The 57671-nt window shown below is 34.3% G+C and carries 51 protein-coding genes, 1 riboswitch and 2 other annotated features (2 of these 54 only partly in view); of the genes, 15 read left to right on the top strand and 36 right to left on the bottom strand.

Translation table 11 applies throughout. The features are described 5' to 3' along the window. Window positions 1-199, top strand: the end of a protein-coding gene (locus ACW0JX_RS11380; protein WP_053564538.1) for a TetR/AcrR family transcriptional regulator. Its footprint begins 425 nt before the window's first position; only the last 199 of its 624 coding nucleotides appear in the window; its start codon lies beyond the left edge, outside the window; its stop codon occupies window positions 197-199. 125 nt (window positions 200-324) lie between these two features. On the opposite strand, the gene ACW0JX_RS11375 is transcribed toward ACW0JX_RS11380, so the two are convergent. Further along, window positions 325-978 (bottom strand): MBL fold metallo-hydrolase, encoded by a 654-nt coding sequence (locus ACW0JX_RS11375; RefSeq protein ID WP_053564539.1) that lies wholly within the window; start codon window positions 976-978, stop codon window positions 325-327. 117 nt (window positions 979-1095) lie between these two features. Next, on the bottom strand, window positions 1096-1503 hold the full coding sequence (locus ACW0JX_RS11370; protein ID WP_017657653.1) for a GNAT family N-acetyltransferase: 408 nt from the start codon (window positions 1501-1503) through the stop codon (window positions 1096-1098). A 546-nt stretch (window positions 1504-2049) separates the two neighbouring features. On the opposite strand from ACW0JX_RS11370, the gene ACW0JX_RS11365 reads away from it, so the two are divergent. Then, the gene (locus tag ACW0JX_RS11365; protein ID WP_016081689.1) at window positions 2050-2490 is read left to right on the top strand and encodes a MarR family winged helix-turn-helix transcriptional regulator; all 441 of its coding nucleotides are present in this window, start codon (window positions 2050-2052) and stop codon (window positions 2488-2490) included. Between the two features lie 33 nt (window positions 2491-2523). Continuing rightward, window positions 2524-3345, top strand: a complete 822-nt coding sequence (locus ACW0JX_RS11360) for a class I SAM-dependent methyltransferase (protein ID WP_098127483.1) — start codon at window positions 2524-2526, stop codon at window positions 3343-3345. A 410-nt stretch (window positions 3346-3755) separates the two neighbouring features. On the opposite strand, the gene ACW0JX_RS11355 is transcribed toward ACW0JX_RS11360, so the two are convergent. The 4 genes from ACW0JX_RS11355 to ACW0JX_RS11340 form a co-directional block, all read right to left on the bottom strand. Beyond that, window positions 3756-4226: a DMT family transporter gene (locus tag ACW0JX_RS11355; RefSeq protein WP_098127482.1), complete on the bottom strand. Its 471-nt coding sequence runs from the start codon at window positions 4224-4226 to the stop codon at window positions 3756-3758. A 16-nt stretch (window positions 4227-4242) separates the two neighbouring features. Further along, window positions 4243-4938, bottom strand: a complete 696-nt coding sequence (locus tag ACW0JX_RS11350) for a Crp/Fnr family transcriptional regulator (RefSeq protein WP_000431608.1) — start codon at window positions 4936-4938, stop codon at window positions 4243-4245. Window positions 4939-4957: 19 nt separating this feature from the next. Then, a complete protein-coding gene (locus ACW0JX_RS11345; RefSeq protein ID WP_144488712.1) occupies window positions 4958-5383 on the bottom strand; it encodes a DMT family transporter in 426 nt (141 codons plus the stop codon). A 171-nt stretch (window positions 5384-5554) separates the two neighbouring features. After that, window positions 5555-6040: a DUF2798 domain-containing protein gene (locus ACW0JX_RS11340; RefSeq protein WP_446026052.1), complete on the bottom strand. Its 486-nt coding sequence runs from the start codon at window positions 6038-6040 to the stop codon at window positions 5555-5557. 212 nt (window positions 6041-6252) lie between these two features. Between ACW0JX_RS11340 and ACW0JX_RS11335 the strand changes: the two genes are divergently transcribed. Both ACW0JX_RS11335 and ACW0JX_RS11330 read left to right on the top strand, forming a co-directional pair. Continuing rightward, window positions 6253-6855: a DUF2441 domain-containing protein gene (locus ACW0JX_RS11335; protein ID WP_088022123.1), complete on the top strand. Its 603-nt coding sequence runs from the start codon at window positions 6253-6255 to the stop codon at window positions 6853-6855. A 21-nt stretch (window positions 6856-6876) separates the two neighbouring features. Then, window positions 6877-7830: a nucleoside hydrolase gene (locus ACW0JX_RS11330; RefSeq protein WP_141241068.1), complete on the top strand. Its 954-nt coding sequence runs from the start codon at window positions 6877-6879 to the stop codon at window positions 7828-7830. A gap of 164 nt (window positions 7831-7994) precedes the next feature. On the opposite strand, the gene ACW0JX_RS11325 is transcribed toward ACW0JX_RS11330, so the two are convergent. After that, window positions 7995-8861, bottom strand: coding sequence for an MBL fold metallo-hydrolase (locus tag ACW0JX_RS11325; protein WP_095690948.1), 867 nt, complete (start codon window positions 8859-8861; stop codon window positions 7995-7997). A gap of 155 nt (window positions 8862-9016) precedes the next feature. Between ACW0JX_RS11325 and ACW0JX_RS11320 the strand changes: the two genes are divergently transcribed. Then, window positions 9017-9754, top strand: a complete 738-nt coding sequence (locus tag ACW0JX_RS11320; RefSeq protein WP_000440632.1) for a ZIP family metal transporter — start codon at window positions 9017-9019, stop codon at window positions 9752-9754. Window positions 9755-9890: 136 nt separating this feature from the next. After that, complete coding sequence (locus tag ACW0JX_RS11315) at window positions 9891-11591, top strand: pyruvate oxidase (RefSeq protein ID WP_065483489.1); 1701 nt, start codon at window positions 9891-9893, stop codon at window positions 11589-11591. A gap of 45 nt (window positions 11592-11636) precedes the next feature. Here ACW0JX_RS11315 and ACW0JX_RS11310 read toward each other — a convergent pair whose 3' ends face one another. From ACW0JX_RS11310 to ACW0JX_RS11270, 9 genes are all read right to left on the bottom strand, one after another. After that, window positions 11637-12641 (bottom strand): ABC transporter permease subunit, encoded by a 1005-nt coding sequence (locus ACW0JX_RS11310; protein WP_459245671.1) that lies wholly within the window; start codon window positions 12639-12641, stop codon window positions 11637-11639. Between the two features lies 1 nt (window position 12642). Then, on the bottom strand, window positions 12643-13509 hold the full coding sequence (locus ACW0JX_RS11305) for an ABC transporter permease subunit (protein WP_142947221.1): 867 nt from the start codon (window positions 13507-13509) through the stop codon (window positions 12643-12645). Between the two features lie 54 nt (window positions 13510-13563). Then, window positions 13564-14793, bottom strand: coding sequence for an MFS transporter (locus ACW0JX_RS11300; protein WP_459245670.1), 1230 nt, complete (start codon window positions 14791-14793; stop codon window positions 13564-13566). Window positions 14794-14978: 185 nt separating this feature from the next. Then, a complete protein-coding gene (locus ACW0JX_RS11295; RefSeq protein WP_098127891.1) occupies window positions 14979-16859 on the bottom strand; it encodes an FtsX-like permease family protein in 1881 nt (626 codons plus the stop codon). A gap of 11 nt (window positions 16860-16870) precedes the next feature. Beyond that, entirely contained in the window at window positions 16871-17638 is a 768-nt protein-coding gene (locus tag ACW0JX_RS11290) for an ABC transporter ATP-binding protein (protein ID WP_000106426.1), read from the bottom strand. A 249-nt stretch (window positions 17639-17887) separates the two neighbouring features. Further along, on the bottom strand, window positions 17888-19810 hold the full coding sequence (gene thrS, locus ACW0JX_RS11285) for a threonine--tRNA ligase (RefSeq protein WP_095690950.1): 1923 nt from the start codon (window positions 19808-19810) through the stop codon (window positions 17888-17890). Between the two features lie 44 nt (window positions 19811-19854). Next, window positions 19855-20076 (bottom strand) — a binding site (T-box leader). Between the two features lie 36 nt (window positions 20077-20112). Then, window positions 20113-20336: a binding site (T-box leader), on the bottom strand. A gap of 121 nt (window positions 20337-20457) precedes the next feature. Continuing rightward, window positions 20458-21165: a 23S rRNA pseudouridine(2604) synthase RluF gene (gene rluF / locus ACW0JX_RS11280; protein ID WP_001222162.1), complete on the bottom strand. Its 708-nt coding sequence runs from the start codon at window positions 21163-21165 to the stop codon at window positions 20458-20460. Window positions 21166-21351: 186 nt separating this feature from the next. Further along, window positions 21352-21972 carry a YdbC family protein gene (locus ACW0JX_RS11275; protein ID WP_095690951.1) on the bottom strand — a complete coding sequence of 207 codons (621 nt, stop codon included), beginning with the start codon at window positions 21970-21972 and terminating at the stop codon, window positions 21352-21354. Between the two features lie 377 nt (window positions 21973-22349). Beyond that, window positions 22350-22694 carry a hypothetical protein gene (locus tag ACW0JX_RS11270; protein ID WP_142947220.1) on the bottom strand — a complete coding sequence of 115 codons (345 nt, stop codon included), beginning with the start codon at window positions 22692-22694 and terminating at the stop codon, window positions 22350-22352. Between the two features lie 132 nt (window positions 22695-22826). On the opposite strand from ACW0JX_RS11270, the gene ACW0JX_RS11265 reads away from it, so the two are divergent. The 3 genes from ACW0JX_RS11265 (at window position 22827) to ACW0JX_RS11255 (ending at window position 26631) form a co-directional block, all read left to right on the top strand. Further along, complete coding sequence (locus ACW0JX_RS11265) at window positions 22827-23402, top strand: hypothetical protein (RefSeq protein ID WP_095690953.1); 576 nt, start codon at window positions 22827-22829, stop codon at window positions 23400-23402. A gap of 208 nt (window positions 23403-23610) precedes the next feature. Then, window positions 23611-23731, top strand: a riboswitch (glycine riboswitch). A 106-nt stretch (window positions 23732-23837) separates the two neighbouring features. Then, window positions 23838-25205, top strand: a complete 1368-nt coding sequence (locus tag ACW0JX_RS11260; RefSeq protein WP_071730145.1) for an alanine/glycine:cation symporter family protein — start codon at window positions 23838-23840, stop codon at window positions 25203-25205. Between the two features lie 232 nt (window positions 25206-25437). Continuing rightward, window positions 25438-26631 carry a S8 family peptidase gene (locus ACW0JX_RS11255; RefSeq protein ID WP_065223657.1) on the top strand — a complete coding sequence of 398 codons (1194 nt, stop codon included), beginning with the start codon at window positions 25438-25440 and terminating at the stop codon, window positions 26629-26631. Between the two features lie 91 nt (window positions 26632-26722). Here ACW0JX_RS11255 and ACW0JX_RS11250 read toward each other — a convergent pair whose 3' ends face one another. After that, window positions 26723-27247 (bottom strand): DinB family protein, encoded by a 525-nt coding sequence (locus ACW0JX_RS11250; RefSeq protein ID WP_078400260.1) that lies wholly within the window; start codon window positions 27245-27247, stop codon window positions 26723-26725. Between the two features lie 14 nt (window positions 27248-27261). Then, window positions 27262-28029: a DUF3891 family protein gene (locus ACW0JX_RS11245; RefSeq protein ID WP_078400259.1), complete on the bottom strand. Its 768-nt coding sequence runs from the start codon at window positions 28027-28029 to the stop codon at window positions 27262-27264. Between the two features lie 204 nt (window positions 28030-28233). Between ACW0JX_RS11245 and ACW0JX_RS11240 the strand changes: the two genes are divergently transcribed. Continuing rightward, a complete protein-coding gene (locus tag ACW0JX_RS11240) occupies window positions 28234-28506 on the top strand; it encodes an HU family DNA-binding protein (RefSeq protein WP_001043905.1) in 273 nt (90 codons plus the stop codon). Window positions 28507-28544: 38 nt separating this feature from the next. Here ACW0JX_RS11240 and ACW0JX_RS11235 read toward each other — a convergent pair whose 3' ends face one another. The 10 genes from ACW0JX_RS11235 to ACW0JX_RS11190 all read right to left on the bottom strand — a co-directional run bounded on the left by ACW0JX_RS11235 (window position 28545) and on the right by ACW0JX_RS11190 (window position 45149). Continuing rightward, complete coding sequence (locus tag ACW0JX_RS11235) at window positions 28545-29087, bottom strand: hypothetical protein (protein ID WP_053564558.1); 543 nt, start codon at window positions 29085-29087, stop codon at window positions 28545-28547. Window positions 29088-29112: 25 nt separating this feature from the next. Further along, on the bottom strand, window positions 29113-29862 hold the full coding sequence (sfp, locus tag ACW0JX_RS11230) for a 4'-phosphopantetheinyl transferase Sfp (protein WP_144465470.1): 750 nt from the start codon (window positions 29860-29862) through the stop codon (window positions 29113-29115). Between the two features lie 57 nt (window positions 29863-29919). Beyond that, complete coding sequence (locus tag ACW0JX_RS11225) at window positions 29920-31350, bottom strand: MDR family MFS transporter (protein WP_144465469.1); 1431 nt, start codon at window positions 31348-31350, stop codon at window positions 29920-29922. Continuing rightward, a complete protein-coding gene (locus tag ACW0JX_RS11220; protein ID WP_000184057.1) occupies window positions 31350-31574 on the bottom strand; it encodes an MbtH family protein in 225 nt (74 codons plus the stop codon). The genes ACW0JX_RS11225 and ACW0JX_RS11220 overlap by 1 nt, the downstream gene beginning before the upstream one ends. After that, a complete protein-coding gene (locus ACW0JX_RS11215) occupies window positions 31571-38728 on the bottom strand; it encodes an amino acid adenylation domain-containing protein (RefSeq protein WP_459245669.1) in 7158 nt (2385 codons plus the stop codon). Before ACW0JX_RS11215 ends, ACW0JX_RS11220 begins: the two co-directional genes overlap by 4 nt. Window positions 38729-38761: 33 nt before the next feature. Next, window positions 38762-39655 carry an isochorismatase family protein gene (locus ACW0JX_RS11210; protein ID WP_016512869.1) on the bottom strand — a complete coding sequence of 298 codons (894 nt, stop codon included), beginning with the start codon at window positions 39653-39655 and terminating at the stop codon, window positions 38762-38764. A 24-nt stretch (window positions 39656-39679) separates the two neighbouring features. Beyond that, complete coding sequence (locus tag ACW0JX_RS11205) at window positions 39680-41296, bottom strand: (2,3-dihydroxybenzoyl)adenylate synthase (RefSeq protein WP_098127557.1); 1617 nt, start codon at window positions 41294-41296, stop codon at window positions 39680-39682. Continuing rightward, the gene (dhbC, locus tag ACW0JX_RS11200) at window positions 41290-42507 is read right to left on the bottom strand and encodes an isochorismate synthase DhbC (RefSeq protein ID WP_098127558.1); all 1218 of its coding nucleotides are present in this window, start codon (window positions 42505-42507) and stop codon (window positions 41290-41292) included. Before dhbC ends, ACW0JX_RS11205 begins: the two co-directional genes overlap by 7 nt. A gap of 25 nt (window positions 42508-42532) precedes the next feature. Next, on the bottom strand, window positions 42533-43318 hold the full coding sequence (dhbA, locus tag ACW0JX_RS11195; protein WP_001048437.1) for a 2,3-dihydro-2,3-dihydroxybenzoate dehydrogenase: 786 nt from the start codon (window positions 43316-43318) through the stop codon (window positions 42533-42535). Between the two features lie 628 nt (window positions 43319-43946). Then, window positions 43947-45149, bottom strand: a complete 1203-nt coding sequence (locus ACW0JX_RS11190; protein WP_095690958.1) for an L-lactate MFS transporter — start codon at window positions 45147-45149, stop codon at window positions 43947-43949. A 355-nt stretch (window positions 45150-45504) separates the two neighbouring features. Between ACW0JX_RS11190 and ACW0JX_RS11185 the strand changes: the two genes are divergently transcribed. Next, window positions 45505-45690 carry a YkvS family protein gene (locus tag ACW0JX_RS11185; protein WP_000646793.1) on the top strand — a complete coding sequence of 62 codons (186 nt, stop codon included), beginning with the start codon at window positions 45505-45507 and terminating at the stop codon, window positions 45688-45690. 58 nt (window positions 45691-45748) lie between these two features. On the opposite strand, the gene ACW0JX_RS11180 is transcribed toward ACW0JX_RS11185, so the two are convergent. After that, a complete protein-coding gene (locus ACW0JX_RS11180) occupies window positions 45749-46048 on the bottom strand; it encodes an ArsR/SmtB family transcription factor (RefSeq protein ID WP_000214794.1) in 300 nt (99 codons plus the stop codon). Between the two features lie 331 nt (window positions 46049-46379). Here ACW0JX_RS11180 and ACW0JX_RS11175 point away from each other — a divergent pair, with 331 nt between their 5' ends. After that, entirely contained in the window at window positions 46380-46553 is a 174-nt protein-coding gene (locus ACW0JX_RS11175; RefSeq protein ID WP_001141668.1) for a hypothetical protein, read from the top strand. Between the two features lie 107 nt (window positions 46554-46660). On the opposite strand, the gene ACW0JX_RS11170 is transcribed toward ACW0JX_RS11175, so the two are convergent. From ACW0JX_RS11170 to ACW0JX_RS11155, 4 genes are all read right to left on the bottom strand, one after another. Continuing rightward, on the bottom strand, window positions 46661-49750 hold the full coding sequence (locus ACW0JX_RS11170) for an AAA family ATPase (protein WP_459245668.1): 3090 nt from the start codon (window positions 49748-49750) through the stop codon (window positions 46661-46663). After that, window positions 49747-50904: an exonuclease SbcCD subunit D gene (locus ACW0JX_RS11165; RefSeq protein ID WP_459245667.1), complete on the bottom strand. Its 1158-nt coding sequence runs from the start codon at window positions 50902-50904 to the stop codon at window positions 49747-49749. Before ACW0JX_RS11165 ends, ACW0JX_RS11170 begins: the two co-directional genes overlap by 4 nt. 15 nt (window positions 50905-50919) lie before the next feature. After that, window positions 50920-51159: a DUF2584 family protein gene (locus ACW0JX_RS11160; protein WP_000667344.1), complete on the bottom strand. Its 240-nt coding sequence runs from the start codon at window positions 51157-51159 to the stop codon at window positions 50920-50922. Between the two features lie 184 nt (window positions 51160-51343). Then, window positions 51344-51601, bottom strand: coding sequence for a hypothetical protein (locus tag ACW0JX_RS11155; protein ID WP_001119409.1), 258 nt, complete (start codon window positions 51599-51601; stop codon window positions 51344-51346). Window positions 51602-51931: 330 nt separating this feature from the next. On the opposite strand from ACW0JX_RS11155, the gene ACW0JX_RS11150 reads away from it, so the two are divergent. Continuing rightward, window positions 51932-52987 carry an enoyl-CoA hydratase/isomerase family protein gene (locus ACW0JX_RS11150; protein ID WP_459245666.1) on the top strand — a complete coding sequence of 352 codons (1056 nt, stop codon included), beginning with the start codon at window positions 51932-51934 and terminating at the stop codon, window positions 52985-52987. Window positions 52988-53239: 252 nt separating this feature from the next. Continuing rightward, window positions 53240-53872, top strand: coding sequence for a LysE family translocator (locus ACW0JX_RS11145; RefSeq protein ID WP_095690960.1), 633 nt, complete (start codon window positions 53240-53242; stop codon window positions 53870-53872). Between the two features lie 76 nt (window positions 53873-53948). Here the strand turns inward: ACW0JX_RS11145 and ACW0JX_RS11140 are convergent, their stop codons facing one another. The 3 genes in view from ACW0JX_RS11140 to ACW0JX_RS11130 are tightly spaced (at most 36 nt apart) and all read right to left on the bottom strand, a layout consistent with a single transcriptional unit that may run on beyond the window. Beyond that, window positions 53949-55409 carry a CoA-acylating methylmalonate-semialdehyde dehydrogenase gene (locus ACW0JX_RS11140; protein WP_000633339.1) on the bottom strand — a complete coding sequence of 487 codons (1461 nt, stop codon included), beginning with the start codon at window positions 55407-55409 and terminating at the stop codon, window positions 53949-53951. Window positions 55410-55445: 36 nt separating this feature from the next. After that, window positions 55446-56336 (bottom strand): NAD(P)-dependent oxidoreductase, encoded by an 891-nt coding sequence (locus tag ACW0JX_RS11135; RefSeq protein ID WP_098126133.1) that lies wholly within the window; start codon window positions 56334-56336, stop codon window positions 55446-55448. Window positions 56337-56352: 16 nt separating this feature from the next. After that, a protein-coding gene (locus tag ACW0JX_RS11130; protein ID WP_098126134.1) for an acyl-CoA dehydrogenase family protein crosses the window boundary here: on the bottom strand, window positions 56353-57671 show its 3' portion. Its footprint extends 391 nt past the window's final position; the window shows 1319 of its 1710 coding nt (coding positions 392-1710); its start codon lies beyond the right edge, outside the window — the gene reads right to left on this strand; its stop codon occupies window positions 56353-56355.

The following is a 57671-nucleotide window of genomic DNA, read 5'->3' as shown; positions in this document are numbered from 1 at the left end:
AGAAAAAGCACTCGATAATGCGATGCACATCGGAGAAATCCCAAAAGGAAACGCTAAATTTGCGGCTCATGCTTTCGTATCTTTATTATCAATTGGGAATTTTAAAGATGAAAATCACAATCCTATTCTTGCAAATATAGATGAATTATCACAAGAAATCGTTTCTTTTTATTGGAACGGATTAGGTCATTCATATTAAACTGATTTGCTTTAATAAAAGAGCATGTTTGATTTTTTTCAAACATGCTCTTTTTATAATTTATTTATATACTAATAATCAGATTATACTTCAATGCTGTTTAACAAAAAATTTCACTTTAACTTTTACAAATTTTGAAGTTGAACATTTATATTCCCCTTACTAAATCCCCCATGGTAACAAACTACAGATTCAATATGTAAATTTAAATACTTCTTCAAAGACTGCTGTGCTTCCTTAATATTTATAGTTGTTGGGGCGTGAATTCCTCCTAACATCCCATTCACACTATACATAGAGTCTCCTGCAATAAGAATTTTACTTTGTTTCAAATATAAACTAATATGACCCGGAGTATGCCCTGGAGTATGAAGAATTAGTATTCCACCGCAATACGGAAGTTCTTGCCCGTCAATCACAGTATCACTCACTTTTCCTTTTGGTCGGTTCTCTATATTTCCGTCCTTCAATAAAGGTAAATCCCCCTCGATATATGGCTTATCTAGTTCGTGCGCATAAACTTTAATATTACTTCGACAGCGCTGCAACAACTCCGGAAGACTACCTATATGATCAATATCCTGATGCGTCAAAATCACGACTTTTAACTTATCAAATGATACCCCAACCTTTTCCATCTCTACTTGTATATCTTCAATTTGTCCTGGGAAACCCGTATCTATTAATACTGCCATTTCATCATCCCATAAAAGAATTGGATGAATAACAAATTCTTGAAATTCAAGTTGTAACATTTCTATCCCTTTAGCGATCTCCATACAGCCATTCTCCTTTATATTAAAGTTTAAAAATATATACGAGTAAACTGAAAATATAAAGTGAAACTTTAATCAGTGGGGGTTTTACTGCCCGGCAAATAGCGGAATAAAGCACCTCTATCTTATAATATGTTTTGTCATACCAATAGAGAATGCCTCAAACCCTATAGATTCATAGTAAGATTGCAATTTTTCTACACACATAAGTTGTGGAATAACCTTGTTTTGTTCACAGTGCTGGATTAATCGTTTCACTATTTCTTTTCCGATGCCACTAGACTGATATTTTGGCAATACACCAACTCCACAAATAATGCCTGTTATGACTCCATCTGATATGACACGCCCCATCCCTACTAACCTCTTATCATCAAAAACATAAATTGCATACCAACTTTGCTTACACATTCGTTCTAACTCGTTAACCGTTAATTTAAGAGAATTCCATTCTAAAGATTCGTATAAGGATAATAATCCATTAAAATCTGTAGGTTGTTCACTTGTGTAGCGTATACTATTTTCCATGTAAATACTCCCTATTCTCTGGCTTGTTTATATTTCATAAAATTCCCATTACACAAATCTGATCGATGTAAAAATAACTAGAACAAACTTCAATAAGAAAGATAAAATTCCTTCTCAACATAAAATAAAAAGAAGTTATCTCACTTAAGATAACTTCTTTTATATAAGACTCTCATTATATTATCAACCAAAAAATATACAACTGCATACGATTAGCACAAACAAAACTAATAAACCATTTGAGAAATAACCCATTGAAAACTACCCCTTTATTAAATTATGTAAAAGATTTTATCATAAAATGATTTACAACTTAATAACTGAAAAAGACATTGTATTCATTAGTTATATATGTTTAGTAATATTTTATATTCGGTTATATTCTCGTTCCCTAAAACCACTTCTCGCACCTTCATAATTCAGTCCACATAAATTCAAAAAAACAGTTATTAGTAAACGTTCATTTACTATAAAGAGTAATTTCAATTGATTTATAGTAAATTTAGTAATAAAATAATAACTAAATTCATAAAGGAATCAAAAACAATGAACCAAAACGAATTATTAAACGAATACATGAATTTATTATTAAATATGTCAGGTACTTTTAAATTACTATCGGAGAAATCCTCAGAATTTACACATTTAGAACAACACGTAGTAGAGTATATCGCCCAGCAAAAGGTGCCTGTAAACTTAAAAATGATTGCTAGTTATTTAAACATCCCTAAACAACAATTAAGTGTAACAGTGCGTAACTTAGAACAAAACGGATACATCATAAAAAAGCAAGATATGGTAGACAAAAGAGCTATATTAATCTCTCTGACAGAAAAAGCTGAAAAAGTACATTATGAGAGATGGAAACAAATATATAATAATTTCACAGTAAACCTCGAAAAGTTATCTGAAGAAGATAGGCGGGATTTAACTTATGGACTATATAAAACAAATACAATGCTCTCAAAAATGTTAAATAACGACTAAATATATTGTTTATTATTAAACGGAGGATGTTTCATGGTTAAAGAATTAGATTTGCAATCTGTACAAGGTACAATGCTTATTCCACTATGGGGAAGAGCATATGGCAGTGAGAAAAATAAGGATATTTTAGATGATATAGAAGCTATTCAAATAATTAAAGAATGTGATTTTGACTTCTCAACAATAGCAAATACATTTGGCGAATACGGATGTATCACATACATTACCCGTGCACGAAAAATTGACGATACGATAAAACAATTTATAATAAAACACCCGAATGCTACTATTGTAAACATCGGTTCCGGACTAGACACTACTTTTTCAAGAATCGATAACGGTACAATACATTGGTACAATCTTGATTTGCCCGATGCAATCTCTTTTCGCAAAACTTTAATTGAAGATACTCCTAGAAACATTAGCATTGCTAAATCATTTTTTGATACTTCTTGGTTTGACGATATAAAATATAATCCAAACGACGGTATTCTTTTTATATCAGCAGGTGTGTTTTATTACTTTAAAGAAGAAGATTTAAAAAAGATCGTAGTCGCTATGTCAAAACGTTTCCCTGGAGGAGAATTATATTTTGACGCTGAATCAAAGTTCGCACTGAATCTTTCGAATGCTACTGTAAAGAAATCTGGTAATAAGGGTGCTATGATGTATTTTTACGTAAATAATCCAAAATCAATAGAAAAATGGTCCTCTACAATAAAAGTATTGAGCTGCTCCCCTTTCTTTAAAGATATAGCTACAAATAAAGATTGGGACGGTAGTACGCGTATAATGATGAGAATTGTAAACTTAATAAAAATGTTGAAGTTTGTTCATTTACGGTTCAAAAAATAAAAAGTAAAGAAGAGCTCAATACATTTATACTTAGTTCATAAATGTTAATTTTAATAAAATCAAAGGCAGAAACATAATTGTGAAGTGAAACTTTAATCAATGGGGGCTTTGCTCATCCCCCACTGATTATTAGCCCTCACCAATCGGGCTTTTACGGGCAGCCCGCTCCCCACCTAACTTCTTTGCTTTCGCTGAATTTTGAGGTAGGGGTCTTACTGCCCGACAAATAGCGGGATAAAATCTTGCATGCACTTTACGTAGGAGCTAAAATGTTGAATCTCATCGATTTCCAAATCATGTACACCATCTTGCAACATATGTTGAATCACTTACCCTCTCTTCTTATAACCCACTTACTACTTTTTAAATGTATATGTTCTGACCGTCAATAGCTTTTACCTTTAAATTCTTTAAACCCTATCCTTTTTTATATGAATAGCTTTCTTATTCGAAAATAGATTTTTAAAAATTCCTACTCCCACAATTAATAAACCTATACCAACTAATTTATTAATTTGTAATGGAATGCTCTCCATTCCAAATAATCCAAATGTATCAATACATAACGCAACGACCAATTGAGTAATAAGACTAATTAGCACCGTATATGCTGGACCTAAACTCTTTATTGCACCCATTATACAAATAATTAACCCAATGCCAAACAGTCCACTTACATAAAACAAATAATTTGCAGTATACACTTTAATGCTAATACTGTTTTCTGTAATGATATAAAATAGAATAGAACTAATGAGACCTATTCCAAGGACACATGTAGTCGTTAACCACTGTCCTACATTTTCATTTACTTTTGCATTAAAAACAGATTGTAAGCTAATTAATATTCCTGCTAATATAGCTAAACTAAATCCAATCAAAATCTTCCTCTCCCTTTCATTGCTCATATATATTATCTTTAGCGACTTCCTTCATTCTAGAAAAATCTTTAATTACAATAACTCCATTACTCTTTTCAATTAATTTTTCATTATAAAATTTTTGTAATACCCGTATTACGTGCCTATAACTTACCCCTATAAAATCTGCAATACTCGTTACCGAAGTTGCATCCAAATCCCCTTTATACATATTCCCGTTACTATCTGTTGAAATTGAAAGTAAATAACTAGCTACACGTACTTCTACAGGATACAGTAAATTAAGAGCAGTAAAACGAGTCGATATTTTTAACGTGTTCGCAATGTTTTCAAGCAAGAACTTCATAAATATAGGATCATGTAATAACTTGTTTCTAATAACCGTATTAGAAATAGAGATTGCTACAACATCTGAACAAGCTTCAACGACATTATGTGCTTTGCTATTTTGAATTAATTCAATATCACCAACAATTGCGAGTGGATTGATAAAGCGAAGGATTAGTTTCTTCCCTTCAGGTGTAATCGTATAAACTTTTACTTTACCTTTAACAACAAAATATAAACGATCCATTTCGTCATCTATATTGCAAATAAGCTCGCCTTTTTCAAAATGATTTAATTGAAAATATGCTGTATCTATTTCTGAAAAAACCTCGAGCGTTTTATTGATTTTCAAATAATGCGTAATTAAACTTGATCTATTCTCCATATTCATTTCCTCCTTTCATTTACATATTAAATACAACAATACCTATAATCATTACTATTGTTCCCACAATATGATATCTCTCCATCTGTATCTTTTTTATATGAAACAGTCCTTTCATTTCAATAACTGTTGCCGTTAACAATTGAGCAACCATTAGTGTGCCAGCTGTCAATGTAACTCCTAGTGAATATATTGCCATAGTTTCTGCACAAATAATGAATCCACCAAATGCACCCGCTACTAAATATATTTTTTTTACACTCTTTAAATCCGTTACTTTCTCTTCTTTCTTTAACAAAAATACAGCTGTTGCAATAATGAATCCAATTAAATGGGTTATAATACTCGTCGACCATATACCGATATGTGAACTAAGTTTCGCATTAAAGGTTCCTTGAAGTGTTATAAATATCCCCGCAAAAACAGCAAATAGAATACCTTTCAAAAAATCATCTCCTCATCCTTTATTTCTGACTTAATTAAAAACCATCATCCTATAATGGCAAAAGGACAAATGTCACATCACTATGAAAATAACTTGGAATGAAAAAAAACACACCTCAAAAATGCGAGATGCGTTTTTAATTATTTATATATAATGTTTTATAAATAAAAATTACGCTACATTAAAAGATTTCTTTTTCATAACAAACTTTGCAAATAAGAAACGTACAAGCGGTCCCATAATAATTAATTGTAATGGATATGCCATTATGAAATTTTTAATAAAAATCGAAAAATAAATTAAAACAAATGAATCTCCTTGTAGCCCACCATGTAAATGCATCATAGCCATACCGAAAAATGACATAAAGAACACCATTCCGATTACCATAGTTGTCGCCATTGCAACGATAATATTTATTTTCTTAGATTTATCAAATGGCAACATGAATACAATTTTTTTCGCACAAGGTCCAACTATACTTATTTCAATTAATAGCGCAATAATAAAGCCAATTAATAGTTCTAATGCAATCTCTTTAATATAAATTGGTCCTCCTGTTTCATTCATTAGTAAATTGTAAAACGTCATTACGATAACCATTCCAAAGCACATCATCATGCCAAATTGGAGGTTTTCTTTTCTTGTTGTTGGCAAATTTCATCATCCTCTCTCTTTGAGTCTTTGTCATTATATCGACATTGGAACCCCCTTCGTAAGTGAACATTTTGTGAACAAATTTAAAACGTTTTCATGTATTTTCTTTACTTTCAACTCAAATTCTCACTTTTACTTATAAAGGTTTTATATATTTCAATGTTGAATTACTAAATTTAACATTGCATTACATTATTACTAGGAGGATAACCATGAATGAAACAGAATTTTACGCATATCACATCGTAACAAGGAAAAGAATGCATATCGGACAAATGATTCCTTTTAAAAAAAATCAACACAATACTCTATATAACTTCTTTTTTGAAAGAGAACAATTAAATGTTAGTGGTGAAGATGGCATACAAATTTTAAATAATCACTATAAAAATGACGAATTACATATAAATAATGAAAATGCTAAAGTAGTTATGAATTATATGAATCAAACAATTAGAGCAGTTAGAGAAACAATTGTAGAAATGGTTAGACTACAAGAATTCCCTGAATACCCTTCCAGGTTATCTTGTTTATATGCTGCTAAGAGCTATGAGGATGCTTTGAAATGGAAAGCGCTATTTGATTCTTACAATCGAGAAGTTTTACAGATTGTTAAACTACGAGTAATCGGAAGTTCTTTTGAAGGTGACGGGAATCTTTTACCGAAAGAAGATGGTATTCCTTTTTCTCAAAAAATCGAACAAGCTAGAAAGTATTGGAAAGGAAATATTAGAAATGAGCTTCCTGAGCTACTGATTAATGGAGAAATTGAAGTGGTGGAAATTATTGATGACTTTTCCTCAATTCATATTTAATTTCTAACTAAATCATATAGGATGGAGATTACAATGAAAAAAAAAGTATACTTCAATCATGATGGCGGCGTAGATGATTTAATTTCATTATTTTTATTACTTCAAATGGAAAACGTTGAACTTACCGGTGTATCTGTTATCCCAGCAGACTGCTATTTAGAACCTGCAATGTCTGCAAGTCGTAAAATTATTGATCGCTTCAGCAAAGATAATATTGCAGTAGCCGCTTCAAACTCTCGCGGGCAAAACCCGTTTCCTAAAGACTGGCGGATGCATGCATTTTATGTAGATGCTTTACCAATTTTAAATGAGTCTGGAAAAGTTGTAGCACCCATGGCAGCAAAGCCTGCACATCACCATTTAATAGAAACACTTCTACAAACGGAAGGAAAAACAACTTTATTATTTACCGGGCCCCTAACTGACCTTGCTCGTGCGTTATATGAAGCTCCCATAATTGAAGATAAAATTGAATGTCTCGTTTGGATGGGTGGTACATTTCTTACAGCAGGCAATGTACATGAACCAGAGCATGATGGAACAGCTGAGTGGAATTCGTTTTGGGACCCTGAAGCAGTGGCTCGTGTATGGGATGCAAAAATTAAAATCGACTTAGTGACACTAGAAAGTACAAACCAAGTTCCGTTAACTATAAACATACGTGAACAATGGGCAAAAGAACGAAAGTATATTGGTATGGATTTCCTTGGTCAATGCTATGCAATGGTTCCCCCTCTCGTTCACTTCTCAACGAACTCTACCTACTATTTATGGGATGTACTAACTACCGCGCTTGTCGGAAACACTAACCTTGCAAAAACTGAAACAATTAATAGTATCGTTCATACATACGGACCAAGCCAAGGACGTACAGAGGAAACTGCTGATGGACGACCTGTAAATGTCGTTTATGATGTAAAACGTGATGTATTCTTTGAATATATTACTGAATTAGCAAAGAAAGCTTCTACTTGAACCACTATCTATACGAAAAATAAATAGAATAAAATCACTTCAGACGATGAACCCCTATATTTAGAATTTAGTTGAAACTACATATTTAACTATTGAAAAGAGTATTGAATTAAATTTCAATACTCTTTTTGTGCAATTTAATTATATTGGATTAATGTAGTGTCTTATTGATTATTCATTTCATAACCATTGACAAAATAAGTTATTGTTTCTAACTCATCTTCATTTAATTCTCTATCTAGTTCTTGTTTATACGCTGCCTTTATCTTCTCTTCATCACCTATATGAGCTTCTGTATAAGTTCCTACTGTTTTTAACATACGAATCTCTTGTAAAAACTCCTCTCGATTTATTGCTTCCCCATGAGAGAGAATATATGTCTCAGCATCAAATTTCTCTAATTCATCTATCAATTTAAACGTTCTTTTCGTCGTATAGTTCCACTTCGAAGAAAAAATATCTGCATATATACAGTCTCCTAAAAATAATATCTTTTCTTCTTTCACGTAAATAACAACTGAATCATGTGCATGATCTCCGCCCACATGTTTTAACACGCATGTCACTTCACCAAGATCTAATTCAATTTGATTCTGGAACGTTAAGGTCGGAGGAATAATGTTAATATTTCTCGCTTTTTCTTCAAACTCTTTCTTGATGCAATCCGCACAAAATTCAATTTCAGTACCCTCTTTTACGCGTGCATCCAACGCTTCATCTGTCCATTCATAAGATACTATTGTCTGCATTTCTTTTTTCGTTTCAGCGTGCGAAATAGTTAATGCATTCCGTAATACAGATAATCCAAAAATATGATCCCAATGCCAATGGGTTAGTGCTACGAAATCTGGATTCGATACATTTTGTTCTTTTAACATTTCTAAAAATAATTGTGTATGCTCCTCTGAATTCCCTGCATCGATCATTAAAGTTTTTTCTTGTCCAACAACCATTCCTAATATAGGTCTATCTGTTTCAGAAACAGGTGTCATATACCAAAATGAGTTTCCTATTTTTTTAATTTGTTGCATAACCAATTCCCCTTTTCATTTTCTCACTTAAATTTAATATATAAATTATAACGAATCACTACTTTTTTCTCTATAATCAAACACAATTACTTGGACTAATCTAACTTTCCTTTTCGTAAGCTAAAAATAAGGGAATAGAATCGGAGTGTGATACTATGGAACGTTTATGGATTCCAATGATTGTAACATTTTTTTCGTTCGGTGGATTACTTTTAGGAGGTGCTGTTGGAGTAGCAACACGCCAACTTATTGAAGAAAAGATGCATCGTTTATACGCATTATGTGGTGGTATTTTACTTGGGCTGTTATCCCTTGAAATTATTCCTGAAACATTTTCAAGCTACGAAATGGTTGGGCCTATACTTGGTATAGCTATCGGTATTTTAGTTATGAGCTTATTAGATAACTATTGTCACCATCCAATGATACATAAAAAAGATCAACAAGCATGGCAAACCTTCCTTTTTCTCTCTTTCGCTATATTTATTCATAATATACCGAGTGGATTTGCGTTAGGTACAGCTTTTATAAATCATAATGACTCTGCCATTCCCTTTTTAATAGCAATTGTCGTTCACCATATTCCAGAAGGATTAGCTTTAATTATTCCATTTCTTTTTACAAAACATAAATATATTTCCTTTTTATTAACGACTTTATTACTTTCTCTTATTCTCGGTACTGGCACAGTTTTTGGCATTTTGATGGAAGGAAAAGCTCTTCACCTGCAAGGACTCATTATGGGAAGTGCTATTGGTTCACTTGGATATGTCACAATTCATGAAATGCTTTGGAAAGCTAAGAAACAGCTCTCTTTCCTTACATTTCTAATGTGGGCAACTAGTGGTTTTTTACTAATAACAGTGTTCACTTTATTCGCTGGTCATCATTAAAGTTGCTAAAGTGAAACTTTTGTTCCTCCCACACTGATTCTTAGATTACAAATAACCAGATAAATTTTCTTATTTGTATATTTTTCCTTTTTATCCAAAACATAATGTTATCTACCTATTATAAGGAGGAACAATTATGTTTGGGAAAACAGCCGGTGAAGCATTAGTTGATTTATTAATTGACTGGGGAGTAGAACACATATACGGTATGCCTGGAGATTCCATCAATTCTATCATTGAAGCTTTAAGAAAAAAACAAGATAAAATTAAATTCATTCAAGTTCGCCATGAAGAAGCTGGTGCATTAGCAGCGGCTGCCTATGCAAAATTAACAGGAAAACTTGGCGTTTGTATGGCAATTGCAGGACCTGGTGCTATTCATTTATTAAATGGTTTATATGATGCGAAACTCGATAAAGCCCCTGTTCTAGCAATTTCAGGTCAAGTAGAAACCGATTTACTTGGAACGGACTTTTTCCAAGAAGTAAATTTAGAAAGAATGTTTGATGATGTTGCGGTTTATAACCAGCGTATTATGTCAGCAGAGCAACTACCTGCCGTAGTGAATCAAGCAATTCGAATGGCTTATACGAAAAAAGGTGTATCCGTTCTTACAATTCCAGATGATGTCCCGAAATTCGAAGTGAAAAATGGTGCTCGTATTACAAATACTTCTTTTACTTTACCTGAGTTGTTTCCACAAAAAGAAGATTTAGATGGAGCGAAACTCGCAATAAATGAAGCGAAAAAGCCTGTGATTTTAGCTGGAAAAGGAACAAAACATGCGAGAGAATCTTTACTTGCATTGGCAGAACATATTGGTGCTCCAATCGTACTTACATTACCTGCTAAAGGAATTATTCCTGATGAGCATCCTCTTTGTATCGGTGGATTAGGATTAATCGGAACGAAACCTTCTTATGAAGCAATGAAACATGCAGATACTTTAATTATGGTTGGTACTTCTTATCCGTTCACTGGTTTCTTACCTGAAAAAGCAAAAACAATTCATATCGATACAGATCCTGCCCAAATCGGAAAACGTTATGCGACAGATATTGGTTTAGCTGGTGATGCTAATAAAACATTACGATGGTTAATTGAAAATGTTGAAAAACACACAGACCATTCTTTCTTAGAACATCATCAAGAAATGATGAAAAAGTGGGAAGAAAAATTACACGATCAAGAAGAAGACTCTTCTATTCCAATTAAACCACAACGCGTTATGCATGCTCTGCAGCAAGTAGCACATGATGACGCAATTCTATCAGTCGATGTCGGAAATGTAACAGTATGGACCGCAAGGCACTTCCGTATGACGAACCAGCAATTTGTTATTTCTAGCTGGCTCGCAACACTTGGTTGCGGTTTACCTGGTGCTCTTGCTGGAAAAATTGCATTCCCGGATAAACAAGTATTTGCAGTTTGTGGTGATGGCGGATTTGGAATGACGATGAATGACTTCGTAACAGCTGTAAAATATAAATTACCAATCGTTGTCGTCGTATTAAACAATAATAAAATTGCGATGATTAAATTCGAGCAAGAAGTTATGGGTAACATCGAATTCGAAACAGATTTAACGAACCCTGATTTTGCAAAATATGCAGAGGCGTGTGGAGGTATTGGATACCGTGTTGAGAATTTAGATGAACTCCTTCCCGCTTTCGAAAATGCAGTAAAACAAAATAAACCGTGTATTATTGATGTAGTTGTAGATGCTAACGAAGCACCAATGCCAGCAAAAATCACATTTGGTCAAGCCGCTGGTTATACGAAGCATATGATAAAAGAATTATTTGAAGAAGGTAAGATTGATTTACCTCCACTTTAAGCGAAAAAAGATAGCTGAAAACGATTTGTCTTCAGCTATCTTTCTTTACTTTTGTATCTCCCTATAAAAAGAAAAGTCATTCATAGTTGGTTGTACTTGTTTCTCTACTTGCACTTCTCTCCCTTCCCGCTTTGACCTTCTCACATTTCCTAGCTTAATCGCATCTTGCATGCTATTACTAATTAGGTTTCCAGCTAAGATTGTCATACTATAAAAAGCAATCGGTATAAGTACAATCCATGTATGAGTAGTTAAGTGCCGGAAGTTTTGACCAATTAATCCTGTCCATTCTTTTGTTACACTATCTGGATCCATTCCACTGAAGGTTATTGTTCCACCAAAAAATAATTGCAACAAACCAAGGTGTAAAAGAAGTAATAAAGTACTCACAAATTGTTGTGCTACTAATAAAAGAAATGATGGTAACATATGAAGCCATATATGGCGCTTCAACCTCTGCCATTTACTCCCGCCAAGCACAGTGGCTGCCAACATAAATTCTTCTTTCTTAATACGTTTAACTTCTTGCGCTACATACAACATAACTGTTGGTACAGCAAGACATGTAAGAACTATAATTTGAAATGTCACCCGCAAATACAACGGCACAACTTCCGCTCCACTATCAAACGTTAAAACTTCATTTAACATAAAATAAGAAATCATAACCATTGGTACAATACTAAAAGGATCAAAAAAGGATGAGATAACCGGAAAAGATCGCTTACCATACATACCAAGAAGTAAACCAATCCCTCCTCCAACTATAACTCGTAAAGTTGCTATAATTATACTCGCTCCAACTGTCCATTTCGCGCCTTCTATTATTAATTGGACAAGGTCACGGCCTTTCGTATCACTTCCGAACCAAAATTTACTTGATGGCGAAAATGGAGCAGCCTCTAGTTCTCCTTTTTCGTTATACATCATCGTAAGTTCACGAATATTCTCATCGGAAAATAACGTATATCCAATACTAATAATCATTAGTACACTCAGAAAAGTAACACCTATCCAAAATCTCACATCTCTTTTTACAACTTGCCACATGTTACACACGCTCCCTTATAACATTTTGTAAAAGCGTATGTAATATACGAAATAGTATAAAAAGCGGAACGTATAATATAACTAGACTCACTGTAAATATTTCTAATTTAGAATTTTCTTTTACAAATACAAACATTCCATATGTATTAAAAATCCATTCGATAATATATAAATTGGATAGCATAAATAAAATATTTGTTTTCGCATAGTAAATTGTCGTCAATAAAACATTCCTTGAAACATGATGTGTTAAAATATGCTGCAAACTTAGTCCTTTACTCTTCGCAAATATACTATAATCTTTCTCCATTTCTTCTTTAAAACGTAATAACAATAGTTTAATAAATAATAACGTTGTTGGTATTGTAAGACATATAATCGGTAACAATCGTACTCTCTCTTCTCCTAATCCAGCAAGTTTTATTGGCATAAAACCTGTTTTTTGAAAAACAATTACGACAAGAAGTTGTGATAATAAAATAAGTAATATATCCGGTATACTCTCTAGCGTAAGAAAAACTCCATTCCACATTTTTTGCTTCATATGAGAACGCTGCAATACCCAAACGACAAGTATATACGCTATAAGCAAAGATAGTAAAAACGCTGATAGAAATACAATCATCGTTTCAAAATAATGAATCCATATTTGCGGAAATAATTTTCTTGAGTCTCGAAATCCATATGTAATTTCACCCGGTTGAAGTATCTTCCCTCCAAGAAAGACAATCGTGTTCCAAAAACCGATTAAATCAATTTGCAATCCCTTAAATAAACGTGGCAGCGCACCTAGGCAGATTATACATAAAATTGCAGCTACTAGTTGTAAACAAGTAACCCCACACCATTTAACAATTCGCATCAACATAACTATTTCCCCTTACCATCCGATAGAATATTCAGAAATCAAAAAACACATTTATTACATCTCTTCAACTATACCTTGCACACATTTCTTCCCACTAGGTAAAATGGTTTGATATAAACACGTAACAAAAAATAATAAACCAAATAAAATAATAAACAACGTATCTGCACGAATCCATTTCGGGAACAACATCGCTATCGCACCGAGAGATAACAGCTGGAATCCTGTCGTTAATGGACTAAGTAAACTTTGAACACGTCCCATGAATGATTCTTCTACGATCTCATACATCCATCCTGATATTGCAACATTAATAAACGGTAAAAAGAATGTCGCTAAAGCGATACATACATAAAAAGACCATACGTAATTTACAAAGTAACACATACCAAAGAAGACTCCTGAGCCTGCCATACCAAAAACTATAATAGATTTTGGCGCATATTTCTTACCTATACTCGTTGCTACTATACTTCCAATTAGTAATGAAATCCCTCCAACTACACCGCCCACCATTGCTAAACTTTCATACGTTTCTGGAGCTAGTTTGTATTTTAATATGTAAGTAGTGGATACACTTAAAACACCATTTAATAATCCAAATACGATAAATCCTAAAAGTAATTTTTTTAAAGTTTCATTTTGGTATATATACCTAATCCCTTCTTTAAACTCTGTTATTAACATCTTCAAATTAACTTCTTTCCATTTTGTTCTACCATTTGGTAAACGAACTTTTTCTGGAATGGAGATTGTTTGAATCAAAATACCACTCATAATAAAAGTGAGCGTATTTACTAAAATGCTCCCGTAAATCCCAAAAGTCCAGTACACCATCGTTGCAATTCCTACACCAAACAAAGCATACAAACTATTTACCATTTGATTAATACCCGCTGCTGCACCGTATTGGTCTGATTCAACTACTCCCTGTATCATCGATTGTTCTGCTGGAGAGAAAAATTGTATACACGCATTTTCCAAAAATAAAAATATAAAGACAAGTATAATCATCCCGTAATAAAGCGAAATTAGGATTCCAATATTACAGAGCGAACAACATATGTTACTTACTGTACATATACGTTGTCTATCAAATCGATCCACTACTGTCCCTACCAATAGAAAAAAGATTAATGCAGGTAATGCAATCATAATTTGTGTCATCGTTGCGTAAACTGGTTGTTTTCCGTATTGATCTAGCAAATAAAACATTAAAGAAATTCCAGCAATCATAGAACCGAGTCGCTCTAAAATATTTGCTAGAAAAAAACGTGCATACACTTTGTTGCGAAATAACTATAGCATTTCTTTCATACTTCGTATCCTTTCTCTCGACAAAACAGTATTATTTTAGTCATTTCTTGGAAGTTACATTATATTTTTCGACCATTATCCAATCTTTTCCTTCTTTATAAAAAACATAAAAAAAGAGCCCTTATTCTCAACACAAGGACTCTTTTCATAAACTATTTAGCTACCTCTTCTTTCGGCATTACCATACCTTTATAAAGTTGAACAGTTATCCAGTAATAAATGAAATAAATGACTAAGAAAATTCCTATTGGCACCCATACTTTTACAAACGGGTCAACTAATATAAAGCTGAATAAGTTAAGCCCAACTAAAACGTGGGAAATTCCAATAATTGCTGGGAAGATAAATAAATATGAAATTTCTTTATATATACTTTTCGTTAACATACTACGTCTTACGCCGATTTTTCGTAACATTTCATAACGTCGTACGTCACGAGAAGCACCTGTTAATATTTTGAACATAAGGGAACTTGCCATCATTGCTAAAAAGGCAATTCCGAGGAAAAATCCCATAAACATTGTTCCGCTCATAAAGCTGTTCATAAACTGATAAATTGTCATTTTCGTAAATAAGTCTACCTTTTCACCTGTTGCTTTTTCAATTTGTGCTTTTTGTCTCTTGTCTATTTCGATCAATAACGGTTTATATTTTTTCATATCATCTACTTTTGCTAATGTTACAGTGTGTTCTGTTCCTTGAATTCCTTTATAATGCTCTTCGTCTGCAATTCTTACTGGTTTTCCGCTAAATTGATTATGCGTAATTTGTATCTCTCTTACAACTGCGTCTTCCCAATCCTTTGGCATACGAGGGAATTTTGCTAATTCAGGAGCCTCTAAAGCTGAATATACAGGTTCAGTTAAAGGTTCAGTCACACGTTTACGAACAGGCTCTTTTAACGTTTTTGTATCAAAATGGTCTGAAACAAGTGGTGGTTTCGCAGTTAAGTCGTTACGTAAATAATAAACCGCTTCTCCATCTACTTTATATTTGTACTTGCTTTCTTCAACAATTTCCATTTCTTTTAAGGCAGCTTTGTCTTGATCATTCGGATCATGAATTACAACATCATATACACGAGAAAAGTCTGTCATAATACCTACATTTTTTTGGAACGCCATACCTGCCGTCATCGCACCTGCGCCTAATGCAATTAACATCGCTACAGTACCTAATACTCTTGATAAACTATTTACGCGAAAGCGTAGCTGTGCATATGTAAAACTATTTAAGCCTGTTTCATTTCGTTTTTTATTCCCTTTAATTTTCATCACAAAAAATGGGAGCAATGAACTAAAAATAAAATATGTTCCAAGTGTTGTAACGATTGTCGCTATTATAAAACCGACTTCAGCAAACATTTTTATATTTACCATAAAGTAGTATCCTGTACTTACTAGCAATATACCGAGTACTGTCATTATAATAATACGAGTTTTACTTTTCTTCACTTCATCTAGTGTTTCATCTTCACGAATTAACTCTAGTTCAGTTTTACGTAACAATCGGACACTGTTCATTAAGCCAGTAATGAAAAATAGTATTAAAAAGAAAATAGCTGTAACTAAAATTGCTGGTGTGTATACAGATGCATAACTACCTTTTGCTGAAATTTCCATTCCATTCATTAAAAAGTTTCCTGCTACACTTGCAAGTAACATCCCTACTAAAATACCGATAATAATACTGACAATACCCATACCGAATGTTTCAATAAATAATAACTGTGCTACTTTTTTCTTTTTTGCACCAAGCATCATGTACATACCGAGTTCTTTTCTTCTTAACGTGAGTAAGAAAGAGTTGGCATATATAATATAAAATACAGTAATGAAAGATAATAGTATTGCACCTACCCAAAAGACGAGTCTAATACTACTAATTAGGCTATTATCTTTCGTAAATTCACTATTCATCGCCATTGTTTGGAACATGTAGAAAATACTAATACTAATAACGAGGCCAATAAGTAAAACCATATAATCTTTTAACATCTTTTTCATACTATGACGTGATAATTTAAATAACATAGTTTCGCCCCCTACTTAGACTCAGCAGCTGAGCCCATATGAGCGAGCACACCTAAAATGTCTTGATAGAAATTCTCTCGAGTGCCTTGACGATTTAATTCTTTATAAAGAAGACCATCTTGAATAAATAAAATACGCTCACAATAACTTGCACTAAATGCATCGTGTGTAACCATTAAAATACTTACATTATGATTTTCATGTAAATCTTGCATCGCTTCTAATAAACTTTTTGCATTTTTACTATCAAGCGCGCCTGTCGGTTCATCTGCTAATACAATTGCTGGATTATGTACTAAAGCTCTTGCCGCCGCTGTTCTTTGCTTTTGTCCTCCAGAAACAGCCGTCGGATATTTTGTTAAAATTTCAGTGATGCCTAATTTCTTCGCAACGTCATTTACCTTTCCAGTAATCTCACTTGACGGTACGCCTTGCAAAGAAAGTGGTAAAGCGATATTTTCATAAATTGATAAATTTTCTAGTAAGTTAAAATCTTGAAAGATAAAACCTAATTTTTGAGAGCGAAAATCAGATAACGCATTGCCCTTCATAGAAGTAATATTTGTACCAGCTATCGTCACACTACCACCTGTCGCTTGGTCAAGTGTACTTATCACATTAAGTAAAGTCGTTTTTCCAGAACCAGAAGGTCCCATGATCCCGACAAATTCTCCTTCTTTAATACTTAACGATACACCCCTTAATGCTTTTGACTGATTCTCATTTCTTTTCCCATACGTTTTTTCTACACTTTCTACAGTAACTACATTTGTTGACATCTCTTTCACTCCATCCCTTTTGTATAAAATCAATTTCTCACATATTTCTTATTATTTTGTCATGTAAATTCTTAAGAATTTTTTAATTATTCACCCAATAAGAGTTACCCCCTTAACATGAACCTATTTCCTACTTCATATTCTCATTTTTCTACAACTCGTTCCCTCGATTTCGCTTACATTTACCTTACATTTTTGTAAGATAAAAAAGAAAACACACTAATTTCTAATAGTGTGTTTTCTTTACAATCAATATTTTCTATTCTTTATTTCTTCTTCAATACTTGCCACAAATAAATCTAGCGCAACAACTTCTGACTTCTCTTCTCCATATTTACGTACATTTACAGCTCCGTTTTCCATTTCCTTATCCCCAATAACAAGAACATACGGTACTTTTTGTATTTGTGCTTCTCTTATTTTATATCCTAATTTTTCATCTCGTGCATCTCGTTCAACACGAACTCCAGCTTGTGCTAATTTAAGTGCAATCTCATTGGCATATTGTTCATGTACTGCATTTGAAACTGGAATTACTTTCACTTGAACTGGTGCCACCCATGCCGGGAACGCCCCTCCAAAGTGCTCAATTAATATTGCTAAAAAGCGATCTAATGACCCTAAAACTGCCCTGTGAATAACAACTGGTCTTTTCTTTTCATTATTTTCATCTATATAATTTAAATCAAATTTCTCTGGCATTTGGAAATCAAGCTGGATTGTTCCGCACTGGTGACTTCTATTTAAAGCATCTTTAATATGAAAATCAATTTTCGGCCCGTAAAATGCACCGTCACCTTCATTTAGTCTATATTTATAATTTAGCGATTGTAATACATTTTCTAATGCTGCTTCTGCTTGCTCCCATAATTTATCATCACCCATTGAATCTTCTGGACGAGTAGAAAGTTCTACTTCATATTCGAATCCAAAAGTTTTATATACGTAATCAATCTGCGCCATTACTGATTTAATTTCATTTTCAATTTGTTTTGGAGTTACAAATAAATGTGCATCATCTTGGCAGAAAGTACGTACTCTTAATAATCCGTTTAACGCACCACTAAACTCATGGCGATGTACTTGACCAAATTCACACATACGAATCGGTAATTCACGATAAGAATGCAATTTATTTTTAAACATAAGCATGTGCCCTGGACAGTTCATCGGTTTTAATGCAAAACTTTTATTATCTACTTCAGAGAAATACATATTATCTTTATAATGTCCCCAGTGCCCTGATTTCTCCCATACTTCTTGGTTCATCATGAACGGAGTCCGTACTTCTTGATAATTGTACTCTTTTTGAATTTCTCTTAAAAATGCTTCCAATTCGTTACGAATCATTTGTCCTTTCGGTAAATAAAACGGCATTCCCGGAGCCTCTTCAGAAAACATAAATAACTCAAGCTCATTGCCTAACTTACGATGATTTCTTTTTGCTGCTTCTTCAACGAAATGTAAATACTCTTCTAATTCTTTTTGAGAAGAGAATGCAACACCATATATGCGCTGAAGCACTTGGTTATTACTATCACCTCGCCAATATGCACCGGAAACGTGAGTTAATTGAAATGCTTTCAAATAACCTGTTGATGGTAAATGTGGCCCTCTACATAAATCTACAAATTCACCTTGTTTATATAGTGTTACACTTTCCCCACTAGGAATTGCTTCTAAAAGTTCTAATTTCAAGCAATCGTTCATTTCTTGAAACAGTTTTGCTGCTTCTTCACGAGAAACCTCAACTCGTTCTATCTTTATATTTTCATTTATAATCTTTTTCATTTCTTTTTCGATTTTTCGTAAATCTTCTATGTTTACACTACTTGGAAGATCCATATCATAATAAAATCCATTTTCAATAACAGGCCCTACCCCAAGATTTATATCACCATACATTCTTTTTACAGCTTGCGCTAAAATATGTGCCGCGGAGTGTCTTGCAATTTCTACACCTTCATTTGAATCTATAGTAATGATTTCTACTTCCGCATTTTCTTCAATATTTCGGCGTAAATCATATAATCCATCATTCACTTTCCCCCCGACTGCTTTCTTTTTCAAACTACTACTAATAGATCCCGCAATTTCTTCTAAAGTAATTCCTTTTCCAAATTCTTTCACGCTACCATCTGGAAATTTAATTTCAATCATTTGTTCTTTCATTTTTCATCTCTCCATTTCATAATAAAAAGCACACTCATCCCTAAAATAGGGACGAGCGTGCTTATACCCGTGGTTCCACCCAGATTCCCATCACAAAATGCAATGGCTTCTTTTACGGTAACGTCGTTTATACGGCACTAGATACTTAATTTCCCTAGTGCAGCTCTAAGGTGGTAAGTTATTTTTCTGCGTTAGGAAGTTCTCAGCTTTCCTTCCTTCTCTGTATAACCGGGTAAAATAACTCGTGTCCTTTTCTTCGCTTATTATGAAATTGAATGCAAAAAAGCATATTCATCCCTAAATATAGGGACGAATATGCTTATATCCGTGGTTCCACCCAGATTCCCATCACAAAAAACATAATGGCTTCTTTTGCGATAACGTCGCATACACGGCACTAGATACTTAATTTCCCTAGGGCAGCTCTAAGGTGGTAAGTTATTTTTCTGCGTTAGGAAGTTCTCAGCTTTCCTTCCTTCTCTGTATAACCGGGTAAAATAACTCGTGTCCTTTTCTTTGCTTTTTGTAAAACATCCATTTATTGTTATTTAATATATCTTATTCATTTTATTTTTGCAAGTGTTTAAAAAATTTATTTATTTAATTAAAAAAGTGAAACCAAATTTTTTTGGTTTCACTTCACAATTTTACCAATCTTGTGGTTCGTAATTTAAGTCTGCAAATAGACGTCTTTTCTCTTTCTTCGTTAAATCTCTCCACTGCCCAACTGGTAAATTATTCAATTCGATATTCATAATTCTCGTACGTTTTAACGTGTATACTTGATAACCTAAAGCTTCACACATACGGCGAATTTGACGATTTAGCCCTTGTGTTAAAATAATTTGGAACTCATATTTTGATAACTGTGTAACCTCACAAGGAAGCGTTTTTGTTCCTAAAATTTTAACACCCGCTGCCATTTTCTCTAAGAAATCAGGTGTAATTGGCTTATCTACTGAAACGATATATTCTTTCTCATGTTTGTTTTCAGCACGTAAAATTTCATTAACAATATCACCATCATTCGTTAATAAAATTAAACCGTCTGAGTCTTTATCAAGACGTCCAATGTGACTAATTCGTAAAGGATGGTTCACTAAATCGATAATATTACCTTTTACAGCTTTTTCACTCGTACATGTAATACCTACTGGTTTATTTAAAGCGATATATACGTGATCTCGAGCAATTCGAAGCTGCTCTCCATTTACTCGTACATCATCACCTGGGTTCACTTGGTCACCAATTTTTGCAACCTTACCGTTAATAATTACTCTTCTCTCATTAATTAGTTTATCCGCTCCACGTCGAGACGCTTTTCCAGCTTCACTAATAAATTTATTGATACGCAAATTAGGCACATCCTTTTCTAAAAAAAATTTCAAGCTCACACTGCTTCTACCGTACAATACAAAAGGGTAAGCCTCCTATTATAACTTAAATATATTAACATGAAAGGGTATATAACGTCTTCTATTAATTACTTGTTTATAAGAAAATATCTTTATTATACATTCATTTATGCACTTTTTCATCGTTTAATATACAAGCCATTCTTCCTTACATACAGCTTGTTTTCCTTGTATCTTTTCTATATCTTCATGAATATTAGCTAATTTATATAAATCTGGGAAAATCTCTTCCACATAATGTTGGTGCGCTATTTCATCTTTCCAATACGTTAACACTATGTAACGATTTTCATTTTTCAAAGACTTCCCAACTACTCCACCTAGCATTCCTTTTGCTTTTTCCATTCCTTTATTCCAAATTGTTTCTTGCTTATGTAAAAAATGCTTTTCCTTTTCCAACTTTACATCACATATAGCAACTCTTACGAATGCTCCCTCTATTACAGCGTCTTTCAAATGCATATCAGTTATATCATACAACGTTTGAAATAATTCAATTTCACATGAAAGAAACGTATCCTCTTGATTACTATTTAAATAAATTGTATCGTGAGCACCATTCATAAATGATTGATATACACTTCTATCTTCCCATAAAGTAAATACACATGCCTCATCTTCATTCCATCCACCAAATTGTCCATGAAAACCATCTAGGTGCTGTATATCACGCCATTTTTCTTGCGCACTGGAAAACAATTCTTTTTTCTCTTCTTCCACCTTACAGTAGATTGTTTTTAGTAACATTTTTAATTCCCCCTTATGATTCGATCCATTTACTTACTCGAAGTTTGATGCCCCTCCGTAAATGCTGTAAATTGATTACCGAAATACTTAGCTTGTAAAAAGACATCTAGAATATAAAAATTCAAATCTCTTGCTTCGCTTTCTTATTCCACTTACAGTTTACATAACATAATTATATATTACTGATTATCTATATCATTCAATAAAACATCCTATTTTTTATACTTGGCAAACTATCAACTCATTTCCATAAGAAATACTATTTTATTCTATACGCATAATATTTTTAATTCAAACAATTCAGAATTAAAATCCAAAAAAGATAGAAAGTAAACAATCTTACATTATCATCTACTCCCTATCTCTTTTATCATCAATTATTTTTCAAATAAATAATACGTAATGTCTCCTGGATAATGTACTACTGCTACCTTCCGCTCCCCTTTTTTAAAACTAACAGTATGCCCGTTTTCCCCTAAGTTCTCCCATCCACTCGCCTTTGTAATTGGCATTACACTTATATATTGATAGTCCTCTTCCTTATCATCGTTAATATGAATTGCTGACATTGGTACTGGAAAACCTTTAATTTTAGATTCTTTATTCATAAATATGAATGCAATTACACCAACTAATAACATAGCCATTGAAAGACTTGAAACTAGTTTTCTTCTATTCATTTTCACTAAAAACCCTCTTTTCTCACATATAACTTTCATCATTTTACTAACTTTAATTATTTATGTATAGAAAAGATATAATTTAAATCATTTCCAACCTATTTTCTCTACTCCAAACAACATTATTGTTATATATTATAATTATAAGTTTTTAAATTTTGGAGGCGTTACATATTGCAGAAATTATTTTTTACTAAATGGACAGTTATTATTTCTATTTTCATCATTTTCGGTACAATTTTCTACGTTACTAATGTTAAAAATAACAACGAAAAAGCACCTGTAGAAACAGCGGATACAAAAACTTTCAAAACGAAATTACAACCTAAAATTAATGAATTGACTACTAATTATAATGAAATCATTGAAAAAGATTGGTTGCCTGCCTGGGAAGAGATTAACACGAATGGAGATTCAGTAGATCGAAATAAACTATTAGTTACAATGAATGCCGTTTCCAAGCAGTATGAAACAATTATGAACGAAATAGACACACTTAAAATTGAAGAAAACATCACAGATATAGATATACAAAAACAACTACTTCAATTCACAACTCAGTTTAAATCCGCATCAAATTTCATGAAAAATGCAGCAAATTTGATTATAGACGGAACAAATAACTCTATTCCAACCAATGAAACTATTGAAAAAACAAAACAAGCTTTAGGACTTGCGGATCAACATATTGTCATCGCTTTATCTACTTTAAATGAAGTTGAAGATAAATTAGGACTTACAAAAAAATAAAACTATTTACTATTTTAAAATAAAAAATGATTGCAATTCACAATTTGTATGTCTATAATGTTTTTATTGATTTACAATCAATGTGTTTGTAAATTTTATAATTCGGATGAACCATTCAGGAGAAGGTCTATTGATCTACCGACGGGGCAAAAAGTTGTTATACCAACTTTGAAACTCTCAGGTCTTGGTTACAAGTAGAACTGCATGGGGACGAATCTCTGGAGAGACTCCCTCTCGCTTTTATAGAGCGCGGAGGAAAACGAGCACCGAAGGAGCAAATCCGCTACTTTAGCGGATAATCTCTCAGGTAAAAGGACAGAGACAAGCGAAAGAAAAAGCCGATTGTATCGGTTTATTTTTCTATCCCTTGTTTCTCCAGAGACCATTTCATTTACTTGAAGTGGTTTTTATTTTTTCTAAAAAAGGAGAATAAAGATGGAGACAGTAAGTAAAGTATTAGAACAACTAAATCAATACGTGTGGGGATTACCAACTTTGTTGCTACTCGTTGGAACTGGTGTCATTCTCACAGTGCGTTTGAAAGGTTTACAGTTTAGTAAACTATTATACGCTCACAAACTAGCGTTTAAAAAATCAGAAGATACTTCTTCTTCTGGAGATATTAGTCACTTCCAAGCACTTATGACAGCTATGGCCGCAACGATTGGTATGGGAAATATAGCCGGTGTTGCAACAGCTGTTACTATAGGTGGACCTGGTGCAATATTTTGGATGTGGATTACCGCATTGTTCGGTATGGCAACAAAGTATGCTGAAGCAATACTTGCAGTGAAATACCGTGTTAGTAATGAAAATGGTGAATATTCAGGTGGGCCAATGTATTATTTAGAACGTGGTTTGGGTAAGAAATGGCTAGCAGTATTATTCGCTATATTCGGTACAACTGCTTCTTTCGGTATTGGTAATATGGTGCAATCTAATTCAGTTGCAGAGGCAATGCGAATTAATTTCTCTTTCCCTCCTGCTTTAACTGGTATACTAATGGCATTTTTAATCGCAATTGTTATTTTAGGCGGTGTAAAAAAAATCGGGAAAGTGACGGGATATGTCGTTCCTATTAAAGCTTTCTTTTATATAATTGCTGGTCTTATAATTATTTTCTATCACTACGACCAAATTCCTGAAGCATTTTCACTTATTTTTTCTGGTGCATTTAATGGTACAGCAGCTGCTGGTGGTTTTATTGGGGCAACAGTTGCATCAGCTATTCAAATCGGAATGGCGCGTGGTGTATTTGCGAATGAAGCTGGTTTAGGGAGTGCACCAATTGCGGCGGCGGCTGCAAAAACTGATTCACCTGCAAAGCAAGCTTTAGTTTCAATGACTGGTACTTTTCTAGATACGTTTATTGTATGTACAATTACAGGACTAGTATTAATTACTACAGGTGCTTGGAAATCTGGTAAAACTGGTGTTGAAGCTACAACACTTGCATTCCAATCTGTATTTGGTACTGCTGGTAGTATGATTCTCGGTATCGCAATTATTTTATTTGCCTACTCTACTATTTTAGGCTGGTCGTATTATGGAGAAAAATGTGTAGCTTATTTATTCGGAGAAAGTGCTGTTAAATATTATAAAGCAATCTTTATTTTCATGATTGCAATTGGTGCTAATTTAAAGCTAGGAATCGTATGGACATTTGCTGATATTGCAAATGGACTTATGGCCATTCCAAACTTAATTGGTCTAATTGGATTAAGTAGTATTGTTGTTGCTGAAACGAATCGCTTTTTACAAGCAGAGAAATTGAAAGAAAATAATAAAAAACAGGCAAGTTAATCTATGAAAAAAGGAATGACTCATATATGATGAGCATTCCTTTTTTCATCCCCTCTTTTACTTAATTACTATCATTAAAAATATATTTATATCAATGTTTACTCCTTTTTATTCCTCCAAAAGTTTTTCACATAAATGTCATAAATCGTATGGTCTAACTATATAGTTGAAAAGGAATGCGACATTAAAGTGTCGCTGAAAAACTCATCCAAGAAAAGGGAGGAAAAATCTTTTGAAAAACAAAATCATTGTTTTCCTATCTGTTTTATCATTTATTATTGGTGGTTTCTTCTTTAACACAAATACTTCAAGCGCTGAAACATCATCTACTGATTACGTTCCTAACCAATTAATCGTTAAGTTCAAGCAAAATGCATCTTTAAGTAATGTGCAATCTTTTCATAAATCTGTCGGAGCTAATGTCTTATCTAAAGATGATAAGTTAGGTTTTGAAGTCGTACAATTTTCAAAAGGTACTGTAAAAGAAAAAATAAAGAGTTATAAAAATAATCCAGATGTGGAATATGCAGAACCGAATTATTACGTTCACGCCTTTTGGACTCCAAACGACCCATATTTTAAAAATCAATATGGATTACAAAAGATTCAAGCTCCACAAGCTTGGGATAGCCAACGAAGTGATCCTGGTGTAAAAGTAGCTATTATTGATACAGGAGTTCAAGGTTCACATCCTGATTTGGCTTCGAAAGTAATTTACGGGCATGATTATGTTGATAACGACAACACATCTGATGATGGTAATGGTCATGGTACACATTGCGCTGGAATTACTGGAGCACTTACGAATAACAGTGTCGGAATTGCTGGTGTTGCCCCACAAACTTCAATTTATGCTGTCCGCGTATTAGATAATCAAGGAAGTGGTACTCTTGATGCTGTAGCGCAAGGTATTCGAGAAGCTGCTGATTCGGGTGCAAAAGTAATTAGTTTAAGTTTAGGAGCTCCAAATGGTGGTACTGCATTACAACAAGCCGTTCAATATGCATGGAATAAAGGCTCTGTTATAGTTGCAGCTGCTGGAAATGCTGGAAATACAAAAGCTAATTACCCTGCTTATTACAGCGAAGTAATTGCAGTTGCTTCTACAGATCAATCAGATAGAAAATCTTCATTCTCTACTTATGGTAGCTGGGTAGATGTTGCAGCACCAGGTTCAAATATATATTCAACATATAAAGGAAGCACGTATCAATCATTAAGTGGTACATCTATGGCAACACCTCATGTTGCAGGAGTCGCTGCTCTTTTAGCAAACCAAGGATATAGTAATACACAAATTCGCCAAATTATTGAGTCAACTTCTGATAAAATTAGTGGTACAGGTACGTACTGGAAAAACGGTAGAGTCAATGCATATAAGGCTGTACAATACGCTAAGCAATTACAAGAAAATAAAGCTTCTTAAGAAAACTTTAATCAGTCGATCTACCATGAATGCGGAATAAAATAGAAGGAGAGACTTCTATAATTAAAGCCTCTCCTTCTTACAAACTATATTACTCTCCCTGCTTTTTAACCATATGTAAATACAGTACAAAATCCATCATTGTCGACGAATGACCAAGTTGACGGATCATCGCTGTTATATTTCCTCTATGATATGTACCATGATTTACGACATGTTGCACTAATTCTAAAATCGAAGTTTCTAATTTCCCTACATATGGATTCTCAATAACAAATACAGCATTCACATCTTGTATTGTAATTAAAAAGTCTTTATATTGATTTGCCATGTTTTCAAACATTTTTTCTAATTCATGTAACGATTTAGTTTCAATTTGTTTTCGTAAATCTTCTCGGTCTTGTATTGCTTCATTCATACTTTTACCATGCAATATGTGTAACCACACTTGATCTGTAATATAAATATGCACAAAAGTATCCTTAATGGATGGGAATACACTCTGTATCTGTTCATTAAAAATTGTCTCATAGTTTGATAACTCTTTTAATCGATCGAATAATCTAGTATTAGCCCAAGCATGGTAATCAAACTGCTTTAATATATAATCTTTCAATTTATATTACCTCCCTATTGTATGAAACGTATAATTTGTTTCTTCGTTTCCGATTCTCTATCAACCTTTGCAATCCCTTTTTCTTTCATTTCATGTTTATTTATCGTTTTATATTTTACATACGTATGAAATTCTGTTTGAAATGGAAATGGTGTAATCCGAATTGTTTCCTCGTCCACCCATTCAGCTTGAATAAGTTTCTCATCCTTACTATTAAACATTTCTGTTCCTTCAAAACCATCTTTAAATAAATCAATTTCATCTTTCTTTTTTACACCAGGCTTATTCATACATACGTATAAAGAAAGTTCATCACAAAACTTTAATAATCTATAATGTTTATCAAACATCGCAAACTGTTCCTTTGTTAACGTTTTCAAAATTCTTTTTTGTCGTTCTAATTCATGTTTATAAAATGACATCATCTCTTCATCTTCCTCGTTTAGTGGAAATGATAAAAAATGTTTACTGCAAAGCAATGCCCCGTATGGATTATAATTTTCAATTTCATTCAAACCAATCGTATAAAAAACAAAACGTAATGGGCTTGGACAATCCATAAATGTATATGGAATATTTTTAGCATCATTTAAAATTGGTACTTTATCTAGCTCTATCCATCCTCTGTCATGCTCATATATTGCATCAACTGTTTCTTTTAAATATGTTTTACCTTCAAAAAAGTCTTCTTTTATATGCTTTGCAATCTCTCCAGCTAAAAAACCATGATCATGTTGACGAATTAATATACTTTCCTTCTCATTTTTTTCACGAAAAATCATTCATATACTCCCCCTCATCCTCATATTAAAGCTTTTTATATGCATCGATTCTTAATTAATCCCTAAATAATAGAAGGGATTCAGTCTCTTGCAACGAAATTAACATAATTATATAGTATTCTTTCTAATCATAGTGATAGCTTTATCTTTACTATCTATTATACTAAAACATTCATTCCAAAAATTTTTTTATGAGGTGAAAACATGAACAAAACAGAATTAATTAAAAACGTAGCACAATCAGCTGATATTTCTCAAAAGGACGCTTCTGCAGCTGTACAATCCGTATTTGACACAATTGCTAATGCATTACAATCTGGCGATAAAGTTCAATTAATCGGATTTGGAACTTTTGAAGTGCGCGAAAGATCTGCTCGTACAGGACGTAATCCGCAAACTGGCGAAGAAATTCAAATCGCAGCTGGTAAAGTTCCTGCATTTAAAGCAGGTAAAGAATTAAAAGAAGCTGTTAAATAAACAAGAAACCAGCCATTTTATAGGCTGGTTTCTCGTTTTTATTTAAGCAATTGCTTTATATTCTCTGCATGATACACTTCACAAATATAAAATACACATTTGCAGTTACTTACAATTTGATACTTTCTAGTTGGATACACATTCGCTGTAACAGAACATCCATCAAACAATTCAATAATATTTCCAGATGGCTGATATCCTTCATATAATACGTTTCTTCTTACTTCCATCTTTTCTATAAGCTTTTCAACAGGAATATTTCCACTCTCTAATTCACTCTTTATTGCGTCCGGTAAAAACGAAGTGTCTGCAAAAATTAGATTTTCAGATAACACCTTTCCTTTATAACTAACATTAGATACACGGTAAAGAAATGTTCCATCTTTATCAAAGAAATTCTTTGCTTCTTTCGGAATGTTCTGTCTACCAAGTGCCTCTTGTTCAAGAACATCAAACTGAACTGTATCATTTAAAAGCTTTTCTAAAGCATGAATGGATGATGTATCTCCAGAAAATAAAATATTTTTAATTGCTTGTACGTTATAAGTGAATTCATTCTTTCTATTTTCCGCTACTAACATGAGGAACACCTCTTCTATAATTTTTTTATTTAAGATTTAAAAGTGCTGCCGCGTCTAATTGCGTAATTTCAGTTACTTCCTTACTGAATATTGCAACAGAGGCCCTATAATCTAAACTAGACCTTACATCTTCCATCATTGTATTACTTGCTAACTCTTGTCTATCCTTAAAAACCAACAAGTTTGGAGGATCATTTGGAGCTGATACTGTAATATGTACTGGCGGAATCATTAGTCCTTCACCTGTCGCTTTCAGCACCGCTTCTTTTCGAGTCCAATATGTTAAAAAACCTTCTATTTTCTGTTCATTTGGTAGTTTCATAACTTGCGCTATTTCAATGTCTGTTAATACACCTTCTGCCATTTTCATAACATCTACATTAGGATTCATTTGTTCTACATCTATGCCAACAGGTGCAGATTTTGTAAATGCAACGACAACCCACTCACCTGAATGTGAAACGGATAATTGCGGCATACCTTCTGGTAATTGTGGTCTACCATGTTGCAATTTACATACTGAGCACATTCGATCAATTGGTACTTGGACTGGTGACATAGAAAGTATCTTACCGAGAACTAATCTACTAATTACGCAACCTATTATAAAACGAGCTCGATCTGCCGAATGATGATACGAATTTGCTTTCTCTCGCTCTATATCATTTAGTAAATTGTAATGCCATGATTGTAAATCTGAAATTCTTGCCCACCATATTTGACAATCATTCTCATTCAAAGTTGGAACAGAATCTACAACTTTACTTTCTATCATGTAAACTCTCCTTTATTCAACGAATATCAATTTTCATAAAAAAGCATACGTATATTGTTATTCATTGACGAGTGCTTTCTCTTTTTTTGATACAGATAATGTTTTTTCTTTCTTATTTGACATTACCTCTTTATCGGAAATACGTAAAGAAAATAGTAGTGCTATGAGCAAAAATATTGCTGATCCAATTAATGCTGCTTGATATGGTAAAAAATTGGATTGAACGTTATTACTTCCAAAACCAGCTAGTATACTAGCTAAAACAGCTACTCCTATCGCTGAACCTAATCGATTTTGCACATTAAATATAGTAGTCGCTCTCCCCATGGAAGGCGGCGTGATATTGTTAAAGGCAGAAAATTGCACCGCACCGACAGATTGACCTAAGAAAATACCGATACCAAACAATAATGCCCGAATTTGCCACGGATTCGTATCGTGATTTATAAAACTTAATAAAACAAAGATAATCGCCGTACAAATTAATCCTATAGAAATTACCTTTCGAGCTCCTAATTTCTTATATGACCATGGCACAATTTGTGAAGAAATCATTAATCCAATCGCCTCTGGAAATGTCGTAAGTCCTGATTCCAGCGCGGAAACTCCTATCACATTTTGATACATAAGTGGAAAAACAAATAACATTCCTAGTAAACCAGCTGATGAAAATAATGATATAAGGCTCATCTTTCTAAAGACTGGTTCTTTTAATAAGCGTAAATCTAACATCGGTTGCTTTACTTTCAGTTCTACGATTATAAACAATGTAATGAATACAACCCCAGCTATCCCAGTACTCATAATTTCTGGAGAAATCCACCCTTTTGATGGTCCCTGGCTGAGTGCATATATGAGCATCGCAAATCCTGGTGCTGATAAAATAAAGCCGAGAGAATCAAAGCGACCAGCTGATTTTTCAACATGCTCTGCTAAAAATAGAAGTCCAAAGAGCAATGCAACGATTCCAAACGGTAGATTAATATAAAATGCCCAACGCCAAGACATTTGATCTACAAAGAAACCACCGATGATAGGACCAATTGCTGGTGCTACAGCAATTGGAAGTATAATGAACCGAGAAATCTTCGGTCTTTCCTCTGGTGAAAATGTTCGAAATAACATTGCCATTCCAACCGGTGTTAAAAGCCCTCCACCAGCACCTTGAATAATACGGAAAATATTCAATGAAGTAATATCGTTAGCCATTCCGCATAAAGCAGAGGCAATTGTAAATACGAAAAGAGCAATTAAAAACACTCTTTTCGTACCAAATCGATCTCCTAACCAACCAGAAATCGGAAGGAAAACAGCTAAACTAACTAAATACCCAACATTAACCGTCCCCATTGCAGATGGAGTTACTTGTAGTTCTTTACTTATCGTTTGTAGTGCTACATTTACAATCGTTGCGTCCATCGCAGCCATAAACATCGCAGTTATATAAACGATACTTACGACTACTTTTGGATTTAGTTTTGCTTTCATTATCGTTTTCCTGCTAATGTTTTTTCACGAACTTGATTACTTTTTGGATTCAAATCTTTCCAGTTATATTCAACATATTCTAAGCAGCTCTGCCTACTAGCTTCTTCATATACGACATTCCAGCCAATAGGTACATCGAGAAAAGCAGGCCAGAGAGAATATTGGCCCTCCTCATTTATTAATACTTTATATGTGTAATTATCATTTTCAAATGGATTCGTCATACTCTACTTACCCCTTTCTTATTCTGCAAATATTTCGCTAATACTTGTCCAATTTCCGTAAGCGGACCTGGCTGACATAGATCTTTATGTCTACAATCAATATCGTGCTGCACAATTTGCCCGTCTAAATAATTTAGCCACGTATTTGGAGAAATAGGATCAAACCAGTCTGGTATAACAGTAGATCTAAAGAATAAGATATCTCCATTATAAACTTTCGGTACATATTTCCCTAACAACCCTACTGAATTTACATATGTTTCTTTCAAGTTCAATATAGTCTCTTCTTCAAGACTTGCTAATGCACTTCCATCTTTACGAAGGATTTCAACTGCACTTTCCATTGTAAGTGGTTTACCATCCATGTTATCTGGGTCATATCCGCCTAAAGCAAGTAATGCGATTAACGCTTCCTCTTCAGTAGGCGCTTCCGTATTCGGTAAGAAGTGTCCAGGATAAGAATCAAGCATAACGAGTAATTCTACTTCTTCCCCTTCATTTTGTAATTGCGCCGCCATTGCATGCACAACATTTCCTCCAAGCGACCAACCTAATAAACGATATGGTCCATGAGGCTGTACTTCACGAACGTGTTTCAAGTAATCCGCCGCCATCTCCTCTAAACTTTTTGGAAGTTCTTCATTTTTAGCGATACCATGTGCTTGTACACCATAGATTGGATAATCTGTCCCTAAAGATTTCATAAGTCCTGCATAGCACCAACTTAATCCACCTGCTGGATGTACACAAAATAGTGGTAATTGATCCCCGCTTGCTCGTAATGGAAGCAACACATCAAGTGCACTTTGACCATTCCCCATCTCAAGTCTTTCAGCTAACCCTGCAACAGTCGGTGCTGCAAATAAAGTACCAATGTTTAGTTCCACTCCAAGCGCCTCTTTAATGCGGCTCATAAGCTGTACTGCAAGGAGTGAATGGCCACCAAGATCAAAGAATCCGTCATCAATTCCAATTTGAGGTACACTTAGCACTTCTGTAAACAAGTCACATAACATTTCTTCTTGCGGTGTTCTTGGACCACGACTAGAAGATGATGCGATAAATTCTGGAGCTGGCAATGCCTTTCTATCTAATTTACCGTTTGGAGTTAAAGGTAACTCATTTACTACTACAAAAGCGTATGGAACCATATAATCTGGTAAACTACCACCAGCAAACTGACGCATTTCATTCGTATCAATCGCTTCATTATTTGATGCAACGATATAAGAAACTAACCGTTTATCCCCTGGTTGATCTTCCCGTACAATAACGGCTACTTGCTCAACTTTAGGGTGCTTCATTATGACTGCTTCTATTTCTCCTAATTCAATTCGAAATCCACGAATTTTTATTTGATGATCTGCACGTCCTATATAATCTAGCGTCCCATCTTTACGCCAGCGAGCTAAGTCTCCTGTACGATACATTCTTGTACCTGGCTTGCCAAATGGATCTGCGATAAAGCGTTCAGCCGTTAATCCTGCTCTTCCTAAATATCCACGCGCAAGCCCTGCACCTGCAACATACATTTCTCCAACTACTCCAGGTGGCACTGGTTGTAAATAGTTGTCTAACACATACACTTTAAGGTCAGGTATACTGCACCCAATTAAACTATTTGCTCGTAAAGAGACGATAGTTTCATCTAATTCAATATAACTAACATGTACTGTCGTCTCCGTAATACCGTACATATTAATAAGCTTTGGTGCGTTATGAGGATGTCGACTATACCAATCTTCTAAGCGACTTAGCTCAAGTGCTTCTCCTCCAAAAACAACATATCGTAAAGATAATTTTTGGCCAATCTCTTCATTTTCACGATCTGCTTGCATCAATTGATAGAACGCTGATGGAGTTTGGTTTAAAACCGTAACCTTTTCTTTAACAAGAAGCTGTAAAAATTCTTTCGGTGAGCGACTTACAGTATGTGGCACTACAACTAAACGCCCTCCGTATAATAAAGGTCCCCAAATTTCCCAAACCGAGAAATCAAAAGCGTATGAATGGAACATCGTCCAAACATCGTTTCCGTCAAACTGGAACCAATGATCAGTTGCTCCTAAAAGTCTTACTACATTTTGATGAGGTATCATAACGCCTTTCGGTCTACCCGTTGAGCCTGACGTATAAATAACGTAAGCAATATGTGATGGAGATAATGGCTTAATTCGTTCCACTTCATCAATATTTTCTTCACTATATTTCTCAACTTCTGCTATTACTTTCACATCATCAACTAAAACTTTTAGTGCCTCATCACATTCAATTTCCACTTCTGAATTCGTTAAAACACATGATGGTTTCGCATCGTGTAGCATAAATGAAATGCGGTCTGCTGGGTAATCTGGATCTAACGGAAGGTATCCAGCACCAGCTTTAAGAACAGCTAATAAGCTTACAACCATGTTTAATGATCTTGGCATCGCTAAAGCAACGAGTTGATCAGGACCAATCCCTTTTGCTATTAGGAATCGAGCTATTTTATTTGCTTTTCTATTTAACTCTTCATAAGTTAATTTCTTATTTTCAAAGACAACAGCTATAGAATTTGGATTTATATGAGCCTGCTTTTCAAACAATTGTGGCAATGTCATTTCTGGTGCAATTTGAAAACCACCATTCCACTTTTCTAACACTGTATTTTTCTCTGCTACAGTTAATATTTCTAATCTGCCAATTGATTGATCCGGATTTGTAGCTGCATCATCTAATAACAAAATGAATCGTTCTATTAGTTTTTGAACCGTTTCACGTTTATATAAATCGGTACTAAACTCTAGTAATCCATGTAAACCGTTCGGAGTACCATCAACCTCGTTACTCTCACTAATTTCAAATGTTAAATCAAATTTTGCAGAACCAACGCTTTGAATTTCAAGGCTCGCTTCTAAATCTGGTGCATGAAACGTTGCTTCTGGTGTATTTTGAAAAGCTAACATAACTTGAAACAACGGGTGGCTGTTTCGAGTACGTACTGGATTTAACACTTCAACAAGCCTTTCAAATGGAACATCTTGATTTTCATAAGCTGCAAGATTTACCTGCTTCACTCTATTTAATAATTCTTTAAAGCTTGGATCTCCTGACGTATTTGTACGTAACACTAATGTATTTACAAATAAACCAACGATATCTGAAAGTACATCATCATTTCTTCCAGCAATCGGACTTCCAATTGGTATATCAGTGCCTGCACCTAATCTTGTAAATAGTGCACTAAGCCCTGCTTGCAATACCATAAACAAACTAACTCCATTTTTACGTGCAAGCTCTACTAACCTACTATGCATACCTTCATCTATATGAAAATGAATTGTTTCCCCGCGGTAACTCGTCTCAATTGGACGCTGGAAATCTGTAGGTAACTCCATTTGGTCTGGTAAACCTTTAAGTTCTTCTTTCCAAAAATCTAATTGTGTTGAAATAAGACTCTCTGGTGTCGTTTCATCACCTAGCAATTGCTGTTGCCAAAGTGCATAATCTGCGTATTGAACTGGTAGTGTCTCCAGCTGAACTCTGTCACCTTGACATCGTGCTTTATACGCCGCTGTAAAATCTCTCGTTAACGGCTGTAATGACCAGCCATCACCTACAATATGATGTAATAAAATTAATAATACATGTTCGTTTTCACTTACTGTAAAAAGTTGCAAACGAACTGCCGGCTCAATATCGAGGTTAAAACTATATCTTACCGCCTCTGAAAGTACACTTTCTAATTCATCTTTACATGTATTAGTTATAACCATTTCTAGATTTAAGTTTTCCATATCTAAAATTTTCTGATAGGAACTACCTAATATGTTAGGGAAAATTGTTCTAAGTGTTTCATGTTTCTCAACTACATCATAAAAAGCACCTTGTAATGCTTCCCGATTCAATATTCCATTCATACGAATGACTAGCGGAATATTATAAGTAGGACTTGGACCTTCTAAACAATTTAAGAACCATAACCTGCGCTGTGCAAATGAAAGTGGAACTTCATTTGGCCTACTTGCTTTCTGTATAGCTGGTCTTGCGCTTTTTGCATGGTTTAATTGTTTCGCCAGTTCGGCAACAGTTGGTGATTCAAATAGTTTCCCAATTCCTAATTCCACACTTAACGTTTCACGAATTCTTGCCATTAAACGAGATGCGAGAAGTGAATGTCCACCCATTTCAAAGAAATTATCATCAATGCTAATTCGAGAAACACCAAGTACTTCTGCAAATAAATCACATAATATTTCTTCTTTCGGATTTCTAGCAACTCTCTCGTTGTTCATTCCATTAAAATCAGGAGCAGGTAATTTCTTTCTGTCAACCTTACCATTTGGCGTTAATGGTAATTCTTCTAGCACAACAAATGCCGATGGTATCATATAATTCGCTAAACTTTCTGAAACATAAGAACGAATTTCTGAAAGATTAATCGGTTCCTTTTCTTCTGCAACGATATACGCAATGATGCGTTTATCATTTGCACGATCTTCTCGTACCATTACTACCGCTTGTTGAATATTTTCATGTCGTTGTAATACCGTTTCAATTTCAGCTAATTCAATTCGGAATCCACGAATTTTAATTTGATGATCTGCGCGACTAATGTACTCTAACGCACCATCACTACGCCATTTCACAAGATCTCCTGTACGGTACATGCGCTTCCCTGATTCTCCATAAGGATTTGCAACAAACCGTTCAGCTGTTAACTCAGGTTTTCCTAAATATCCGCTTGCAAGTCCTTCCCCTGCAATATATAATTCACCAATAATTCCAGGTGGAACTGGTTGTAGCCCTGCATCCAATACATACACTTCTGTATTGCAAATTGGCTTTCCAATAGGTGGTATACCCTTTTCACCTTCATCAATGTTCATGAAAGTAGACCAAATCGTCGTTTCAGTTGGTCCATATAAATTAGTTATTGAACAACCTAATTCTTTTAATTTATTTGCTAAATGCGCTGGGAGAGCTTCACCACCAACAAGTATATTTAGCCCTTGTAGCTTCTCTGGATAATCAGTTACTAACGCCTGCCAAAGCGTCGGTGTAGCCTGCATAATTGTCACTCTTTCTTCTTGTAAAAGTGTCGTTAATGCTGATGGCTCTTGTATGTCTTCTTTTTGCGCAATTGTTAAACTTGCACCACTAATAAGAGGTAAATAAATTTCTAGAGCAGAAATATCAAACGCAAACGTTGTAACTGCTAATAAATGATCATTTTCATTTAATGAAAACTTTTGCTGCATAGCCATTAAAAAGTTACTTAAACCTCTCATAGGAACAATTACACCTTTTGGGTTTCCTGTTGAGCCTGAAGTATATATTGTATAGGCTGGGTTTAAAAGTGATACATCATTCTTACATGCTATATTCATACGAGAATATGTATGTAACGCTAGTTTCGTTTCTTCGTCATCTAATACAATTTTTTTCATATCCTTTTCTATAACTAACTTAGAGGAAACAGATGAATGTGTTATGATACAAACTGGTTTTGCATCATTTACTATATAATTAACTCTTTCTGCTGGGTATTCTGGATCTATTGGTAAATACGATGCACCAGCCTTTAAGACTGCTAGCATACTAACTACCATTTCTATTGATCTAGGGAATACTAAAGCTACAAACTGATTTGGTCGTATTCCTTCTTCTACTAAATAATGTGCTAGTTCATTCGCTCGTTCATTTAGCTCTTTATACGTAAGGATTACACCGTCACAAGTAATCGCTAGTTTATTTGGATTTTTTTGCACTTGTTTTTCAAATGATATAGGTAAACTGATTAACTCATCGTCTTCCTTCGTTTCATTCCATTCCAATAAAACTTTATGATTTTCTTCAGGCAGAGTAATGTTTATTTTTCCAATCGGCTCGTTTTTCTCATAATTATTTATTACTAATTCAAATAGATTCATAAATCTTTCTTTATGCAATGCTAGCTCTGCGCCATTATATACTTCGGGATTCGCATCAAAATGAATCATTAGCTCATTTTGATCAAAACGTTTATATACATTTATCGATAAATCATCTACAGGTCCTGCTGATAAGTTATGCGTAATACCACGATTTCCAGCAAAATTAAGCCCGTAATCAAAAGGCATAACATTCACTAACGGTCCAAACAACCTTTGATTTTCACCTAGTAACTTTAAGTCTCTTCTTAATTCCTCATGACGGTATTTATAATGGCGACGTACATCTCGGATTTCTTTAGAAACTTGCTGCAATAATTCCGCAAGAGTTATATTTGGAGTTACTGTAATACGAAGTGGAACTAAATTCATTACCATACTTGGTGTATGAATAGATACAGAACCTAGACGTCCCATCATCGGTAAACCTAAAACAATATCATTTTCACCTGTTAATTTATGCATATAAATACTTGTTACAGCCACAATGAATTCCGGCCAACTTGTTAACGAAATATTGATATCTTCTAGTAAAGTTTTCGTGCTAGAACTAGATAAATAAGCTGTTTCTCGTGAAAATCCATTTGATGTTCTCGGTGCTCGTTCTGCCAAACTTACAACTTCTGGGGCATCTGCAAACTTTTCTAACCAAAAAGTACGATTTTCCTGAAATTGTTTAGACTCACGATACTCAATATCTTCTTGCACAACTTTTGCAAGAGAACCAAATGGCTTTTCATTCTTGTTTGTTTCTTCTATAAGTGATGTATACTCATTCGCTACCTTTTGGCTAAGAAGTGAAAATCCATAGCCATCCATCACAATGTGATGGATGCGCTGATACCAAAAGAAACGATTATTTTCAACTTGAATAAGTGCTTCAGTAAATAAAGTATCTTTTTTCAAATCGACTGGCATAGATAAATCATTTTTCATCCATACTTTAGCAGCTTCTTCAGGGTTTCCTTCTTTCCGAACGTCAATAAAATGCATATGGAACTGTGATTCTTCAATAACTTGCCATGGGCCAATTTCATCCTCTTCGAAGCGAACGTGAAGTGCTTCTGCTTCCATTACAACTTTACGTACAGCTAATTCAAAAATGTCTTGATGAATATTCCCGTTTATTTCTACATATTCCCCAGTATTATATATCGGATTAAGCGGATCTAATTGTTGCGCAAACCACATACCAGATTGCGCAGATGATAACGAATGACGAATCTTTTGACTGTTAGGCATTCTTTACTACCCCTTTATTATGTAGTCTATTTGTTACAGCACCTGTGCTGTTTGTGAAGATAGTAAGCTGTACCAACCTGCAACAGTTGGACGTTCTGCTAAATCTGCAAACGTGATTTCTTTCCCTTCACGACGCCACTTCTCTACTAAACTCATAATTCTGACCGAATCAAGCCCTCTATTTAATAAGTCCTCATCAATATCAATACTCTCTACTGACTCACGAAGTAGTTGTGCAACTAGTTCATGTACTTGCTGTATAGTGATTCCTTCACTCTCATCACCTTTTACACTTTGTAAATCTTTTAACAGTAGGTTTGTTGATGTCGTTACTGCGCATCTATTAGATGCATACTCCAATGCTTGTTTATGATGCTCTAGTGAAAAATCAGCAACTGCATCTGCTACAAAGAACGGCTCTATACCATCCATAAATGCTTCACAAGCTGTTAAAAGGCATCCAATATGCGCATAAATACCGCAAATAATGAGTTGATCTCTTCCTTGTTCATTTAAAATTTCTAATAGATTTGTCTTTTTAAATGCACTATATCTCCATTTTGTTAGGAATATATCATCCTCATCAGGAGTAAGTTCATCAACAATTTTCTTTTTATCTGGTCCAGCAGGAATACCGTCACCCCAAAAGTCTTGTAATAAACCTCTTTGTTCTAACGTTTGTCCACCAGGTTGCGCTGTATAAACAACTGGTATACCAAGTTGTTTACATTTTTCTCTTATCATTTTAATATTTGAAATAAGTTCTACTTTTGGTGATTCTTTATCGCTATATGCATCAAGAAAGTATTCTTGCATGTCATGAATTAAAAGTACTGCACGTTTCGGGTCTGGTGTCCAATTCACTTTATTTTTTGGTAGTTCTGATTCAATTGGCATTTTATATACTGAAATAGATGGGATAGCCATCTAATCACTTCCTTCCGGTTTTTATTATTGTTTTACTGTAATAAGTTTTTCAGCAATGACTTTACGTAGTTCTTTTTTGCTGACTTTTCCGACTCCTGTTTGCGGGAATGATTCAATAAATTCAATTCGATCTGGAATTTTATAAGCCGCTATACCACGTTCTCTTAAAAACATTTTTAATTCACTTACTGCCGGAACTTGTTCGCGAGCTATAACAAAAGCACAGGTGCGTTCACCTAAATAATCGTCAGGCATAGATACAATTGCTACGTCATGGACCGCATCGTGTGCTAATAAATGATTTTCAACTTCTTCCGCAGCAACTTTCTCACCACCACGGTTAATTTGATCTTTATCTCTTCCTTCTACAATGATGTATCCTTTTTCATTTACTTTTACAAGATCACCTGTGCGATAAAATCCATCCTTTGTAAATGATCGTGCATTATGCTCTTCAGCTTTATAGTAACCACGAATTGTATATGGACCTCTTGTTAATAAACTACCTACTTCGCCAGGTTGTACATCGTTGTCATTTTCATCAACAACTCGTACTTCATCGAGTGCAGACATTGGTCTACCTTGTGTATGAATAATAATTTCTTCCGGATCGTCTAATCTTGTATAGTTCACTAATCCTTCCGCCATACCGAATACTTGCTGTAACGTACATCCAAATGTAGGGCGTATACGTCTTGCAACCTCAGCGCTAAACTTAGCACCACCTACTTGAATAACCTCTAGGCTCGATAAATCGGTATTACGAGAAGATGCAGCATCAAGCCAAATCATTGCTAATGGCGGAACGAGCGCTGTAATTGTAACTTTTTCTTTTTCAATAAGAGCAAATGCCTCATCTGGACTACCACCAGTTGCCAATACCACTTTTCCACCCGCATAGAAAGTTCCAAATGTCCCTGGAGAACTCATTGGGTAATTGTGTGCTACTGGAAGAACTGCCATATAGACGCTTTCTGCATTCAAATTACAAATTTCAGCGCTTACACGTAAACTATAAATATAGTCATCATGTGTTCTAGGAATTAATTTAGAAAGACCTGTTGTCCCTCCTGATAATTGGAGAAATGCAACATCACTTGGCTGAACTTCTGGTAATGAGACGGGATCCATATACAGATCATTTATGTTCACAAACTCTTCTTCTTCCCCCACTACAATTACACGTTGTAAAGTTGGCACTTTCTCTTTCACTTCTCTTGCTAGTTTTCGATAATCAAAACCGAGAGCCTTATCTGAAATAACGTAAGCGCTCGCCTCACCAAACTCACAAAAATAACTAATTTCACTGCTTCGATGTGAAGGTAGCGCAAAGACAGGAAGCGCTCCAATTCGAAATAGTGCAAAACATATTTCGAAAAACTCGATAATGTTAGGTAACTGGATTACAACTCTGTCCTCTTTCTTTATTCCTAAATTCAGTAAACCTGCTGCTAAACGATCTGCATTTTTATCAAGTTCACTATATGTTATATGCTTCTTACCACTTACAACCGCGATTCGATCTCCATATTTCTCAGCCCGCTCTCTTAACACTCCTCCAAATGTTTCACCAAGCCAACATCCTTCTTCTCGATAATGATCGGCAAATTCTTTTGGCCATTCTGTATAACCTACTAGCATTCTTTCTTCCCCCTATTTTCATTAAGTGAACTATCTCTTAACCCTAAAGCTTTTAGCATTGTTTGGAACTTAGCTGATGTTTCTGCTAACTCATCTTCTGGTTTTGACTCAACAACAACTCCAGCTCCTGCATATAAACGCAGTGTATTTTCTTGTACTTCAGCACAACGAATTGTAACAATCCATTCTCCATCTCCATTTAAATCGCTCCATCCTAGCATTCCTGTAAAGAACTCGCGGTCAAATGGCTCAATATGCTGTATAGCCTCTCTTGCTTTTTCCATCGGAGTTCCGCAAACTGCTGGCGTAGGATGAAGGGCAATTGCTAATTGTAAAGAAGAAGTATTTGGATCCTTCAGTTCACCTTTCACTTCTGTAGACAAATGCCACATCGCTTCACTATGAATAACTGATGGCTTTTCTGGAACATGTAATGTATGACAATACGGACCAAGTGCAGCGGCAACCGCTTCAACTACTACCGCATGTTCATGTAAATCTTTTGGAGAAGAAAGTAATTCCTCTGCCCTTCTTTTATCTTCTACTGGGTCCTCACTACGTGGCCTTGAACCAGCTAACGGATTAGAAATAACTTGCATACCATTACGTGAAACAAGCAATTCAGGACTTGCTCCAATTAGCGTCTTACTGTTCTCTTTTTCATCTTTCGGTAAATTCACAGCAAATGTATAACCATGCTTATTATGTTCTGCTAATTCTCGCAGAAGTTTTTGCTTATCAATCTTTTCCGAAGATTTAACATCTAACGATCTAGATAGAACGATTTTCTTTAAATCACCGTCCTGTATTTTTTTAATTCCTTGCTTCACACCATTCATATAAACTTCAGGGTCTGGTACTGGCGTCATTTCAAATGTTACGTTCTCATTTGTTTCAAGCTGATTTGTTGTATCCAATTGTAAACGCTCAGAAATCCTACTATATTCTGGTACGATAAGTTGGACTTCTTTTCTACGATCAAATGGCAAAGCACCCACAACGATAGGATTTGGATTTCCAGCTTGTTTCGCATTACTTAATGTCGCTTGCACAAGCTCTGGGAAATTTTCAATTTCACGATGCTTTACTGTAGTAAACTCTCCTTCTGCTAATATAGTTCGAGTTGGTGAAGCGAAAAAGAATGAAGATTCAGTCTTATAATCTTCTAAAAGTTTTTCTGACAATTCCTTTACAGCTATATGTTCATTCATAATATAATAACCTCCTGAATTTTTATTAAACTCCTAACGTAGCACCGCCATCAACACATAAATTGTGCATTGTAATATGACTTGCTCTATCTGAGGCTAAAAATAACACTGCTTCAGCAACTTCTGAAGGTTGTGCAATTTTTTGTAATGGAATTCCGAGTCTATATGTATTTTGAGAACCAGCAATTATATTTTTAGCTCCATTCTCATCAGCCCATAGTAATCTTTGCATCTCAGTTTCAGTAGAACCTGGAGAAACTAAGTTGCAGCGTATATTGTATGCCGCAAGCTCTAGTCCTAAACATTTCATAAACATCGTCGTTGCAGCTTTTGACGCAGCATACGCAGCCATCTCCATTCTCGGCGTATTTGCCGCATTTGAACCGACTGTAACAATTGCCCCTGATTTTCTTAACATCATATTTTTACTTACCGCTCGGGACATATTGAAAACCCCTGTAGTATTTACAGAGAATGTTTTATTCCAATCTTCATCACTTAACGAATGAATTGGTCCCATACGTAAAACCCCTGCAACATTTATTAAAATATCTATTGGCGCTATTTCATTTGCAATATGATTTACCATGTCTTCAACAGCAGCGCTATTACTCACATCTAAACGAAACGTTTTCATACGTGTTTTATTTAATTCATTTTGATTTAAGAGTACATTTAACCCCTCTTCATTTTGATCAACCGCAATAACTGTGGCTCCTCTTTCTAAAAACATTTTGGCAACAACACTGCCTATACCTTGTGCTGCACCTGTTACTAAAACTGTTTGCCCATCAAATTCCCCTAAGTTCATTTTCTCTATCCTTTCACATAAACATTAATTTCATTAAGTAACATCAATGATATTGATTTTCATTATCAGTTGTGTTGTAAAAAATAATACACTTACTAAACTAATTGGTCAAGTGCGCATTACTTTAAAATCTGTTTTATTGATAATGTTTTTCATTTACTATCTTACACCGAAATGATAATGTTTCTCAATAAACTTGTCAATCTTTTTTTATTTTTCAGATAAAGTATTTTAATGCTTCTTAATAAAATCATACCTAAACGCATTGAATGTACTTATATTATAAATAAAATTCAAACTCCTCTTTTTAAAATTGAAGAAGATAAACTAGAGATACGTTCATTTACAATGCTTTATGAAAAACTCAAGTATATATTTTCTCAATATTTTTCTGAAAATATATCTTACAAATACTAATGAATGTCTTCTTTACCATTTAAGATTTAATATATATTTCGAATACGATGTATCAATTTATCATATTCCAAATGGGTATTCCACTCACTTTTACATCTATAAAAATCACAAAAGTAATTTAACCTTGTTAAAATAACTCATAAAAAAAGCATCCTAATTAATAGAATAGGATGCTTTTTCGTAATCATAGTGTTATAGAAGATTTGTATACTTATGCTACGCTGCGATACTCTTCTTCTTGTTCTTTTTTCTGTTTAGGTGCTTGAATTAAAATTGCGATAATGAATGACACGACACATAATACACCGATCACCATGAACGTTGGTCTGAATCCACCTAGAAGTGCACCGATAAAGGAACCTGCAAGCGCCCCAAATCCAAATCCTTGATACACAATTCCGTAGTTCTTACTATGGTTTTTCATACCGAAGAAATCACCAACAATAGCTGGGAAAATAGTGATATTTCCACCAAAGCAAAACGCTACACTTGCTACACATACGAAGTATATACCGTAATTTAAATCTACAAAACTTAGAACTAAGACTGAACTCGCCATAACAACAAAAGTACCAGTAACGATTTTTAAACGCCCGATTTTATCCGATAACGGTCCTAAAATGATACGACCTAATGTATTAAAGATTGCAACCATAGCCACCGCATTAGCTGCTGTTGCTGCGCTAAGCCCTACAAGTTGAACACCAATGTCTTTTACCATACCAATTAAGTATAAGCCACTCATACATGATGTAAATAACATGATAAATAATAAGTATACTTGTTTTGTGCCTAACATTTCTTTCGTTGTGTATTCCTTAGTTTTTGTTTCATGAACTGCTCCTTGATCTGCAGCTTGATGGATTAAACAAGCACCAATTACAATCATAGTTGTAACAATTAAACCCCAGTATATAAATGCTTGCGATACACCAACTGATTCAATCAACTTTGCGTTAACGTATTTAAAGATTAAGCTACCTGAACCATATGCAGAGACAGAAATACCAGCAATTAAACCTTTACGCTCTGGAAACCACTTTATTAAATTTGATAGTGAAGTGATATATGCTGTACCATCTGCATAACCTACAACAACTCCTGCTAGTACATAAAGTAATATTAATGAGGACGCTTGTGAGCTAAGTATTAACCCTAGTCCTAATGCTAATCCAGCTATCATAATAAGTTTACGAAGTCCCCATTTTTCTTGCAATTTACTCGCAAATAAAGTTGAAAATGCTAAAGAAAGACTAGTAATTGAAAAAGTTATCGCAACAGCGTTAAGACTCCAACCGTATTTACTAACTAAAGGCTGATTGAATAAACTCCATGTATATATCGTCCCAAGCCCCATTTGTACTATGACTGTGCCAAGGACAACAAACCATGGATTAACAGTTGATTTTTTCATATCTTTCCGCCTCCTCTTTCTATTTCAATGCTATTCGCTAAATTTACTTTTTTTATGTTCATTTTGGTCACCTCTTTTGATTTGACACCTTCATTGTATAAGATGTTTTCATTTATGTAAGCACTTACAAGATAGAGCGTCAAAAACATGGAATCAGTTACAAAAAACGAAGGATGAAATACAAAAAACTACTGATTAAATACAATAGAAAAATTTTTTATACTTCGATTCACCTTATTTTTTATAAAATCACAAATTTTTTTCCAATAAATAAAACTAAATATTCACTAATATATCTATCCGTGGTTTAATATATATAATAAAAAAATATTTCTGTCTTTAATGAGGAGGTACTATGAAAGCAAACGTAGGGGATACTATACTTTTTCAACGAAACAATTTAAAGATTACAGGATCTGTACTAAAACTTTATACTGAATCGGTCTTAGTTGAAATTACAAATGTAAGCGGTGGTACTTTTGAATTTGATCGAACAATTGTAAATCATAAAAACTATAAAGTTTTAAATACAAATACATAAAACAACACAAAATAGCCCCTGCTAAACAGCAGGGGCTATTTTATATAAAAATATTTCACTAGTTTATATACCCTAAAACATTAACAATCTTACTCGCTTTTAAATTGTTAATATGATAATAAATTTCTAAACCTCTTCTCTCTGCTCGTAACACTTTACCCTTCATTTTTGATAAATGTTGTGAAACAGTAGATTGCGGGATGTTCAGTAACTCTGTTAATTGTGTTACATTACAAGTTTTTCTTGTACTTAATTCATTTACAATTTGCAGTCGGATTGGATGCGCCATAATTTTTAAAATATCTACATCTTCTTCTGAAACTAAAGTTTTTTTCATTTCACTTGTATATGTTGTCATAAGACATTCCCCTTTTATATGAATTCCATTTTTATAAGATCTATTTCCAAAATTTTTAAAACCCTCGATTAAAACTTTCATATAGAAATAAAAGGATTTTAAATTTTTGAAAACAGAACTTACATTCACTTTATTTATTTGGTACATATACATAATACAATGTTAATATGTGCTCTATGTGAAGTTCGCATAAATTTGTGATGAAGATTTATTTAGCCACTCGCATCCTACTCATCTAATTATCCACTACATAAAATCATCAGTTATTTTAACATATTTTAGGCGTTTGTATATACTATTTATAAAACAACTTTTATAAAGGGGGATTCATATGCCTACAGCGTTACAAGAAGAAGTCGAAGAAGCACGGGAAACATATGTCAGTCGTATCATCTTAGTTGGAGGATCGACTTTATTTTTAGTAGGCGGGGTTATATCGGCAATTTCAGCTTTTAAAGCTTATAATCGTTTGGAGAATACGCCGCCTTCTACAGATAATTCATAGATATTTTATAAAATAAAACGTCGCCTCTAATATGAAGAGACGACGTTTTATGATTCATACATATGACACTAAAAGTATCGATAGATTCCCTACTCCATTTTCTAAGCTTACTTCACCACAAACCTAGTCTGACTACACCCATCCTTCTGCTTCGTTACTTCTAATACAGCTGGCATTGCGTTTTTCAGCTCTTGTACGTGTGAAATGACACCGATAAATCGGCCTGATTTTTGTAGGTCAATTAAGGCATCAACTGCTTTCGTTAATGATTCTTCATCTAATGAACCGAACCCTTCATCGATGAACATCGTTTCGATGGAAATACCACCTTCATATGCTTGAATGACATCTGCCATTCCTAGCGCTAAGCAAAGTGATGCGTTAAATTTCTCTCCGCCGGATAATGTTTTTACATCGCGCGTTTGGCCAGTGTATGCATCGTACACATCTAAGCCTAATCCACTTTGACGGTTTCTTTTTTCAACTCGTTCACTTCGTTTTAAATAAAATTGTCCATTTGATAATTTACGTAGTCGTTCGTTTGCGATTTGAACAATTTGTTCTAAATACTCAATTAAGATGTAACGTTCAAATGATATACGACTTTCGTTATCACCTTTCATTACTTCATATAAATCAACAAGTTCTTGGAAGGCTTTTTCTTCCTCGTGAATTTGTTCGTCAATACGTCTAATGTTTTCATGTAAATCAGAAATATATGTTACCGCATTTTGCGCACGTTGACGTTTTTCTTTAATTATATCGAGATTAATTTCTAGTTCTTTTATGTGTTCACCTAAAGATGTAATATCCATATACTCTTTATCTTTTAATTCTGAGTTTAGCTCTTCAATTTGTTTTGCAAGCACTTCAAGAGATGAATAATAACCTTGAATTTCTTTCTGTAACATCTCCATCTCGGCATCGCTTAATTTGGCTTCTTTATACGTGAATTGATCTGTAAATCCGCTTTGTTCTAGCTCTTTCATAAAGCGTGCGAAAGTCTCTTCTTTCTTCAATTTTGCACTTTCAAATTGATTAGAAGCACCTTTCTGTTCTGCTTGAATACGTATATTTTCATTTTGCCAATGTTGATACGCTTCCTGCACTTTCTTCCATTCGTCCTCCATTAACCTAAGTTCGTGCATAGCTTGGTCAAACTGTGCTTTCCAAGCTTGTACTGTTTGCAAGTTTTCTGGAATATTTCGTTTATCATGTTCATATGACGTACGAAGTTGCATGCACTCCATTTCTGTACGGTGCTGCATTGTTTCTACTTCCCGTTTTTGTTTCTGAAGTTCTTCTATTTTTTCTTCTACGCTTTTCATGTTCACAGCAATCTGCTTACGTGTTTCTTCACTTGCTTTTAACGTATTAACGTCTGCAGCTAATTGTTTTCCTTTTTGAACAAGTGCACTATATGTTTCAACTAATTTTTCGGAGTTATACCCACGCTTCACAACTTCTTCTATCACTTGTTCATATTGTAGTCGATAAAAATTCCATTTCTCCTCTACTTGCACATGTAATTTTTCAGCAATGTTCTTCTTATCTCTTAAATCGTTTAACTCTTTTTCATCGATCGCATTACTTTGCTCTGTAGCTTTTTGCGGATGATTCGTACTACCACATACTGGACAAGATTCACCGTCATGTAAATGAAGAGCTAATATACCAGCTTGTTCACTTAACCAGCGGCGCTCCATGTTTTCATATGCACGAACTGCCACTTGCATTTTATTATTTGCCGCTTCTTTTTCTTGCTCGAATTTTTGTTTTTCTTGCCAAACATCATATGCTTGCTTTAAAACTTTTGCATCTTCTCGCATATTCGTTAGTTCTTCTACTTTAGCTACATATTGCTCAAGTGCTTGTTCTAATTGCTGCAATTCATCAGACATTTTCTGTTTTTGGTTTGTATGCTCTTCTAGTTGTTGATCTAACTTTTGCATACTTTCTTTTAATTTCCCTATTTGAATTTCGGCATTTTGTAAATTCAGCTTTCTTTCAGCTAATGATTCAATAATCGCTTGTAACTCTTCTAATCTTTGAACAAGTTTTTTAGCCTCTTCTCGCTCAGCTTCTTTATTCTTTACTACTTCATACTTCTCCTGAGCAAGTTCAAAGCTATTCATTATCTGTTCTTGTTTGACGCTTATCTGTTTTAACAAACTTTCAGCTTTTTGCTCATTTTCCATCGCTTCTTCATACCATTGTTCAAATGGTAATAAGCGCTTTGCTTGTTCCGCACGTTTAAAGGATTTTTCTTTCCTTTCAATTGCTGCACGGTTCTCTTGTAAAGTGTTATATTTCTCATTCTTTTGTTGTAAATCTATAAATTTCTCATTTACAGATTTTGCTGCATGAAAACGTGTTTCTGCATCCTTTAATTGCTTCGTTTGAACATCTTGTTGTACTTGTAATTGCTCAACCTCTGCCTTATACACTGTTGTTTCTTGTTCTAACGCTTCTACTACTTGATGCGTATTTACATGTTCTTGTGCCGCTAATGTCTCTAATAATGCTCCATCACGGATTGGTAATTTAAAAACATTACGGAAATAGAGCTCTCTCTCTTTTTGTTTTTCTTGTAAAACATCTTTCCATTGTTTTCTCTTTTGATCAAGTAACTCACGCATTAATTTATAACGATCCGTTTTAAAAATACGACGTAAAATCTCTTCTTTGTTTTCCGTCTCAGATGTTAATAGTTTTCGGAATTCACCTTGTGGTAACATAACAATTTGACTAAATTGATGTTTACTTAACCCAATTAAATCTTCCACTTTTTTGTTTACGTCTGTTACATGAAAACGATCGACGGCTGGAACGTTTTCTCCATCAATAACTTCATATAATTCTACTGCATGTCCTGTAATGGTCTTATTCCCTTGTTTTTTATGTCCAAGTTGTCTTTTTATTTCATAGCGTTTCCCTTTTAATTGAAAGGTTAGTTCTACACTTGTATAAACATCATCATCAGCAAATTGACTTCGAAGCATGCTCGTATCACTACGTTCTTCTCCACTAGCCTCACCATATAACACATAACAAATCGCATCAAAAATCGTTGTTTTTCCAGCTCCCGTATTCCCAGAAATAGCGAAAATACGATGTTCTCCAAGATCTTCAAAATCGATTACTTCTTTCTGTTTATATGGCCCGAATGCTGTCATAATAAGCTGAATCGGTCTCATCCTCGTTCACCTTCCCGTTCTTGCACTGTTTGTAATACATCTATAAATAGGCGTTCTTTCTCTTCTGATAAATCTAACCCTTTCATTTCTTTATAGAAAGCCTTTAAAAGAGATAAATCATCCATTTTATGTCTTGAAACCGTTACTTCATTTGTATCTGTGAGTTCTCGCCTTTGCATCGCTCTTTCAACGTGCATTGCATTTGGATATACAGATCGTATTTTCTCCATTGGCTGTAAGACAGGGTTTTCATCTAATAATTTTACAAATACGTAATCTTCACTTACTGGGTGCTGTAATAATTCATCTATTTTCGCTTCTACTGTTCGCATTTTACGACGTGGTGAAAGTAACCTTTTTTCAATTGCTACTTCACCAGTTTCATTCAGTTCTACAATGTAATAACCTTTTTTATGTTTCTCTTCAGAAATTGAATAGGCAAGTGGTGAACCTGAATATCGAATGGTCTCATTACGTACGAAATGCGCTTGATGTAAATGTCCAAGCGCTGTGTAATGAAACTTATCAAAATAATGACTATTTACATATTCAGCACCACCAATTGAAAGTGGTCGTTCTGCATCACTTGTATTCTCCTCCGCTTCTCCTGAATAAGTTACAAATGCATGTCCAACAAATACATGTCTAGCTTCTTTATCCATTGTTTCAGAGAGCTCATTCATAAAAATGCGCATCGCATCATCATGAGAACGTACGTCTTCATTTTTCAACACGTGTCTAACTATGCTTGGGTCTGCATACGGTATTAGATGGAAGTGAACCTCTCCATATTCATCATTTAGTACAACAGGTTCATACGGGAATTGAAATTGGCCTGCAATATGTAATCCCTGTTTTTTCATTAAACTACTCCCAAAATGGATACGATCCGGACTATCATGATTACCAGCTACTGCAATAACTGGTGTTTGTAAATCAATAACTATTTTTTGCAGCACATCATTTAATAAGTCTACTGCTTCTGTAGGTGGAATTGCTCGGTCATATAAATCCCCTGCAATAATTACAGCATCTGGTTTTTCTTCTTCAACAGCCTGTACAAACTGATCTAATACAATCTTTTGGTCTTCAGTCATATACACGCCATGAACAAGCTTACCTAAATGCCAATCCGCTGTATGAAATAACTTCATATTTTTCTACTCCTTTTAATTTACTGATTTTAGTGAAACGAGTTGATAGTTTATTGTAGTTTTTCCGTTCTCCCACTCTAGCTTCAATATCGTTGCACTTCCAATTCTTTCTTCATTTGATTTATATAAAGGCAATATTTCTTGAATTGTAAATAAGTGATAACCATCCAATATTAATTGAAATATATTTTCTTCAATATGTAATCTTACTTCTTTTTCATTTGAAATAATTTTTGTGTGCATCTCAAATTTCATGATAGATACAACCCCTTTTTATAATCTCTACATTTTAATAGTATAGTGGCTATGCAAGATTGACAAGTACATACACAGCAAAGTACACACTTTTCTATTGTTATATGTTTTATATATTTTATATAAAATACGGTATGTGAAATTTTATATTTTCTCCAAAATAAAAATGCCTATTGTGACATCTTTATTTTTGTATAAAGTCTTTCATTACATAATATAAAACGGTAATTAAAACGATTGCGACGAAAAATGAGAACACTGCGACAATGTACCCATCTTTATTTAATAAAATACAGAATGAAATAGATATTATAAAAATCGGAAATACGAGACGTACTTTATCCTTCACTTCTTCTGTCGTATCTGTATGATGAAAATACTGCGTTATCCCTATCATTAAAGAAGACAAAATAATAACCGACAATAGTAAAGGTCCTGGCATTCCGATTTCTCCTTTCTCTATTTCTAATTCAGTGTAAAATTTTTTATTACAATTGTACGATTCATTTTTTCTTCAAACACTCTTTTTAGAATTGATAATGAACAATTCACACCTATATAATAGCGCTTTTATCATTATAACTTCAAATAATTACACTTACAGTAATGTTGTAATATTCCCCCTCAGTCTCTGAAATCCTGCAAAGATAACTCGTCAAAATATGCGGTGACCAAATTAATATTTACCGTCAACTTTTGACAAAATTTATAAAGGACATTTCAGTACATATCAAGAATTAAGAATAAGAAGATATGTAAGGGAGGATGCATTATGACTGAACACGTTTTATTTTCTGTTAGTGAAAACGGCGTTGCAACAATTACTTTAAACCGTCCAAAAGCACTTAATTCTTTATCTTATGACATGTTACAACCTATCGGACAAAAACTTAAAGAGTGGGAACACGATGAGCGTATTGCACTTATCGTGTTAAAAGGAGCTGGCACAAAAGGTTTTTGTGCAGGTGGCGACATTAAAACTCTTTATGAAGCGCGTTCCACTGAAGTGGCATTGCAACATGCAGAACGTTTTTTTGAAGAAGAGTATGAAATTGATACATATATTTATCAATATACAAAACCGATTATTGCTTGTTTAGATGGAATTGTAATGGGCGGTGGTGTCGGTCTTACAAATGGTGCGAAGTATCGCATTGTAACTGAACGTACGAAATGGGCAATGCCAGAGATGAATATCGGCTTCTTCCCAGACGTCGGAGCTGCATATTTCTTAAATAAAGCACCTGGATATACAGGACGCTTCATTGCTTTAACAGCATCTATTTTAAAAGCTTCTGACGTATTATTTATTAATGCTGCTGATTACTTTATGACTTCTGATTCATTACCAGAGTTTCTTACTGAACTTGAAAGTGTAAATTGGCATAAAGAAGTTGATGTACATACTAATTTAAAAGAAGTTATTCGTACATTCGCAACTGCTCCAAACTTAGAAAGCGAGCTGACTCCTTCATTAGAAGTAATTAATTCACATTTTGCTTACGATACAATTGAAGAAATCATCCATTCATTGGAGAAAGATGAAAGCTCCTTTGCTCTAAAAACGAAAGAAACACTGTTATCAAAATCACCTATTTCACTAAAAGTAACATTAAAACAGTTTATTGATGGACAAGATAAATCCGTTGAAGAATGTTTCGCTACGGACCTTATACTTGCTAAAAACTTCATGAGACATGAAGATTTCTTCGAAGGAGTACGCTCCGTTGTCGTTGATAAAGATCAAAATCCGAATTATAAATATAAACAGTTAAGTGACGTTTCAGAAGAAGATGTGAATCGTTTCTTTAATTTACTTAATGCATAAAATGAAACTGTAATAAGTGGGTGTTTTGTTCATCCCCCACCTAACTTCTTTGCTCCAGCTAAATCTTGTGCGGTGGAAATCTTACTACTCGCAAATAGCGGGATAAAATCGAGGCTATATAGTAGTGTAATTACAGCTACTATATAGCCTTTTTTATTTAATAATTTTTAATAAAATTTAATTTTATTAAATCCATTTTTGTGCTACACTGATTTTAATCAAATATTCTAAAAATAAAAAGGAGGGGCGGCTATGATAGAAAATTATCTTCTTTTCATCATTATGTCTATTTGCCTTATCATTTTACCTGGTCCAGATACAGCAATGGCTACGAAAAACACATTGGTTGCTGGTAAAATCGGTGGAGTGAAAACAGTGTTTGGTACATGTATTGCACTATTAATTCATACTTTAGCTGCTGTAATTGGTCTTTCTGCACTTATTGTAAAGTCAGCTCTTTTATTTTCTATTTTCAAGTACGTTGGGGCTCTCTATTTAATATATATCGGTATTAAAGCCCTTTTAGCAGTAAGAAACAAAGAAAACTTAGATACAAATGATCTATCTTTGAATAATGAAAACGAACATACTTCTTGCTTTCGCCAAGGATTTCTTACAAATTTATTAAATCCTAAAGTTGCAGTCTTCTTTTTAACTTTTTTACCGCAATTTTTAAATCCAAATCATAATACATTTATTCAACTTCTTTTAATGGGCCTTACTTACCTCGTTTTAACAGTCATTTGGTTTGCATTTTATATATTTTTAATTGATAAAATTAGTGCTTTTATGAAAAAACCAAAGACGCAACGTTATATTCAAGGGCTAACAGGAGTCGTCCTAATTGGATTTGGTATTAAACTAGCTTTTGAAAAAAATAATTAACAAGATGAAAACCACCACCACTATTAATAGTGGTGGTGGTTTTCATTTAATAGTTGATTTGGCTGTTTACTCTATATTAAAACCAGCGCTCAGTTACAACTTTTTTACGTGTATAGAATTGAACGCCATCTGTACCATTTGTACCTAAATCACCAAAGAATGAAGCTTTATTTCCTGCAAATGCGAAGAATGCCATTGGTGCTGGAACGTTTACATTTACACCGATCATACCAGCATCGATGTTATCACGGAATGTTTGTGCATGTTTACCATTTGACGTATAAATAACCGCACCGTTTGCAAATTTAGATTGATTTGTTAGTTTAATACCTTCTTCTAAATCTTTAACACGTACAATGCTTAATACTGGAGCAAAAATTTCATCTTGCCAAATTTTCATTTCTTGATTCACGCCATCAAAGATTGTCGCACCTACAAAGTAACCTTCTCCAACTTCTTCATTAATTTTACGGCCATCTACTAATAAAGTTGCCCCATCTGCTACACCGCTATTAATATAGCCTAAAACGCGCTCTTTATGAGATTCACGGATTAATGGTCCAACATAGTTATCTTCGTTAAAGCCATCGCCTACTTTTAATTTTTTCGTTTCTGCTACTAATACATCAATGAATTCATCAGCAATTTCATCCACTACTGCTACTACTGAGCATGCCATACAGCGCTCTCCACTACTTGCAAATGCAGATCCAATTACACCTTGTACTGTTTTCTCAAGATTGCAATCTGGCATTACAATTGCATGGTTTTTCGCACCTGCTAACGCTTGTACACGTTTTCCGTGTTTCGTACCTGTTTCATATACGTAACGAGCTACCGGCTCAGAGCCAACGAACGAAACAGCTTGAATATCTTTATTTTCTAAAATGCTATTTACAACATCTTTTCCGCCTTGTACTAAATTTAATACGCCTTTTGGGAAACCTGCTTCATAGAATAATTCTACAAGTCGCTCCGCTAAAAGTGGCGTTCTTTCCGATGTTTTTAATACGAATGTATTACCGCAAGCAATTGCAAGTGGGAACATCCATAATGGAATCATCATTGGGAAGTTGAACGGTGTAATACCAGCAACAACTCCGATTGGGTAGCGCCAAATTGATCCATCAATTCCGCTAGCAATATTCGGAAGCGCTTGTCCCATCATTAAATTAGGTGCCGATGTTGCAAGTTCTACCGCTTCAATACCACGCTGTACTTCACCTGTTGCATCCGTTAGCGTCTTACCATTTTCTAGCGTAATGATTTTTGCAAGCTCATCTTTGTTTTCTTGTAATAGCTGTAAATATTTATATAAATTTCTTGAACGATTCGGAACTGGTACTTTAGACCATGTTTCGAATGCTGCTTTTGCCGCTTCAACAGCTTTTTCAACATCCTCTTTTGGAGATAGTGGAACGTAAGCGATAATTTTTCCAGTCGCTGGATTTGGAACTGCTTCTACTTCCGTACCTGTCGATTCAACCCACTCACCGTTAATGTGATTTTTCACTCTTTTAATTTCAGTTGTAATCATTGTATTCTCTCCTTTTTTATGATGTTTATAAGTCTATTATTTGTGATTAGAAATTAATTGTTCACTAACTTTCTTATATAAAGCAGCCATATCGTTTTCACCATACCCAGCTTCACTTGCTTCTTCATATACGTTTAATAGCATTTCGCTTACTGGTAAGTGAAGTTCACTTTCTTTCGCTAAATCTACTGCAAACCCCAAATCTTTCTTTAGTAAATTCACAGTAAAACCTGGCTCATAGTTTTCTGATGCAATGAAACTTTTATAATTGCGCTCATAAATTCTACTCTGACCATAACTTACATTTAAAATATCAAACATTTTATCTAAATCCATATTGTTCTTTTTCGCTAATGTTAAGGCTTCACTCACACCAGCTGTATAAAAACCAATTAATAGGTTATTAATTAATTTAACTGTTGTACCACTATCAATTTGCTCACTAACATGGAAAATGTTCGCACCTAGTACAGTCATGATAGATTCCGCTTTCTCATATACCTCTTTTGATCCACCAACCATAAACGTTAATGTACGGTTTTCAGCTCCAATTACACCGCCGCTCACAGGTGCTGCTAAAAAGTCTACTTTCTTTTCCTTTGCAGCTTCCTCTAACTGTTTGTTTAACTGTGGAGATACAGTACTTGTATCTATTAAAACTATATTCGAGTGACTATTTTCAAATAATCCTTCTTCTCCAAAATATACTGCTTCAACAGCCCGAGGTGAAGGTAAACTTGTAAAAATTACATCGCATGTTTCTGCTAGTTTTAAGATTGATAAGCCAATAATTCCTCCTTCTTTTTCAAAGGAAGCTTCAGCATCTTTATTTAAATCCACACCATATACTGTGTAATTTGATTTAACTAAATTTTTAGACATCGGAAGACCCATGTTACCTAAACCGATAAAACCAATCTTTTTCATATCGCTTTCCTCCTATTTACACAATATACTTTCCGCGATTTATAATAGCTTTCGCAATTTCTCTCTTTTTTGTAAATACGTTCGTGTATAAAGGTACTGATAATTGACGAATTCCAGCTAAAATTACGTGTCTATCTTGTTCTTCTGTAACAGCCGCTGAAAGTATAGAAATCGCCGCTTCTTCTACTTTACGATATCCTTCTTCACAAATAACGTCAGTTATCATTTGTTTCGTACGTTCTTTCCCTTCACCATTTTTACTAATTGCTTTACTCGTACGTAAAAATGCTGATTCCATGACGTACACATCCGTTAACATATTTGATAATACACGTGAATATTCTTGCTCTTGATCAATTTTTAAACCTGGAGTTTTAGAGAGCGTTTTCAAAGATTGTTTCAACAATTTTTTCGCTAATAAAATGTAACGATGGTTTCTTTCGACATTTTCTACATCAATCTCTACTTCAGTATCTTCAATTTGTTCCACTTGCTTCATTAACATTTTAGCAACTGTTAATCTATTAATTTCATTCGTCCCTTCAAAAATACGACTAATTCTAGCATCACGATATAAACGTTCTACTTCGTATTCTTGCATATAACCGTAACCACCATGAATTTGTACAGCTTCATCTACGATGTGACCAAGTGTTTCAGAAGCATTTACTTTATTTAGTGCACATTCAATTGCAAATTGGGACATTTTCTTCATAAGATCTTCATCGCTCTCATGAATTGCTTCATCGATTACACCTGCTGTACGATAAGCTGCACTTTCTGCTCCATATGTAGCAATGATCATATTTGCAATTTTCTCTTGAATCATCGTAAAGTCTACTAATTCCGTTTGGAACTGTTTTCGCTCTTTTCCATATTGAACCGACAAACCAATTGCTTGTTTTGCTGTTCCAATATTTCCAAAAGCAAGTTTAAGTCTAGCAAAGTTAAGAATATTAAGGGCTACGTGATGCCCTTTCCCAACTTCCCCTAAAACATTTTCAGCAGGGATGACAACATCTTCTAAAATAAGAGTCGCTGTTGAAGAACCTTTAATTCCCATTTTCTTTTCTTCTAATCCAATAGATACACCTTCACATGTTCTTTCGACAATAAACGCTGTCATTCCTTTATTTGTCTTCGCAAAAACAACGTATACATCTGCCATATGAGCATTTGTAATCCATTGCTTCTCACCATTTAACTTCCAAGCTGTTCCCTCTTCATTCAATACGGCGCTTGTTTTTGCACTTAATGCATCCGAACCAGCATTTGGCTCAGTTAAAGCATAAGCACCAATCCATTCTCCCGATGCGATTTTCGGTAAATATTTTT

This window comes from Bacillus sp. C-3-6 (assembly GCF_054509685.1).
This window is presented reverse-complemented; position numbering and strand designations above follow the sequence as displayed.

Excerpts from the sequence above, each read along its gene's own strand:
- ACW0JX_RS11225 (WP_144465469.1), bottom strand. The coding sequence starts at position 31,350 with ATGAAAGCAAAACTAAATCCAAAAGTAGTCGTAAGTATCGTTTATATA.
- ACW0JX_RS11260 (WP_071730145.1), top strand. The coding sequence starts at position 23,838 with ATGGAGACAGTAAGTAAAGTATTAGAACAACTAAATCAATACGTGTGG.
- ACW0JX_RS11275 (WP_095690951.1), bottom strand. The coding sequence starts at position 21,972 with ATGTTACTAAAAACAATCTACTGTAAGGTGGAAGAAGAGAAAAAAGAA.
- dhbA (WP_001048437.1), bottom strand. The coding sequence starts at position 43,318 with ATGAACTTAGGGGAATTTGATGGGCAAACAGTTTTAGTAACAGGTGCA.
- ACW0JX_RS11140 (WP_000633339.1), bottom strand. The coding sequence starts at position 55,409 with ATGATTACAACTGAAATTAAAAGAGTGAAAAATCACATTAACGGTGAG.
- ACW0JX_RS11360 (WP_098127483.1), top strand. The coding sequence starts at position 2,524 with ATGGTTAAAGAATTAGATTTGCAATCTGTACAAGGTACAATGCTTATT.
- ACW0JX_RS11245 (WP_078400259.1), bottom strand. The coding sequence starts at position 28,029 with ATGATTTTTCGTGAAAAAAATGAGAAGGAAAGTATATTAATTCGTCAA.
- ACW0JX_RS11165 (WP_459245667.1), bottom strand. The coding sequence starts at position 50,904 with ATGAAGTTATTTCATACAGCGGATTGGCATTTAGGTAAGCTTGTTCAT.
- ACW0JX_RS11270 (WP_142947220.1), bottom strand. The coding sequence starts at position 22,694 with ATGATGAAAGTTATATGTGAGAAAAGAGGGTTTTTAGTGAAAATGAAT.
- ACW0JX_RS11160 (WP_000667344.1), bottom strand. The coding sequence starts at position 51,159 with ATGAAATTTGAGATGCACACAAAAATTATTTCAAATGAAAAAGAAGTA.
- ACW0JX_RS11220 (WP_000184057.1), bottom strand. The coding sequence starts at position 31,574 with ATGACGAATCCATTTGAAAATGATAATTACACATATAAAGTATTAATA.
- ACW0JX_RS11190 (WP_095690958.1), bottom strand. The coding sequence starts at position 45,149 with ATGAAAAAATCAACTGTTAATCCATGGTTTGTTGTCCTTGGCACAGTC.
- ACW0JX_RS11375 (WP_053564539.1), bottom strand. The coding sequence starts at position 978 with ATGGAGATCGCTAAAGGGATAGAAATGTTACAACTTGAATTTCAAGAA.
- ACW0JX_RS11240 (WP_001043905.1), top strand. The coding sequence starts at position 28,234 with ATGAACAAAACAGAATTAATTAAAAACGTAGCACAATCAGCTGATATT.
- ACW0JX_RS11305 (WP_142947221.1), bottom strand. The coding sequence starts at position 13,509 with ATGTTGATGCGAATTGTTAAATGGTGTGGGGTTACTTGTTTACAACTA.
- ACW0JX_RS11330 (WP_141241068.1), top strand. The coding sequence starts at position 6,877 with ATGGAGATTACAATGAAAAAAAAAGTATACTTCAATCATGATGGCGGC.
- ACW0JX_RS11295 (WP_098127891.1), bottom strand. The coding sequence starts at position 16,859 with ATGTTATTTAAATTATCACGTCATAGTATGAAAAAGATGTTAAAAGAT.
- ACW0JX_RS11235 (WP_053564558.1), bottom strand. The coding sequence starts at position 29,087 with ATGTTAGTAGCGGAAAATAGAAAGAATGAATTCACTTATAACGTACAA.
- ACW0JX_RS11205 (WP_098127557.1), bottom strand. The coding sequence starts at position 41,296 with ATGCTAGTAGGTTATACAGAATGGCCAAAAGAATTTGCCGATCATTAT.
- ACW0JX_RS11370 (WP_017657653.1), bottom strand. The coding sequence starts at position 1,503 with ATGGAAAATAGTATACGCTACACAAGTGAACAACCTACAGATTTTAAT.
- ACW0JX_RS11175 (WP_001141668.1), top strand. The coding sequence starts at position 46,380 with ATGCCTACAGCGTTACAAGAAGAAGTCGAAGAAGCACGGGAAACATAT.
- ACW0JX_RS11215 (WP_459245669.1), bottom strand. The coding sequence starts at position 38,728 with ATGCCTAACAGTCAAAAGATTCGTCATTCGTTATCATCTGCGCAATCT.
- thrS (WP_095690950.1), bottom strand. The coding sequence starts at position 19,810 with ATGAAAGAACAAATGATTGAAATTAAATTTCCAGATGGTAGCGTGAAA.
- ACW0JX_RS11310 (WP_459245671.1), bottom strand. The coding sequence starts at position 12,641 with ATGTGGCAAGTTGTAAAAAGAGATGTGAGATTTTGGATAGGTGTTACT.
- ACW0JX_RS11320 (WP_000440632.1), top strand. The coding sequence starts at position 9,017 with ATGGAACGTTTATGGATTCCAATGATTGTAACATTTTTTTCGTTCGGT.
- ACW0JX_RS11170 (WP_459245668.1), bottom strand. The coding sequence starts at position 49,750 with ATGAGACCGATTCAGCTTATTATGACAGCATTCGGGCCATATAAACAG.
- ACW0JX_RS11210 (WP_016512869.1), bottom strand. The coding sequence starts at position 39,655 with ATGGCTATCCCATCTATTTCAGTATATAAAATGCCAATTGAATCAGAA.
- ACW0JX_RS11315 (WP_065483489.1), top strand. The coding sequence starts at position 9,891 with ATGTTTGGGAAAACAGCCGGTGAAGCATTAGTTGATTTATTAATTGAC.
- ACW0JX_RS11180 (WP_000214794.1), bottom strand. The coding sequence starts at position 46,048 with ATGACAACATATACAAGTGAAATGAAAAAAACTTTAGTTTCAGAAGAA.
- ACW0JX_RS11325 (WP_095690948.1), bottom strand. The coding sequence starts at position 8,861 with ATGCAACAAATTAAAAAAATAGGAAACTCATTTTGGTATATGACACCT.
- ACW0JX_RS11150 (WP_459245666.1), top strand. The coding sequence starts at position 51,932 with ATGACTGAACACGTTTTATTTTCTGTTAGTGAAAACGGCGTTGCAACA.
- ACW0JX_RS11155 (WP_001119409.1), bottom strand. The coding sequence starts at position 51,601 with ATGCCAGGACCTTTACTATTGTCGGTTATTATTTTGTCTTCTTTAATG.
- ACW0JX_RS11335 (WP_088022123.1), top strand. The coding sequence starts at position 6,253 with ATGAATGAAACAGAATTTTACGCATATCACATCGTAACAAGGAAAAGA.
- dhbC (WP_098127558.1), bottom strand. The coding sequence starts at position 42,507 with ATGAATGAACATATAGCTGTAAAGGAATTGTCAGAAAAACTTTTAGAA.
- ACW0JX_RS11185 (WP_000646793.1), top strand. The coding sequence starts at position 45,505 with ATGAAAGCAAACGTAGGGGATACTATACTTTTTCAACGAAACAATTTA.
- ACW0JX_RS11365 (WP_016081689.1), top strand. The coding sequence starts at position 2,050 with ATGAACCAAAACGAATTATTAAACGAATACATGAATTTATTATTAAAT.
- ACW0JX_RS11350 (WP_000431608.1), bottom strand. The coding sequence starts at position 4,938 with ATGGAGAATAGATCAAGTTTAATTACGCATTATTTGAAAATCAATAAA.
- ACW0JX_RS11290 (WP_000106426.1), bottom strand. The coding sequence starts at position 17,638 with ATGTCAACAAATGTAGTTACTGTAGAAAGTGTAGAAAAAACGTATGGG.
- sfp (WP_144465470.1), bottom strand. The coding sequence starts at position 29,862 with ATGATAGAAAGTAAAGTTGTAGATTCTGTTCCAACTTTGAATGAGAAT.
- ACW0JX_RS11135 (WP_098126133.1), bottom strand. The coding sequence starts at position 56,336 with ATGAAAAAGATTGGTTTTATCGGTTTAGGTAACATGGGTCTTCCGATG.
- ACW0JX_RS11145 (WP_095690960.1), top strand. The coding sequence starts at position 53,240 with ATGATAGAAAATTATCTTCTTTTCATCATTATGTCTATTTGCCTTATC.